We start from the raw sequence: 45,537 nt of genomic DNA, 5'->3' as shown, positions 1-45,537 counted from the left end.
AGCAAGCATTCGCTGTGACAAGTTTATGTACTATAAGTGCTTAACCCTAATACTCGAGTCAAAATATATAATTGCGCGAATAAAAAAGTACGCGCATTGATACTAAGAAACATCCGTTCCTTAGTATATAAACCGACTGCAGTGAGCAGCCGGTTCGTTCTATATCAAGAATAGAGTATTGCGTTTCCCAACATTTGTCCAGTCTTTCCCAATAAATAAATGGGATTTTTTTAAAAAACGGAGGAAAATGGCACATATCATTATTTATGCTATGTTATTACAAAAAAGACTTTTGTTCAAGGATTGTTTGAATTTTTGTCACCATAAGGTCAAACGTTATATGGGATAAGGGGTAGTATTCCATCTAAATCAAGATGCAATACATCAAAGTTTCATGAACACCAATTACCACTTCTTTTCAGATGATTATAGATATGAATTGATAATCGGTGGGCAGACCATTCCCCCAAATACAAAAGAGCACAGCGTGCATAAGTGATAGTTTGCCATGATTTATTATGGTGAACGTTGCTTTTTTGTTTCCAAACAAGAGACATTATAATAATGAAGAAACGAATCGATGTAATATCCAATGAAGAATCAAATAAAAACCTATCACCTTTTACAGAAAGAGAAGTAATGAATAAAGCAGTACGTGCTTACTTATAGAGACACTATACGTGCGTCTTAAGCGTGCGGACGTACAGGATAGACTAATTGGCTTCGCCGGAGGTTTTAAAACGCCACAGCTGCAAGCAAATCGGTGTGAGCTACATGTGTAAAAATACGATTGCTTTTAACCTGGGGGGGTCATATAAAACAGGCAAACGTTTAATGAAAAAACTTGAAGACCTCGGCATGATCCGCAAAGTACCAAAGAAGAGAAACAGGATAAGATGCTGACAGCCAATGCCATCATTATTCAACCTTTGAAAGATGAAATGTTCCGCAAGCCCCCTGTTAAAGTGTCCAGCCATTAAACAACTACTTCTTTCTTAAAACAAAATATTCATGGCCCATGAAGTCCACATCAAAATGCGAACTTGTCCATCAGTTGTATGTTGTGCTGACAAAAAAGAGAGAAAATCGATTTTCTAACAGGTCTAATTATTTACCAACATTACTTTTATATTGAACCATTTTATTTACTTTCACATACATTATTTAAGTAATAAGCCCAAAGTCTTTCGGTTAATCAAGGGGGATTCTAATGAGAAAAAGTTTCAAGCAATACGGTCAAACTCTCCATCTCGTTGGAGGGAATTTAGTATATGTATCTAATATGATTTATCCTATTTATTCGAATGGAATCATTTCTGATTATAATCAATATTGTTTAGATATAAAAAATGCGATAAGTGTAAGTCAAAGTAGTTTACAATCTCTTGAGACCATTTCCCCTCCATATATCTTAGTAACGGAACATGAATTATTAATCAAAACATTCAATGATATATTAGATTGTCTAAATAGTTTAATATCCAGGGTAGAAAATGTTGTACCCACAGAATTAAAAGAAAATGATATTAAAGAGGAAATTTCCAAATTTTTAGTGATTCAGGACTCATTAACTGACATTACAATGTGTTTAATTGAAAAAATAAATTCACAACCAAGAGGGTGAGAAGCTTTGGACCAAAGACCTGAGGAAAATAATATATTGTATTCCTTACCTGTTCATGCTGGGGATAAGATTAGTTTTTTTGGTTCGATGATTGTAAACATAGGAAACATTCTCACTATTTTGGGAATTGCATTAGAGGCCCAAGAAGTTGCACAAATTGAAGAAGAAGTTGAAGAAGGAGAAACTGACAACTCAAAAAATACATCAAAATCAAAATCAGAAGCAGAATCTGAGTCTAATGCTGGATTTATATTAGCATTGGTCGGAGCTATAATCGTTACCATTGGAGATTTGGTTGCATCAGGAGGTGTTGCACTTGAAATTGAACAATCCACTTTATTAGAGAAACAAGCAGAAAAAGAAGCAAAGGAACAAAGTAGAAAAGTAAGAAAAATGGAAAAACAAATCAATTCATTGCAGCAGAATATGGAGTCTTTAATTTCAATTACCGAATCCCTAAAAAGAGAAGTGATTTTCTTACAAAACTACGTTTATCCCAATTTTCATCAACAGTAAATCTTGCCTGTATAATCATATTAAAGTCTATGTTGGAGGCAATAATATAACGACATTTCGCAAATTGAATAGGGAGGTTGTTTACACTAGGGGGCACTGCTTTTTTTCATATTGGTTCATTTATTGCAGCGGGAGTAGCCTTTCAATCTATAATAAACTTATAAACTGAGCAGATACCTTTTTTAATGAATAATTTCCCAATTACTATTCATTTATTCTCCTTTCAAAAAGAAATTTACCTTTCAATCCTTGAACACGAATTAAGAAAAGCTCCCCTCCGGTCTTGTACTATCCTCGAATAATGGACACGTAAAAAAAGTCCCCTTATTATTCAGGTTTTTTCTATATCCTTATAAGAAAGCCTTTATAAACAAAATCCTGAAGTAAGTAAATTTAATTAATGTAATGAAGATATTCGAAGGGACCCCTCGTCGATTAATCCACAATATAAGCATAAAAGTGATCAAGCAAAGAGTAGGAAATGTTTAGTTGAAAAATTAAATAGTGGAGGCAAAATTACCAAGAGAGAAATACATTGAAACTGGAGAAGGAAATAAAGGGTATTGGGCAAAGAGGAGCTTAAGTTGAAAATCAACAAAAAGAATTAACTTTATTTCTTGTATTGATCTTTTCTGGATTAAGGATTGGTGAGGCTGTTGGTTAAAGTGGGATGATATTGAATTTGAAAGTGCGATTCTTAATGTTAATAAGACATTATTTCAAAAAAACGACTTAAGAAATGAGTATATATCAGCTCTAAAACGTAAGATGCCTATTCCGCCACTAGTAATTAAACAATTGAAATCGTGGCATCATATTCAAAATCAATCAAGATGAAAAATGGAAATGTTTATAAGTATTTAATTTTATCTTTTCCGATAAAACCGGACAAACCTGACCCAGCTCGAAATTTCGGGTATCAACTAAATACTATTTAAAAAAGCAGGAAGTTCCCAAAATCACTCCACACGGCCTCAGACACACTCATACGGCCTTATTATTAGAAAACGAAGAAACAGTTCCTGGAATACAATTAAGGCTCGGAAACGCATCTATAAAGGCTACATTAGACGTATAAGCTCATATAAGTAAAGATAAATAAACAAATAAAATCAATTATGCAAGTTAATGATTTTGCAGCCCACATCCTTTACTTGGTGGGCAAAGGGTGGGCTGCTATTCAATTTTCAGGTAATATTTTTGTTAAAACGTTGTTACAGCAATGATGTTTCAAGTATGTCCCTTATTTTTGTCACCATAAGGTCAATCGCCACATGGTTTTGACCGCCTTCTGGAATGATGATATCGGCATAACGCTTCGTCGGTTCTATGAACTGATTATGCATCGGGCGAACGACACTGATGTATTGATCGATGACGGAATCTATGGAACGGCCGCGTTCTTTAATATCACGGGTCATCCGGCGGAGTATCCGCAAGTCTGCGTCAGTATCAACATAAAGCTTCATATCCATCAGATCCCGGAGGCGCTCATCCTCTAACACAAGAATCCCTTCAAGGATGATGACATCCTGGGGCTCAACTGTGATGACTTCTTCTGAACGTGTATGGATCGAATAATCATAAACTGGTTTTTCTATCGTTTCATAGCGCAGCAATGCGTTAATGTGATCGATTAACAAATCATTATCAAATGCCAGAGGGTGATCATAATTCGTTTTCAACCGTTCTTCAAAAGGCAAATGACTTTGATCTTTATAGTAATAATCTTGTTCGATCATCAAGATCGAATGTCCTTGAAAGAATTCAAAAATGGAACGGGTAACACTTGTTTTACCTGATCCTGACCCTCCGGTAACTCCGATGACCACTGGTTTTTTCCTTGTCATGTCAATTCTCCTTCCGCATCATATTGTTCACATATACTCGATTATCTACTTGAATGCGGACAATTTGAAGCGGATGGCGAGCTGCCTCCAGCTCCTTACCTGACTCATCCCAGATCGTACCGATTTTTTGAGTGAAGTTTTCGATTTCCGGTCCAAAAAACTCCACTTCATCTCCAGGCTTGAAGAAGTTACGTTGCTGCATGGTGGCGATTTGAGTTTCCTCGTTATATTCAAGCACCAATCCAGCGAAGTCGAAGCGAGTCTTTACGGTATGATTCCCGAACATTTGCTGTTTATACCCAGGAATTTCCCCTTCCATGAACGATGATGCCGTCTCACGGTTTGCACACTTATCAAGCTCCTCAAGCCATTCTTTTTTAATCTTGAAATTGTCCGGATCGGCACAATACGCATCAATCACTTTACGATAGACACTGACAACTGTAGCAATATAATGAATGGACTTCATTCTTCCTTCGACTTTCAAGCTATCAATGCCAATTTCAATCATGCCTGGCAAGGATTCAATAAGCTTCAGGTCTTTTGGACTCATTGCGAATGGAGCATCTTCTTTATCGAATAGAGCCTTTTCCCCATCTTGATCCAACTCATATAAATCGTAATCCCAACGGCATGACTGACAGCAGCCGCCACGGTTCGAATCACGCGCCGTCATATGGTTCGAAAGGGTGCAGCGTCCAGAATAGGCAATGCACATGGCCCCGTGAACGAAAGCCTCGATTTCGATATCGACCTTCTCCTTCATTTCACGGATTTCATCAGCACTCGTCTCACGTGCCAAAACAACCCGCTCCAGGCCTTCCTCTTTCCAGTACTGAACAGCCTTCCAGTTCGACAGCGATTGCTGTGTGCTTAAATGGATTTCGACGTTAGGAGCGACCCGTTTACAAGTTTCGATGATTAATGGATCGGCGACGATGATTCCATGAACACCAGCCTCCTGAAGACCTTCCAGGTATTCATCAAGACCATCGATATTTTCATTATGTGCGAAGATATTTGTTGTTACATATACTTTAGCACCATACTTTTTAGCGAATTCGACGCCTTCCTTCATTTCCTCAAACGTGAAGTTGCCTGCATTGGAACGAAGACCATATTCCTGCCCGCCAATAAATACGGCATCCGCGCCGTAATGGACGGCGATTTTTAATTTTTCCAGGTTGCCAGCCGGAGCCAGCAATTCCGGTTTTTTTACAATGACTCTCTTTCCATCAACGATCTTGGAAATTTTATCAGCAATAGCATTCAAGGCTATTCCTCCTCTTTCTCTTACCCTTTTCTTTAATAAACCGATTCTTTAAAGAAGAATCCTGTATCCAACTCACGACTATCCGGCTGAACCGCTTTGACCTTTTCAAATAGTTCCGATTTCATATCATCATAACGGTCAGGGTCTTCTGCACATAAGTCAATCGCTTCCCGATATAACTTTGTCATCTCGATGATATATTCCGGTGTTTGTAATAACCCTTCGATTTTCAAGGAATCAATTTCCGCTTCAATCAATTCCTGAAGTTCATCAATCATGCACATATCATTGGGACTCATGATATGTGTACCATTTTCATCTTCATAAATCGGGTATTTATTTTCACGTTCCTTATCATGCAAGAACATATTTCTATGTTCCTTCCGATTTTCCACTTCCAATGCCTTGCCTTGGTATTCAAAGTAATTCCCCAGAAGCGTACGCTTGGATTGGAACATACACGTCATGCCGTGCACTTGCACTTCAATCTCCACTTCGGCATTTTCCTTCATTTCCACTATCTCGTCCAGGCTTATTTCACGGGCAGCCACGGCACGGACAGCTCCGCGTTTTCCCCAATAATTACATGTGTACCAGTTCGTTACCGTCATCTCTGTATTCCAGTGCAGGGGCATATCAGGTGCCGCGGCACGGACAGCCATTAAGACTGCTGGATCACCGAATATGATCCGGTCAGCACCAGTCTGCTTAAGGAATGTGACATACTCTTCAAGCTCGTCCACTTTTTCATTATGGAAAATGGCGTTCATTGACACGTACACTTTCTTGCCTGCGGCATGTGCAAGCTCAATCGCCTTCTTGACATCCTCACGTTTGAACTCCCCTGTCAGCCTAAGGGCATAACGTTGTTCGCCAATGACGAAGGCGTCTGCTCCTGCATCGATGAGTTCTGCTATATGACTGACACTTGTTGGAGTCACGAGTAATTCAGGTTTTTTCATTTTTGTCACCTCTATGTTTACTTATGGCCACACCATCACCAATCGGCAAAATTACGGTATCGAAATGAGGATGGTCATGTAACCAGATGTTAAAGTCTCTGATTTTTTTGATGAGAGCTCGCTTTCGTCTCGTCATTTCCATTTCTTCAATATTTTCGGCAACCAATCCTTTAAATAAAACATTATCCGTAATGATAATGCCAGCATCTGCAAGCATTGGTTCAAATAGTTCAAAGAATCGCTTGTACTGCCCTTTAGCTGCATCAACGAAGATGATATCAAACGGACCATGTTCCATGACTTTCGGTCCCGCTTCAAGGGCATCACCTTCAATGAGGGTAATCCTTTTGGACAGTCCAGCCTTCTCGAAGTTAGTTCTTGCCTGCTCAATACGGGCTTCATTTCGTTCAAGTGTAACGATTTGAGCCTCCGGAAGGGTATCAGCCATCCTTATGGCCGAATAGCCAATGGCCGAACCTACCTCCAGAATCGCCTTAGGCTGATGAAGCCTTAAAATCTGAAGCAGCACCTCAATACCTTCCGGCTCCATGATCGGCACACTATTTTCAATTGCAAAGTCTTCCAACTCCTTAATCAAACCCGTACGCTCCGGAATTAAGGAATGAAGATATTGTTCTATTTTTCCGTTCAAAACGTTTCCTCCAATTATAAGAAAAACGAAAGCGCTTGGTCAGTACATGAAGAAATTGATCGGTCAAAAAAGATTTCATCTTCAAATGCCTACAATTTTTCACAAGGAGCTGAAACAAGTATGCTTGACGATCTACATTTCCTTATCTTTCAAAATAAAACCCGGCATTCGCCGAGTTACGTCACCGATAAAAATCGGATCTAAAATTCACTTGTACTATTCTATCATAAAAACAAGGGGAAAGTAATATCTCTCCCCCCTCAGTCGCTTTGCCATTTTTTTATTTATTTATTGGAAATATGCTCTGCTTTTTTGTTATTATGGTCATCCAAAGTTTTGGAGTAAAGGACTTCCCCTTCAGGTGTTGCCAAAAAGTATAGGAAATCCGTTTTCTGAGGTTTCAAAACCGCATCAATCGAGGTCTTTCCGGCATTGGCAATCGGTCCTGGCGGCAGCCCCTTGTTCTTATACGTATTATACGGGGACTTCACCTCAAGGTCTTTGTAGTACACCTTACTCTTATGTGAACCTTTTGCATACAGAACGGTCGGATCCGTTTGAAGCGGCATACCTTCCTTCATCCGATTATAAAAGACGGAAGCTATCTTTCCGCGATCAACTTTTGCCGTGGCTTCTTCTTCGACAAGCGAAGCGAAAGTCAGCATCTGGTGTACGGAATAATCGCTTTTGTCCATCTGGGGCTCGTATGCCTGCAATGTCTCTTCCGTTTTCTTCAGCATCTCGGTGACTATGGATTCCAATGTCGGCTTTTTCTCATAAAAGTCATATGTAGCTGGGAAAAGGTACCCTTCAAGTGGATATAAAACCTTTTTATTTTCAATTTCCGACGTCAAGAGCTCCGGAAATTTCTTTTCCATGGACTTAACGAATTTCTTATCATTCAATTCCTTAAAGACCTTTTTCGGATCTTCATCCGTCTTCACTGCAATGATATCGGCAATCTGGATAAGCTGCTTTCCTTCAGGAATCGTTATCTTCAATGCAGCCTCTTTCATGAGTTTCCCGGTTTTGATGCTTGTGACAATATCTTCAATTGGCATGGAAGGTGACAATTTATACTCACCTGCCTGAAAACCGGATTCATTCCGAAATTTAATATAATATTTGAATACGCGTGCGTCCTTGATTATTCCTTGCTCTTCAAGCAGTGTTGAAATTTCGTTCACGGAAGATCCGATTGGGATTTTCACTTTTTTGATGGTGTCATCATCAGGATCGACTGGTTTCATGGCTGAGTTGATATATAAAAAGCCCACAAGACCAACTATCCCAATTAATAAAATAAGCGAAGCTATCGTAATCATGATGATTTTACGTACCAGCTTGGCTTCTCCTTGCCGTTCTAACAATTTCATTCGGATATGTTCCTTTTTAGATAGATTTTTATCTTTTTCATCCATTTTCATTCCCCCTGCAAACTCACACCAACTACAGAATGGTTTCTAGGTGATGCTTTCTTTAATTAAACTTTGCTTCGAACATTATACTAAAATCAACAAATAATTACATGGTTTTTGCAAAACTACATTCATTTCTACTCTATTTATGGCAAAAATGCACTAGTTTTGTCAATATACAGATGTAATTCACCAGGAAAATAGTGACATCTTCTCTCTTTAGCTTAAAAAACGCCCCCAATTTTCCCCCCTGCATGTGTAAGGAATTTTCAGGAAATGACTGGAATACGCATGAAGGAATGCTATTATTAATTATAAGCTGAAGAAAGGTGTGAAGGAGTTGGATAATTCTTATTTTGTAGGGTGGGGGACATTGGCACTCATAAACGCCGGACTTGCTCAAGGTAAAAATAGAACGGCGTTGAATTGGTTCTTGCTATCATTATTTTTGGGTCCGCTCGCTACTTTTATTCTTTTATTAGTAGAGAAAAGATAAATTGCTGGTACATAAATGAAAAAAACCGACCTGATCGAGGTCGGTTTTTTCTAATCTTATTCTTCTTCAGCTTCTTCTTGGTCAAGGAATGTATTTAACATTTCTTCGACCAGATCCCATTCTTCTTCGGTTTCGATCGGTGTAAGTTCACCATCTTTATTATCTTCGCTTGGTACGAATGATGAAGCGTGGATTTCAATTTCTTCCTCTTCATCTTCTGCAGACATCGGATAATAAAGTACATAAGATTTGTTGAATTTATCTGAGTCGAATGTGAAAAGGATTTCGCAAAGCTGCTCGTTTCCGTTTTCATCTACTACTGTAATATTGTTTTCGCCGTGTTCCATTTGTATTCCACCTCATATTGAATTTGTTTGTCTGTCCAAGAAACCTTGCAGAATCATGACAGCTGCCATTTTATCAATGACTTTCTTGCGTTTGCTTCGGCTCACGTCCGCCTCAAGAAGGACACGTTCAGCCGCCATAGTTGTCAACCGTTCATCCCAGAGAAACACAGGCAGCTTGAATTTTTTTTCTAATCGTTTGGCGAAATCTTGACTGATCTCGCCTCGCGGTCCAACGGTTCCATTCATATTTTTAGGTAAACCTAGGACAATTTTAGAAATTTCATGCTCTTTTATTATTTCATTGAGACGTTTAAAGCCGAAGTCATTACCAGCTTCGTTAATTTTGATCGTTTCCAATCCTTGTGCAGTCCACCCCATCGCGTCACTCACGGCAACGCCGATGGTTTTTGAACCTAAATCAAGTCCCATTGTGCGCATTAGTATTCCTCTCGATGGTTCTTAAGATACGACTTAACCAATTCTTCGATGATTTCATCGCGTTCAAGCTTACGAATAATGTTTCGAGCATCCATATGGCGCGGGATATAGGCCGGGTCACCAGATAATAGATAACCGACAATCTGGTTGATCGGGTTATAACCTTTTTCCTGAAGTGCAACATACACTTGAGACAATACTTCTTGTACATCTCTTTCGAATGGTTCTTCGGGAAAATTAAATTTCATCGTTTTATCAAAGGAACTCATTAACATGCACCTCTCCTCAGCGTCCAGAATCCACTAATATCTACATTGTACAACACTTTCCATTGATTATGAAATCGATAAGACCCATTCTTCAACAAAATTAAGTGCTGCATCCAATTTTTCTGGGTCTTTTCCGCCGGCTTGGGCCATATCTGGACGTCCGCCACCGCCTCCGCCGCAACGGGAAGCAACTTCTTTGATCAATTTACCTGCATGGAAACCGCGATCGATATAATCCTTCGTAACTCCGGCAATCAAATTGACTTTATCACCTTGAGCCGATCCTAATACGATAATGACAGAATCGAGCTTTTGTTTCAAATCATCCGCCATGGCACGAAGATTATTCATGTCGGTAGCTTGAACCTTTGCCACCAATACTTGAACCCCATTTATGTCTTTTACGTTAGAAACAAGGCTTCCTGCTTCAATATTACTTAATTTTGCAGTCAGGCTTTCATTCTCACGATGAAGATCCTTCACTTCAGCCAAGACCGTTTCAATTCTTGACGGTACATCTTTCAAGTTCGTTTTCAATTTAGCAGCCGCGTCTTTCAAGACACCAATTTGATCAGTCATCAATTTGTATGCTCCTGCACCCGTTACTGCTTCTATCCGGCGAGTTCCCGCACCGATGCCGCTTTCTGAAACGATTTTGAACAAGCCTATTACCGCGGTATTCGGGACGTGAACGCCACCGCAAAGTTCAAGACTATAATCGCCTATTTGCACGACACGGACAATCTTGCCGTATTTTTCGCCGAACAGGGCCATTGCGCCCATCGCTTTGGCTTCTTCAATGTTTTTATAATCAGTGTTCACTTGAAGGCTTTGCCAAATCTTTTCATTTACAATCGTTTCGATCCGCTCAATCTCTTCCGCCGTTATCTGGCCAAAATGAGAGAAATCGAAGCGAAGGCGCTCAGCTTGTACGAGTGAACCTGCCTGATTGACATGTGTACCTAGGACATCTTTCAACGCCTGATGCAGAAGATGCGTCGCTGTATGATTTTTCGTGATATGGATGCGATTTTCATGATTTACCGAAGCAACGATATCGGAACCTGACATTAAAGTGCCGGCAGCCACAGTTACACGGTGCAGATTTTGGCCATTTGGAGCTTTTTGAACATCATGGACATCCAACTTAACGGATTCATTAGCCATCGTTCCTTTATCAGCTATTTGACCCCCGCTTTCCGCGTAGAAAGGAGTCCTGTTCAGTATTACCTGAACTTCCTCACCTTCTTGTGCGTCCGTTACAAGCTCGCCATTTTTAATGATGGCAGAAACTTTGGCTTCGATCGCAACTTGATCATAGCCGACAAACTCACTTTCAACTTTAATATCTCCTAATACCCCGCCTTGGATTTGCATGGAATCAACATCTTGACGCGCTGAACGGGCACGTTCGCGCTGTGCATCCATTTCTTTTTCAAATCCAGCTTGATCGACCGTCATGCCTTCTTCTTCTGCATATTCCTCCGTTAACTCGATCGGGAAACCATATGTGTCATATAAACGGAATGCATCACTGCCCGGAATGGTCGTACCGCCTTTTTCCTTTTCCTTTTTTATGACTTCAGAAAGGATGGACAGTCCATCATTTAGAGTTTCATGGAAGCGTTCCTCTTCATTCTTGATAACTTTTGCAATGAACTCTTTATTCTTGAGGACTTCAGGGTAGAAGTCTTTCATGATTTCGCCAACGACCGTCACAAGCTCGAACATGAATGGACGATTGATGTTGATTTGCTTAGCATAACGAACCGCTCTTCGAAGCAAACGGCGTAATACATAACCGCGCCCTTCGTTGGATGGAAGAGCCCCGTCACCTACCGCAAAGGCTACCGTACGAATATGGTCGGCAATGACTTTGAATGCAACATCTTTTTCTGCATCGACACCATATTTCACATCGGAGATTTCTTCGACTGCCCGGATGATTGGCATGAATAAATCCGTATCATAGTTCGTCGCCACATCTTGAACGACGGAAGCCATACGTTCAAGTCCCATGCCCGTATCGATATTTTTCTTTGGAAGAGGTGTATAAGAGCCGTCAGGATTATGGTTGAATTGAGAAAACACAAGATTCCAGACTTCTAGATGACGTTCATTTTCCCCGCCTGGATATAGTTCCGGGTCATTCGGATCATCGCCGTATGCTGGTCCGCGGTCATAGAAAATCTCTGTATTCGGGCCACTTGGACCCTCACCGATATCCCAGAAGTTTTCTTCCAGACGAATGATTCTTTCAGCAGGAACACCGATTTTTTTATTCCAGAGTTCGAATGCTTCATCATCTTCTGGATGGATTGTCACAGCCAATTTCTCTTTGTCGAACCCAATCCATTTTTCATCCGTCAAAAACTCCCATGCCCATGTGATGGCTTCTTCTTTGAAGTATTCACCAATGGAAAAGTTACCGAGCATTTCGAAAAACGTATGATGACGTGCAGTTTTCCCTACGTTTTCAATATCGTTTGTACGGATTGCCTTCTGTGCATTTGTAATCCTTGGATTTTCAGGAATCACCCGTCCATCAAAATATTTCTTTAAAGTAGCGACACCTGAATTTATCCAAAGCAGTGATGGATCTTCATGAGGAACCAATGACGCACTTGGTTCGATGTTATGGCCTTTTTCACTAAAAAAATCTAAATACATTTGGCGGATTTGAGCACCAGTTAAATACTTCATATATATATCCTCCTTTTAAAATTATGTAATTTTGAGCACACAAAAAACTCCCATCCCAAAAACAGGGACGAGAGTTGACTCGCGGTACCACCCTGATTATGGACGCAGGGAAATCCCATGTCCATCACCTTCATAAAAGCCTTAACGCGGCATGACGGCAGGTATTAGCTGCTCTCAGGACTAGCTTTCTGCTGCTCTTCACCTTGCAGTCCCTTTCAGCCTAGGGGACCCCTCTCTTTTAGATGGACTTCAGCATACTTCATCCTTCAACGAATTATCTTATGTAATGGATTATATTCACAAGACTTTTATTTGTCAACAAGGGACGGCTTCTTTCTAAAGTGAACGCGGGCGTGCAGAACAAAAACTTTCAACACTGCCAAAATGGGAATCGAAAGGACCATGCCCGCGATCCCGCCTATTTCACCACCGGCCAATAATGCAAGCATGATGAACAGCGGATGCATATGGAGGCTTTTACCGACTATTAGCGGCGACAGGATATTCCCCTCAAGGAATTGGAGTGCAAGCACGATGACCGCAATGATCAATACCATTTTCACTGACATTGTCGCGGCGATAATCACTGCAGGAATGGCCCCGATTATGGGACCGAAATAGGGAATGACATTCGTTATTCCGATTATCGCCCCCAAAAGCAGCGGATATTGCATTCCGACTATCCAGAAAAGCAGCGAGGAAATTAAACCGATCACGGCACAGACGATGATTTGACCGCGAATATAGCCTCCAAGTGACGCATCCACATCACGAACGAATGCCCGTCCCTGCTTTCGCCATTTTTTCGGTGTCATATACCATGCCATTTTTTTTAATGCCGTGAAATCTTTCAGGATATAAAAAGCAATGAATGGAATCAACGCAATCAGTAAGATGAAATCAATCATCTTCATTGCATACTCCATTGCCTTTTCGGGCATACGCTTCAGCCAGGCCTCAAAAAGGATGACACCTTCTTCGAATCTTTCATGAATTCCGAACGGCCAGGCCGCCGTTTGATGATTAAGCTTATCTATCCGGCTCCTATACTGTTCAACCAGTTCCGGTACGCTTTCCGACAGCTCTCGAACCTGACTGACCATTACAGGAATGCCTTTATAAACAGCAAAACCAGCCCCTCCGAAAAACAGCAAATAGATGATCGTAATCGAAAGCCAGCGACGCATCCCTTTCTCATTTAAATATTCCACTACTGGGTGCAGCAAATAACTGATGAACGCACCAACCAAAAAAGGCAGCAGTACCGTCACACAAACAGTAACGACAGGTCCCCACATGGGCTTAAGTTTCATAAAAATATAGATAACGAAAAATAAGAGCAATAAAAAACCCAGGCGATAAAACCACTTAAGACGAATACTCACAATTAAACACCTCCCGCTTATTTATTCTTCGAAAGGCGGAAGGTTTTCATACATAAAAAAGAGTGCCCTCATTATCAGGACACCCATTCCGATTATAATAATGATTTTAATCTTTTGCGTATTTTCTTCATATTCCGTTTGATCATCTTCGAGTTCATCAAGTCCGAACCCATATTCATTAGATTATTGCGTGAACGTCTAGCCATTGCAAACACCTCTTCCGTTAATTACATACTGAAGCGGCGGTCATTTTCATCAAACAAGTCGTCCAAAGAGCTTAAACTTCCATCTTCCTCGACCTGGTGCGTATTAATGATCCCTTCGGATAAGGTCATTTCAATAAAGCAATTCCAACAATAATATTGATTAACGCCAATCTTCCCAACATCTTTACTGCGGCAATTCGGACATTTCATTTCCAAAATGGACACCTCACTGTTCATAAACTGAAACAATGATGGTATCCTTCCCAAATGCAGGCGGCTGTTTTGATTCTATCACTGTCGACTCCGAGAAAAACCCATCCGTTGTTTCATACGCTATAATCGTGCCCATTTTTTCCCTGAAATATACATCCTGCAGTAAACCAAGCTCCTCACCCATTTCTGAAAAAAGCATGCGTCCCAATAATTCGTCCTTCGTTAAGCACATGGAATCCGCAGGCACTTTCCCTAGGGCTGAATCCTGATGGACGATGAAGATCCCATCCGGACCGAAAGAAGATATTTCGTCCAGTTTTAAATGAAAAGCTCTTTTGAACAATGCCTGTTGATGAATGACCAAGCCTGTTACCTGACCCGATTCAGATATCGATAAATCGTGGACCGTGCCGATTCTTTCTCCTTTGGTTGTAAAAACCGGCATCCCTTTCAATAAAGAAAACGTCCGCAAGGTCATCCCGCCTTTCCGAACATTTTTATTATTTCTTTCATCATGAAAATAGATGTGCTGAAAGGTTTTCCATTGTTGCTCGACCTTACCGATATCCAGTGAGCGGGCATAAAAAAAGACCGGTTTCCCGGTCAGATCCACCTTACCATCCTCTGCTGGAACCGCCGCCGCCGGAACTTCCGCCGCCGCCGTCCCGTGGACCGCTGCCGCCTCCACGGCCACCGCCACCTCCGCGACTGATGAACATCAAGAGGATATTGAGTAATATTTGAAGGAAAAACCCTTTAAAGAACTTGGCATCGATGATGAATACGATGATGACAACGATGATAATGAGAAAAATCTGTAAACCTGATGGCTGAAAAGTTTCAGACTCGGGCTGAACGGATAGATCTTGATGAAACTCGTCACCTAAGTTATATTCTTTCGTGACATCGTTATATACGGCCTTATAGGTTTCAGTAAGGGCAAGGTCGGATTTACCCGCCTTCAGCTCGGGGATAGCCACATTGTCCAAAATCTGTCCCGATCTTATGTCGGTAATGGCACCTTCCAAACCGTACCCCACTTCAATACGGATTTTCCGTTCTTTCTTGGCCAGGACGATGAGGACTCCATTGTTAAGTTCTTTATCACCAAGCTTGAATGACCTAAATGCCTGGACCGAGTACTCCTCAATCTCAGATCCTTCTAACGAATCAACCGTCAAAACGGAAATTTGTGCTTTTGTGGCATCATCCAACCGTTTCCCAAGCTCGATGAGTTCGGATTTTTCCTGATCATCCAGGACTCCGGCAAAGTCCTGGACATATATATCCCCAACTGGTTCAGGAATTTTAGGTTGTGCTGCGACTACGTTTGCTAAACTGAACGTGAGAATGAAAAATAGCGCAAACACAGCGAGTCTTTTCATTATTTATCGCTCCCGAAATCAACCTTTGGCGTTTCTTTTTCTTGATCGGTCACTTCAAAATATGGTTTGGCATCGAACCCGAACGCGCCTGCCATCATATTCTTTGGAAAACGTTTAATCGTCTTATTATAGTTGGTAACTTCATCATTATAGTCTTTCCGTGCTACCGACAAGCGATTTTCCGTCCCCTCCAAACTATCCATGAGACCCTTGAAGTTTTCATTGGCCTTTAGATCCGGGTAGTTCTCGACAACCACCAAAAGACGGCTTAAAGCCCCGCTCAATTCTTGGTTCGCATCAATAGCATCTTTAGTCGAATTGGCACCTGCCAACTTCGCGCGTGCATCACTCACCGCTTTAATGGCTTCCGTTTCATGCGAAGCATAACCCTTCACCGTTTCGACAAGATTCGGAATCAAATCCGCTCTGCGTTTTAATTGGTTATCCACCTGTGACCACTTATTGTCTACGTCTTCATTTGCGCTTACAAGACCGTTGTAAGAAGATGCCCCATAAATGACAAGTAAAACGACAACGACTATTCCTATTATCCAACCTTTTTTCATCATAATCCCCCCTGCTCTTTCACATTCATATAAGTTATATTCTATATTAGTTCCACCAAAACTATGAATTTCAAACAAAATTTATCAAAATGAAGAACCAAACATTGATCATCAGCTACATAAAATCATAAGGCGTGACATCCTCCATCCCGATCATCGGGTCAGCATTCGTGAAGATTTCAAGATAACTTGCCTCACGCTCTTGCACCTCTCCCTTTTCCACCGGCATATTTTCTTCACTCAAAATCTCCTGCAGCTTTTCACGCAAAGTCGTTTTCCGGCGCATCTCATCATTACGCTCGATCCCTAGACGGAATGCATCTTCTTCACCGCAAAGGATCAAGAAATTTTTACTGCGGGTAATCGCCGTATACAATAAATTACGGCGGAGCATCCGATAATAACTTCTCACTACAGGTAAAATGACAATGGGGAACTCGCTTCCCTGCGACTTATGGATGGAGCAGCAATACGCATGTGTAATCTGGTTCAAGTCCTGTTTCGTGTATGTCACTTCGATTCCCTCGAACGATATGATTACTTTATCGACATGATCGGTATTTTCCTTAGCGAACAATATGGACACGATTTCACCCATATCGCCGTTAAAGACACCCTCCTCTGGCTGGTTCACCAGTTGAAGCACCTTATCTCCCGTTCTGTATATCACGTCTCCGAATTTAATTTCCCGCCGCTTTTCATCCGCATTGCTATTGAACACTTCCTGAAGCATTTTATTCAGTGCATCAATCCCGGCAGGCCCTCTATACATGGGAGCCAGCACCTGTATATCCCTGGCCGTGAACCCCTTCGTCCTCGCATTCGCAACCACTTTCTCGATTACTTGAGCGATTTGCCCGGTCTGGCAGCGAATGAACGATCGATCTTCTTGCTGCTTCGTCACATCATCCGGAAGCTTTCCTTTTTTGATACCATGGGCTAATTCAATGATCGATGAGCCATCAGCTTGACGATAAATATGTTCCAGACTGACAGTAGGCACACAATTCGATGCAAGCAAATCCTTTAAAACCTGCCCAGGGCCAACCGATGGCAGCTGATCTTCATCACCTACCAATATCACTTGGACATTTTCCGGCAAAGCCTTAAACAATTGATTGGCCAGCCATGTATCCACCATGGAAACCTCATCGATGATCACGATCCGGCCATCCAACTGATTATCCTCATCATGGGAAAAGCCTTCACTCCCGTTCCACCCCAGCAAACGGTGGATCGTAACAGCGGGAAGTCCAGTCGATTCGGCCATTCGTTTCGCTGCACGGCCAGTAGGAGCCGCAAGAACGAATGGAAATGGATCGCTTCCCTCTTTTTTATAATCATTAATGTCCATGGATACACCATGCAGCTCTGCATATAGCTCAACAATCCCTTTGATTACCGTCGTCTTCCCAGTACCGGGTCCCCCCGTCAAGATCAACATGGGCGACTGCAGGGCTGTTTGTATCGCCTCTTTTTGAGCTGAGGCATAAGAAACATTTAGACGCTCTTCCAGCTTTCCAAGGGCCAGTAAAAATTCCGATTCCGGGAACTGGTCTTCATACTCGGTTTGTGCGAGTAGTCGCTTGATGTTCGTAACAATTCCCTTTTCAGAATAGTAAAGTGAAGGCGGATAAATTCGTTGATCCTCGACAACGATTTTTCCCTCTTCCGTCAATTCGATTATTTCCGAGGAAATGTTCGTGAACTCTATGCGATCCCGTTTATTTTCCTCAAGCAATCGCTTGACCGCTTCCAATAGCTGCTCGGCTTCTATGTAGATATTTCCATCCTGAAGGCATTGTGATTCAAGTGTATACAAGCACGCAGCCTTGATTCGGTCGGGATGGCTGCCGGAAATGCCAAGCTGATGCCCAAGCTCATCCGCCCGTCCAAAACCAATCCCTTCAATATCCTCTACGAGCTTATATGGATTTCCCTGAACCATCGTGATCGTATCCTGTTTATACAATTGATAAATCTTCATCGACAGCTGCGGACCGAAGCCATATTGATTCAGGGCGATCATTACCTGCTCCAGACCTTGATGCTCGACTAATGTATCATAGAGGCCCTTTGCCTTTTCCCCGGATAGCTTCGGGATATCATCAAGTAACGAAGGCTGAGCCAGAATTTTGGAAATTGCCTTTTCCCCTAGTGTATCAACAATGCTCTCGGCTGTTTTTTTCCCAATGCCTTTGAACAGGTCACCGGATAAATAACTGACGATGCCTTCCTTTGATTGGGGCAAATCCTTGCGAAAATACTCTACATGAAATTGAAGGCCAAAACGCGGATGTTCCTTTATCGCCCCATAAAAAATATAGATCTCATCCTCATGCATCCTTGGAAAGTAACCTGTCACGACAGCTTCCTTCTCTTCATAATTCAGATTCGTTTCATGCACACGAATTCTTACAACCGAGTACATATTTTCTTCATTATGAAAGATCGTCACTAAATGACTTCCTTTCATGAACATTTTCTCTTCTGAAAACAAATCCAATGAATCTTGCTGGCTCAACGCTTCTCCCCACCTTTCCATGCATATGCAGTCTATTTACTCAGCATTCATTTCTTCCATCAGTTTCTTACCGTGTGCAGCAAGCATATGGTCAGGCTGTGCTTCCAAAGCTTTATCAAAATAAGCCATCGCCGCCTGCGCATCCTCACGATACCCGGCAAACGCAACACCTAAATTATAATAAGCATCGGCATGGCCTGGATCCTGTTCCACGACTAAATTCAGTTGATTGATCAATTCATCATATAATTCCGCATTGGCAAGACATAGCGCATATTGGAATCTCGCATCAACGTCCTCAGGGCTCAGCTCCACCGTTCTCTGTAAATAAGGCATCGCCAATTTAGGTTGATCTAACGCCATCAATGTCAATCCAAGCATAAAGTAAGCATCGCTGTTCTCCAGTCCCAAACGAATAGCCTTTTCAAACATATCCTTCGCTTCGATTAATTTAGTATCGGTTTCATAGTATAAGTTTCCTAATGAATAGTAAGCCGCAGCTGCATTTTCATCCAGCTCAATCGCCTTTTTGTAAAACTTGACCGCTTTATCCGTTTCACCCACGGCAGTCAGTACATTCCCAAAATTTATGTAGGCAACAGGCTCATTCGGATTTTCCTCGATCGCCTCATTAAAAACTTTCGCCGCTTCTTCGTATTTTCCTTGCTGCATAAACTCAATTCCTTGTTGATTCTTATCCATGATCATTTCACACTCCATTTTTCATATTAAAAAGTATAGCATAAGCCATCAGTTGAATTCAGAAAACACACCCTTAATCCAAAAGAAGTCCCCAACCGCAAACACAGCTGGGGACATGCTTATTTTACCCTACGTAAGTCAGTTTTTCACCTTTTTTAAATACTTCATCAATCGTACCGCCACCCAGGCACACTTCACCATCATAGAATACGACTGCCTGTCCAGGTGTGATCGCGCGGACTGGCTCGTCAAAGATGACTTCGACATCACCATTTTCCAGAACCTTCACCTTAACACCGCTATCCTCTTGACGGTACCTGAACTTTGCCGTACATGTAAATTCACCCGCAGGTATATGTTCCGCTACCCAGCTGACATTCACTGCTCGAAGGGAATTGGAATACAGCACATCATTATCAAAGCCTTGACACACATATAAAACATTGCGCTTCAAGTCTTTTCCCGCAACAAACCAAGGTTCGCCGCTGCCGCCAATCCCTAGACCGTGACGCTGACCGATCGTGTAATACATCAATCCGTCATGCTTGCCCATGACCTTTCCATCCATCGTGACCATATCACCGGGCTGTGCTGGCAGGTAATTGCTTAAAAACTCTTTGAAATTGCGTTCACCGATAAAACAGATGCCTGTTGAATCTTTTTTCGCTGCCGTAGCAAGACCCGCTTCTTTCGCAATCTCACGGACTTCCTTCTTATCAATGTGCCCAAGCGGAAACATGACTTTTTCCAATTGTTCTTGAGTAAGCTGGTTCAAGAAGTAGGTTTGATCCTTATTATTATCAATACCGCGAAGCATCTTGTATTCGCCATTCCGGTATTCAACCTGTGCGTAATGGCCTGTAGCCACATAATCAGCACCAAGGCTTACCGCATGTTCTAAAAATGCCTTGAACTTGATTTCCTTATTGCACATTACATCCGGATTCGGGGTGCGGCCCGCTTTATACTCATCCAAGAAATAAGTGAATACTTTATCCCAATATTGCTTTTCGAAATTGACCGCATAATAAGGGATGCCGATTTGATTACAAACGGCAATTACATCATTGTAATCTTCCGTTGCCGTACAGACTCCATTTTCATCTGTATCATCCCAGTTCTTCATGAATATCCCGACCACATCATAGCCTTGATTCTTCAATAGCAGGGCTGAAACAGAAGAATCCACGCCTCCTGACATACCCACGACGACGCGGGTATCTTGTGGTGCTTTATTCATTCTGTCACCTCATTTATTTAAAGAAGGAATTATCTTCCAACTAATCTTTTTACGATTTTCACGGTGGTTTCAGCAGCATGCCTGACTTCCTCTTCCGTGTTGTTCAAACCGAAGCTGAAACGAATCGAATTCTTCGTCCGCTCCGAATCTTTCCCGAACATCGCCACAAGCACATGCGACGGATCGATTGACCCTGCTGTACAAGCGGATCCGCTCGATACCGCAACACCTGCCAAGTCCATATTAACGAGCATCGATTCCACATTCGTACCCGGGAAACTAACATTCAGCACATGTGGCAGCGACTGTTCCATTGATCCGTTAATTTCATATTGTACATCCGCCCCATCAAGGACGGCAAGCAATACGTCTTTAAATTGCTTGTATTGCTCCGTTTTCTTTTCCATCATGCTTTGTGCAATTAAAACAGCTTCTGAAAAACCGGCAATGGCCGGCACACTCTCCGTACCCGCTCGGCGTTTTCGTTCTTGTTCCCCGCCATATAAATGCGGATTCAGCTTCAAGCCTTCACGTATATAAAGAAAGCCGATTCCTTTGGGACCGTTGATTTTATGCGCTGTTACACTCAGCAAATCCACACCCAATTCACGAACATCGATAGAGATCAAACCATATGCCTGAACGGCGTCCGTGTGGAAAATGGCTTGATGACCTTTAAGTAATTGTCCAATTTCAGCAATCGGCTGGATCGTTCCGACCTCATTATTGCCGAACATGACCGAAACCAAAATCGTATCGTCCCGCAATGCCGCCTTTAAATCGGCAATGGAAATAAGCCCCGCTTCATTCACAGGTAAATATGTGATTTCAAAGCCAGACTTCTCAAGGAATTGGCATGTATGCAAAACCGCATGATGCTCGATCTCCGTCGTTATGATGTGCTTTCCTTTTTCTTCATAAGCATTCGCAACACCAATGATCGCCGTATTATCCGCCTCGGTTCCACCGCTCGTGAAAATGATTTCATTCCGCCCGGCACCGATGCTTTTTGCAATACTCGAACGCGCCTCATCTAAAACATGGCGAGCCTCCCGCCCGAAAGCATGAATGCTCGACGGATTACCAAAGTCATGGCTCATGACTGTCATCATTCTATCGATCACATTCGGATGCATCGGTGAAGTCGCAGCATGATCTAAATATATTCTGTCCACTTTATTGTCGCCTCCATTAAAAAACGCAAGCGCCCACATAATAGGCGCATTGCTGATCACTTAAATATAGTACATATAAGAGTTGATTTCACCCGTATCCTTATAGTTCGCCAAATCCATAAGCGTCGTATTATCCAATACATCCTTCACAGCATCGCGGATCCGGATCCAAAGCTGGCGCTTCACCGGCTCTTCATCCTCAATTCCTTCAACAGGCGTAATCGGCCCTTCCAATACGCGAATGACATCACCCGAAGTAATCTCCTGAGGATCTTTAGACAAGACATACCCGCCATACGCACCACGGACACTCTTCACCAACCCTGCATTACGTAGCGGCGCAATCAACTGCTCCAAATAATGCTCCGACAGATTATGCGTCTGGGCAATCGATTTCAAACTTTTCGGGCCTTCTCCATAGTGTTTAGCAAGCTCGATCATAATCGTTAAACCATAACGGCCTTTAGTAGATATCTTCATACATATACACCTCAAATTATTTATCCGTTTCTAAATTCTTTTGAAATTATAGCATATTCCCGCCAGAAATGCATTCAACCTCCCTTCATTTGTCAAATTATCCTAATTGGAGAGGTAGGGAATATATTGTTAAAAGACGGATTATCCAGTGCCAAGGACGAATTAACTTACGCCAAGGACGAATTATATCTATCAAGGACGAATTGTCTTACGCCAAGAACGAATTATCCCGCATTTTGGCCGAATTAACTTCTTTGTAAGACAACGTACATTTTTTAAGTTCTGTTCTTTGACACATTTACTTTTACTAAAAATACAGGAAACCTATCATTAATAGAGAATATTTCTATTAATAAGGAGTGGTTACTATGATGATGAAAGAATGTGAGATACCTTTAAAAGTATATATGATAGAAGCTCTAATGAGACGCTTACCACCTGATCATGCTAAGCAACCGATATTAAACTCAGACATCAAAAAAATCAAAGCTGGATATAGTGGGGAATATAGAGTCTTATCCTCTCTAAATGCCCTTCCTGAAAAAGAGTATCTAGTTTTTCATGACCTCCGTCTAATTGGATCACCCTTCCCCTTCCAAATCGACATCCTTATTCTCACTTCTTATTTTCTATTAATTATTGAAGTGAAAAACATGGCTGGTGAAATCTATTTCGACAACACATTCAATCAACTTATCCGTACAAATCCAGATGGAAAAACAGAAGCTTTTGATGATCCAATTCTGCAAGTGAACCGGCAGCGCCAACAGCTAGTTGAATGGTTGAAATTTAAAAAAATCATCAATCTCCCAGTAGAAACATTAGTCGTCAGCGCCAATTCATCAACGATAATACGAGCTGAGAACAGAGATATTCATAGAAAAGTGATACGTAAAGATAGTATTCTTATAAAAATTGCAGAATTCAAAGAAAAATATAAAAAGAAAATCCTTTCAACTAAAAATATGAAAAGAATATCTACTATATTGCTCGACGAACATACACCTTATATCCCAAATCTTTTGGAAAGTTATGGAATCTCTCTTACCGCCCTTCAAACCGGAGTATACTGCCATAAATGTTATGCATTTTCTATGGAGAGACGATTAAGAAAGTGGATTTGCCGTACATGCTTGCATTCTTCCCATGATGCCCACATCTCCGCTCTTCAGGATTATGTATTCCTCGTTAAACCTACCATTACCAACAGCGAATTCCGGCAATTCCTCCAACTCAAATCTCCATCAAGTGCAAAAAAGTTATTAACTTCATTAAAATTACATCATTCCGGCAACACCAAAGGAAGAGTTTACTTTTTACGTTCGATTATTGAGGATAGGACGAATTAATTGGTGTGAAGGACGAATTATTTTCCTGTAGGACGAATTATTTCACTGTAGGACGAATTATTTTCCTGAAGGACGAATTAGCTGCCTGAAGGGCGCATTAAATACTAATTCAACTGCATTCACAGCATAATCAGCGCATTTTCCCCATAAGTTGTGATACCTTTATATTAAAAGGAGAGGTGCGCAATGAATATTAAACCGCTTGCTTTCCGGATGCGGCCTCGATCGATTGATGAGATCATCGGGCAGGAGCATCTGGTCGGTGAAGGGAAAATTATCGCAAGGATGGTGAAGGCTAAGCAGCTTTCTTCCATGATTCTGTATGGTCCGCCGGGAATTGGCAAGACATCGATTGCAAGTGCGATTGCCGGAAGCACGAAGTTTGCCTTCCGGACGCTGAACGCGGTAACCAATAATAAGAAAGATATGGAGATTGTCGCTGCTGAAGCGAAGATGTCTGGTAAAGTGATTTTGCTGCTTGACGAGGTCCATCGCCTTGATAAAGCGAAACAGGATTTCCTATTGCCTTATCTCGAAAACGGGATGATTACCTTAATTGGCGCGACGACTAGTAATCCTTATCATGCAATCAATCCGGCAATCCGCAGCCGGTGCCAGATTTTCGAGCTCAAATCATTAGAAATCAGCGATATCACAAAAGCCCTGGAACGTGCACTTCATGATGAAGAGCGTGGACTTGGTCAATATAAAACAGAGGTCGGCTTTGATGCCCTTACGCATTTTGCGACTGCTTCAAACGGAGATGTCCGCAGTGCCCTTAACGCTCTTGAGCTCGCCGTCATTTCCACTGAACCCGATGAGTCCGGAACGATTCATATAGATCTGCAAATTGCCGAAGAATGCATGCAGAAAAAAAGCTTCTCACATGATAAGGATGGAGATGCCCATTATGATGTTCTGTCGGCTTTCCAAAAATCAATTCGCGGAAGTGATGTGAATGCAGCCCTTCATTATTTGGGGCGCTTGGTCGAAGCCGGCGATCTTGTCAGCATTGCCCGCCGCATGGTGGTCATTGCCTATGAAGATATAGGTCTTGCCAATCCTCAGGCTGGTCCTAGGGCCCTTGCTGCAGTCGAAGCCGCTGAAAGGCTCGGTTTTCCTGAAGCCCGGATTCCACTTGCCAACTCAGTGGTCGAGTTATGCCTGTCACCTAAATCGAACACGGCCATTGTCGCAATTGATGCAGCGCTTTCCGACATTCGCAGCGGCCATAGCGGAGATGTACCGGACCATCTTAAGGATGCCCATTACAAAGGAGCCACAGATCTCGGACGCGGCATCGGTTACCTTTATCCGCATGACTACGAGAATGGCTGGGTGAAGCAGCAATACTTACCGGATAAACTGCGCAGCAAAAAATATTACAAACCGAAAAAGAGCGGGAAATTTGAACAAGCCCTGGCATCGGTCTATGAAAATATCGAGAAAAAGAAATAACTCCGGATCGCTTTAGACTCGGAGTTTTTTATTGTGGGAAATGAAAGCTTTTGACATGTCTCATATTGACAATGACCGCCTCCCCATGTGCATTCACCATCTCAATGATGCCATCTTTCACCGTACTGACCTTACCAATATTCTTCGGATGCATACCTAAGTCGAGCACCACCAGTTTATTGGTCAGCCTTTTCATCTGTTCCTCCAATGTCCTGGCCCAGCTTAAAGATGAGACCTGTGCCAGTTGCTCTGATTTATTCAAACCGTAAGGGCCTTTTTCATCATTTGTAACCGAAAGCCACTTCAAATGATCCATCGAGATGAACATCGTTTTAAATACAGGCGAATAAAAGACGAAATAGTTATTCATGATTCCCACGATATAGCCATGAACCGAGTGTTTTTTCGTGAGCAGGATTTCAACGAACCTCCCCTTCGCATTCATCAACAATTTTCGGAACGATGTCTCTTCGATCTCCGGCTCTCCTCCCGACCCAAACTCCTCTTCGATCATTGGAAAGGAAAAATTCTTAATGTGCCTGAATGGAATGTAACGGTACACTTTTCCAGTATACAAGACGATGATGTCCGAGCTTGCTTCAATTAAAATCCCCGCTTCATGTATATTCCCTGCAAGCTCAAGTTCCATATACTGACCTATATGTTTTGATAACAAGCGTTGCTTCCTCCTTTCTATTGAAATCAATCAAACCAAACAGTATGCTTTGTTCCAACTTGAAACCAGGTTACCTGTCATAATGGTTGCTTGGCCACTTTTTTGTCAGTTCCAAATAGCATTTGAACTGATAAAATCGTCATTAAAAATTTTTATAGAATGAAACATCTTCCATCATGGGCAAAAGCGGCATGTCCACTTTCCATAAGAAGGCACAACAACTCCATATTGGTTGCTGTACCTGTTTGGTATTTCTTTTACCGTGGGTTTTGGGATGTTGCTTTGATTAAGTTCTCAATCCATATTTGCTTGAACGTATTTACTCGAGGTCCCCGAAGTCTCCCTAAACCTCCATTTGATGAACTGCTTGAAGAGCTTTCAATGAATGAGCTGCTGCTTTCAACAGAAGAACTGCTGCTTTCGTCTGATGAACTGCTGCTTTCGTCTGATGAACTGCTGCTTTCGTCTGATGAACTGCTGCTTTCGTCTGATGAACTGCTGCTTTCGTNGAACTGCTGCTTTCGTCTGATGAACTGCTGCTTTCGTCTGATGAACTGCTGCTTTCGTCTGATGAACTGCTGCTTTCGTCTGATGAACTGCTGCTTTTGTCTGATGAACCGCTTGAACTGCTTCCTTTTGACGAACCTCCAGCTGAAGAGCCTCCATTTGCAGAGTTTTCACCTTCTGCTTCTGCTTCGCAATTTTCATTTACCTGCACAGTTATAACTACGAATTGGACATGATCCGTTGTCACATAAAATAATTCTTCATGATGAACAACGATAAGGTGGCTGTCAGTAACTTCCATCAGGATGCCCTCAACTTTATTAGGTCCTCCAGCACTGACGGATACCCAATTGTGGACTAACTGCGATAGTAAGCCGTTAATTGTTTCTGTACCGTCACCAAATTGAGGCAATAGCTCATTGTCCGCCAGCTCCAGCACTGTTACACTTTTAATATGGGAAATCGGGTATAGAACTAGCCCGTCATTCTCACTGGATAAAACTAAAAATTCCTCTTTTACATCTACAACCTGGCCAACTTTTGATGCCGGACCGCCGCCATTCACTTGAATGATGCTAGTTTGAAGTGATTCCAGCATACCTAAAAAATTTGCTGGATAAACTGTTTCTTCTTCGTTGATCGAACATAAATCAAGTTGAGATTTTTTCGCATTCCCCACAACAATTTTCAAATGCTCGATGGCGAAATATACGAGTTGATTTTGTTCTGTTTGAATCACGATATAATCGCTCTGAACTGTTAAAAGCTTGCCTTCTCTAGAATCAGGCCCGCCTTTAAACGCCCTCACAAATTTCCCTGTTAAAGCTTCAAGGTACGGTAAACCAACAGTCTCTTCCATTTTTCCTTTAGCCTCCAATAGTTATTTATACTTTAGTGATATCCGTACTGCATATATATGCGCCTTCTTTCTAATACGGACTCTGCTAATCACCCATTTTGTAGTAAATCGTCGTACGCCTAGAAAAATGTTATGAAAAAACTCTTTCCATTCTATTCAACTATTAAAAAGGGCCTTCCTTTTTAATAAAAAAACTCCGGAATTTTCCCCGGAGTTACTTCATCATTTACCTTATTGAACGAAATGGCCTTTCTTCCAAGTTACTTAATAATTCCGTCATTTCCCCTCTACTGCTGAGCCAAACGCTTCCATTGACACTGGGTGACGGCAAATTCATCTCGATCAGCAGAATTGAAAAGGATCCTTGGAAGCAGCCAATAGATCTTTATATACCTCCCATTTGCAAAACAGACTTGCACTCCCTCATAACCTGAAAGTCTGTCAGGAAAAAAAAAAGAATACTCCAAATCGAAATTTGGAGCATGACATTTACCTATGTTTTTCCTTTAGCCACCCGATTACCGATTTCCCACCGTTTTCGCGGAGATCCTCAGCTTCTTCCTTTCCAATGGCCTTACCATCCTTGATCACGATCACCTCATCAAGGATTTTCTCGATTTCATGAGTGGCCATGATAACCACTTGCCTTTCAAAATCGATATAAGACAGCAAGCTCCGTACTATCGACTCCCGAACCATAACGTCCAACCCTGAGAATGGTTCATCCAATAGCACGACCGGTGCCTCCCGGGACAGGGTCAGCACTAATTTAAGCCGTCCCCGATTACCTTTCGACATCGTACCGACCTTCTTCCGGACATCCAATTTCATGAATGCCAGCATTTCAATTGCCTTATCCAGATTAAAATCAGCAAATTGCGACGCATGAAAATCAATATACTGACCTGCGGTAAAATTGGTATAGAAAAAATCAAGCTCTGACAGATAAGAAACAACAGAAGCCGTCCTCCTGCTTACCGGCACCCTATCGACCGTCACCTCTCCATGATCCGGTTTCGCGAGTCCGGCAATCAGTTTGAGCAATGTTGACTTACCGCTGCCATTGGCCCCCAGCACCCCATATATCTTCCCCACTTCAAACGTGAGTGAAACACCATCAAGGGCAGTAATGCTTCCATACTTTTTCGTTACATCATGCAGCTCAACCGTCATTTTGCATCCCCCTGCTTCTTCAGAAATTGCTGTACCGCTGTCAGCATTTCTTCTCTCGACAAGCCGATTTCTATCATATTTTCAACGAATGTCTCGATAACTTCCGTTTGAATCCGGGTACGCAATGATGCAATCAGTACCGGATCATTTTTAACGAATGTACCTTGCCCCCTTCTCGTCTCCACAATTCCATCCCTCTCAATCTCGGTATAAGTACGCTGGATCGTATTCGGATTGACACCCATCTCGACAGCCATTTCGCGGACCGATGGCAGCTTATCCCCACTCTTTACCTCACCCCGTACAATTGAATAACAAATTCGATCGGCAACCTGTAAATAAATCGGTTTTGAAGCATGAAAATCCTCTGACATCCTTTACACCTCAATCTTTCGGTCCAAGAGCCAACATGAAGCGAGGAACAATATCACTAATGCGATAACATCCAACCCACTTGTCAAAAGCGAAATATTCCCTCTACCTTCTAGATAAAACTCCAACTTGGCTTGAGATAAGCTAAACGACGAACCGTTAAAAGCAGGTACAGCCCATAGATCATCCAGTTTCTTATATGTCTCGGTATTTCCAACCCAATTTTTCACCAAAACCATTCCTATAAACAGAAGCGACACAATCAGCCAACGAATATTTTTAATAAGCTGAATCCTTGCGAGTGCATGATACACTACCCATAAAAACATCATTAGCACGGCAATGACAATACTGACCGCCGTCATAACCCCGCCTATCTCTAACAAGCCTATTAATTCCAAAATATTTTCCATCTGAACGTCTGGCTGAAAATAACTGGTCGGAACCCTAAAAGCCACAAAAACTAAACAGCAGGCAAATAAAATTGAAACCACCTGAAACAGCACACTTGACAATAATTTACTTCCAAGCAGCATCGCCGCAGACTGGGGGTTATGAATCCACAACTGCGTCTTCCCCTCATAATTCAAACATCCAAAAATCAAAGAGAACATAATAAATGGTTGTAAGAACATGATTATCCATGTGCACATATAAAAAAGACCTGCAACTTCCAAATACCTGGATGCCAATAAAGCAATAACCACTAAGCCAACCTGTGCAACCAATAGCCAGAGAAGTGTGGATTTCCCGATCAGCCACTCCTTTATCATTAAACCTTTAAACGAATTCAACGTCCCAACCCCTTCATTATTGTCCTAGTTACATAGTACACAGTTACACTGATCTATGTCAAAAGTATTATAAAATAACAAAATATACTATTCTTTTATAGTGAATTTAAATATAATAGATGAAGTGGTTACAATAAGAGGAAGGAAGTAAAATATGAGACATGAAAAAAAGACGAAAAAGAAACGGACATGGCTGAAGGTAGTCGGTATAATTGTCCTACTTTTCATATTAGCAGGGGGAGCGTTAGCCTACTCCATGTGGAATGCTCTAACTAAAACCGTTGAATCAATGCATACACCCATAGACCGTAACACGGATAAACGAACAAAAGACCTAGCACTATCGGATCAGGAGCCCTTCTCGATGCTCATGCTCGGTGTCGATGAACGTGATGGCGACAAAGGTCGTTCAGATACAATGATCGTCTTGACGGTCAATCCACAAAAGAAGTCAGTCAAAATGCTAAGCATTCCGCGTGATACACGGACCGAGATCGTCGGTCATGGTACACAGGATAAAATCAACCATGCGTTTGCCTTCGGCGGCGCAAAGATGTCCATGGATACTGTTGAGAACTTCCTCGATATCCCGATCGACTATTATATGAAGATCAATATGGAAGGATTTAAGGATATCGTTGACGCAGTCGGCGGCGTGACTGTTCAAAACGATTTGGACTTCACCTCCGATGGCATTCATTTTGCGAAAGGTTCGCATACTCTTAATGGGAAAGAAGCCTTAGCCTATTCACGAATGAGGCATGATGATCCGAATGGTGATTTTGGTCGTCAGTCCAGACAACGTTCCATCATTGAGGCTGTCATCAGGGAGGGTGCGAGCGTTTCCTCTCTGACGAAATACAATGATGTCTTCGACGCACTGGGCAATAATATCCAGACGAATTTGACGTTTGATGACATGATGGACATCCAAAAGAACTACAGGGACGCTAGCAAAAGCATTACCCAATCATCCATAAATGGCAAAGGAACGAAAATCGACGGAATCTACTACTATATTGTGTCGGATGAGGAAAAAGAAAAGGTTCAATCCGAATTAAAAGAACAATTATCCATCAAATAAGAAAAAATGAAAAAGCTGTCCGGGCCTGCAACCCGACAGCTTTTTCATTTTCACCGTCCAATAATCTGACAAAAAACGAACACCAATTGTAGAGATTTGTTGGAATTTTTGTTGTTTATTAGGCATGAAAAAACGGTATAATCTAGTAGGAGCTGATACTTACATTTCCCCTTGCCCCTTTCATCACTTGACACTATTATTCTTTGGACCCGGAATTCCATCAACCATCATTCATCAACCATAATAAATAATCCTAAACAAAAGGAGTGGATTTAATTGAAAATCAAAGCAGGCAGCTGGGCTATGCTAAGCACACAGGACAAAATGTTTATTCTGAAAGCCATCAGTGATCGCTCAAGAATGAAATATGTTTCATGATAAGTAGACCTATTGGAATCATTATACGAGAGCATCGCCTCTCCCTTTTCACTAAAACGAACTTGTGCCTGAAAAAGGAGAGGAATCTATTCAAACTGATAATTCCATAACAAACGCCATTCGCCTTTTTCTTTAACGACGTAGCAATCCTGTTCCAATGTAAACACCCCAAAACGAGAATTGAAGACCTGTGTAACTGGAATTTTAAAGGCCGTTTTATGCACCCTTCCATCCTTATCCAGACTCCAGTTCTTCACTTTCTTAACTTGGCCTACATCATACTGAAAGGTCTCCACATCCATATGCTGTAAAAACACATGAGAGCGATTTTGCACATAAGCTGCCCGATTCGGAAACCGCAGCTTCATTTCAGAACTTAACAAATCCCAGGACTTCCCGAACTCCGCTTCGCTTTCATACTCATAAAAATCTTCCACCACGCTTTTTGAACCGCTCGGCCAAAGAAAAATGATCCAAGCCCCTGCAGCCAATGCCAGGAGAATAATCGCCAATGCTCCCAGTGGAATCTTATTTTGTCTTCTCACTCATCAATCACCCTCACAGGTTATCTTTCATTTATATATATAGGGGAAAACGATAAAAAAGAAGCATGTTGTTAGACATGCCCCTTAAGTTTATGTGAAATGATCTCTCAGATTCTAGGACTTCTCCAACGATAAAAGAAAAGAAAAAAGAAAATTCCCAGCAAACCGCCAAACGTGTCCAGCATGACATCCTGCCACAAGGGAGTTCGGCCACCCGTTAGTTTTTGATGCAGCTCGTCAGCACTCGCATAAAAAAGGATGCATAAAAAAGCGCCTGGAAACGAAAGAACAGGATTCTTCACAAAACGGCGCCAAACACCATATGTCAATAATCCAAACACAAAAAAGATAAAAAGATGGGCACCCTTCCGAAGGAAAAACTCCAGAAAACCATTCACCCCTGCTGTTTGGGCACTCACTTCAACGCCACCATACATGAATGAAATGCCGCTTAATCTATCATACCAATACGGCGTATTGAACTGCGCTAATAAAGGGGAAATGCTTTGCTCCTCATACGTTTGCGAGGAAAAAAAGAAGATGACCATCGCCCATAAAACGAGCAAACCCGGGACGTAGTATCTACGGATCATATACTATCAGGTTCTTCCATGATCCCGCTTAATTTTTCCTTAATCTCGTCCACAAGTTCATTTACAGTAACATCCTGCCCAGACTCTCCCTTGGCAAAAGTGTCTTTTAAAATATCAAAAAAATCCATTTGAATGTTCCACTCCAATATCATTGAGCCACCACTTCATACTGTTGTCCTAATCCTTTTTTTCAAAAATAAGGAATATAGCTCTTTTTATTTGATAATCACATATAAAGTGGTGATTGGCAAGCGGAATTAATCTACAAAAGGGTAAAATCTGAATTTTTAAAGAAATGATCACAAAAAGTTCATAACTGACGGAATATTAAAATCAGCAGTTGAATACATGCAGTTCATTTGGTGTAAGATCCAAATGAAAAAAAACAAAAAAAGGGGCGATTCCTCAGCCCCTTCGATACCCGCTATTATTGCCCCATTAAATAAGTCATCAATGAAATCAATACGAAAGTAATGGAAATATAAGCCCCGATAAAAATTTTCTTGCTTCTCTGTTTCTTTTCATAAACTTCCTCGAACGTAATGAATTTGTTTTTTGTCATCAAATAATCTCCTTTTATTTTGATGGCAGCTATCTGACATCGCCTTCCGCGAAGTCCCTTCGCTTGATCTCTATAGTTATATCGGCATACAACCAAAAACATTTAGGTATTATTAACTATATAGTTTATCATACAAAGTACCTTAATTAAAATATTCCATTCTACCAACAAGTCTTTTATTCCTAGGTATTCATTCTTAATGCAAAGCAATTATCCCTACCTGTTCATAGAACTGTTTTTTGGGCTGCAATTTGTTCAAACCATATCCATTTACCGATTAGTAAATAAAAAGGATAGAAAATCACCCTTTGCAAAAAATAACAAAAATGATATCAACGAGAGGAAGAGAAAAAATGAATTCAGAAATGCAGGAGAAATGCGGGGTATTTGGGGTGTTTAATCACCCCAAAGCAGCCGAATTAACTTATTACGGACTTCATTCACTTCAACACCGTGGTCAGGAGAGTGCAGGAATTGTGGCTAGTGATGGAAAATCATTCAGGAGTCACAGGGGCATGGGATTAGTAACCCAAGTATTTTCACGGGACATCCTTGATGGACTAAGCGGAAATATGGCCATTGGCCATGTACGATATTCAACTTCTGGTGAAAGTTTACTGCAAAACGCACAACCCCTCGTTTTTAAATATAGCGAGGGGGACTTGGCTGTTGCTCATAATGGCAACCTCGTAAATGCAAGGATAGAACGGGATGTGTTACAACAGCAGGGAAGCATCTTTCAAACAACAACCGATACTGAAATAATTGCTCACTTAATAGCTCGTTCAAGTAAAAAGCATTTCGCCCAAGCCGCACCTGATATGCTTAAACGTATCGACGGTTCATTTGCCTTGATTATAATGACTGAAAAACAAATACTAATCGCCTTGGATCGTCATGGGTTACGTCCGCTTAGCCTTGGGAAAATTGGCGAATCAATCATCGCCTCCTCAGAAACATGCGCTTTAAATGCGGTTGATGCTAAGTTCTGGCGGGAAGTTGAACCGGGTGAATGGCTTCTTATAGATGAAAATGGAATTCAAACTGGAAGATTTGCGGAAAAAGGAAAGGTTTCCCTTTGCTCCTTTGAATTTGTCTATTTTGCCCGTCCAGATAGCGTCATTCAAGGAAGAAGTGTCTTAGCAATCCGAAAGGAATTAGGTCAAATTCTGGCAAAAGAACATCCGACACAGGCTGATGTCGTCGTTGCAGTTCCCGAATCAAGCGTCCCTGCCGCCATTGGTTTCTCCCAACAATCAGGAATTCCATATGAAATGGGGATTATTAAAAACCCTTATGCTGGTCGTTCATTCATTGAGCCCACGCAAGAATTGCGCGACTTAGCTGTTCGACTGAAATTAAGCGCTGTGCAAGAAATTTTGGAAGGAAAAAGGGTGGTATTAGTCGATGATTCGATTGTTAGGGGAACGACAAGCAAGCGCATTGTCCAATTGATTCGGCAAGCAGGTGCCAAGGAAGTCCATGTAAGAATTAGTTCACCTATGGTTAGAAACCCTTGTTTTTATGGAGTGGATATGCCAACTAAGGAAGAACTATTTGCCAACAAACACGAACACGAACGAGCGATGGGACAGGTTATCGGGGCAGATTCATTAGCCTTTTTAAGCACCGAAGGGTTATTAGAGGCAGTAGATGTAGATCTTGGAGAAACTAGCAGTCGCTGTATAGCCTGTTTTAGTGGGGCTTACCCAACTGATATTTGAAGGATATGGCAGGCATCACACAAACACAACTGTCTTTGTGTGATGCCTAAAACTCCATTTTCCTAATATTAAACCCGCGCTATATTTCCCCTCCTGACAGTCGAACTCCTCGATCACCAATGAGTGTATCTTTTTATTCCGAGTCTTTAATTTCTTATCTTATAAAGTTCAATATAATTTTTATCCAACCGAAAAATGACAACCATAAGGGCAGACTGAATAAGGTTCCCCATATGATTCCCATCATAATATTTGCAGGTCCATCCATAATAAAAATCCCTCTCATTTAAGTTGCATTTTATTATTGTGTCCATGATTCATTGTTCAGGATACCCTTTCATGTGTTTTTTGGTAAAAAAGTCCATAAAAAAAAGACTGAATATCAGTCTTCCCTAAAGTAAATATTTATTAACCCATAATGAACTTTTTATCTCTATTACCTAAGATGAACTCCCGCACATCTTCAATGGATAATCCTAAGTCTTTAGCCTCTAAAATTAAATAAACCCATTCTTCTAATTCATTTTTTGCTTTCATGACAAATCCCGCCCCATTTGTGGTAACACAGCCGTCTTAGCATAGCCTTAGACCTGTAATTTTGCGTCCCTACTTTTCAATAGGTTTGCTTTTCTCAAGAATATATTCTTTCATTTTTAATAAATCTATTGAAAAAAACTTTTTGATTGTCTGTTTCGATGGCGCTCAACCATCATGTCCTCAAAAAAATTCCCCTACTATAATACTATATTACTGTTAATTATACTTAAAAACGTAACAATTGCTCATAATATTATTCGTTTTTTTATGTCATTTTTCCACATTATTCTTCAAAAAGTGACATTGCAATATATAAACTCAGGTAAAATGTGCTTACTTTAAAACACTTTTATAAAAACAATAGAGATATATTCCTATAATTAACTTATATTTCCTATACCGGAATAATATTTCGAATCAATTGGCTTTACTAGTAATAAAATGATTCAGTTTTAATTAATTTTCCCTAAGAAAAAAAGCCAGCATTACAAACCATAATATGGCTGTAACCTGACTGTTTATTATATATTTTAGAGTTTACACACTTGATTCCATTTGGATCCCTAATAAATTGCTAAACATCCCTCTTTTTTCACTCGCTAATTGGTTATATTCACCGACCTGAATAATTTCTCCCTGATCCATGACCAACACTTGATCGGCATTGCGAATCGTCGATAATCGATGAGCTATTACAATGATGGTCATTTTCCCTTTTAATCTTTCAATAGCGGATTGAATCTTTGCTTCGTTCTCGGTATCCAGTGCACTTGTTGCTTCATCCAAAACAAGGATGGCTGGTTTGCGCAGAATCGCTCTGGCCAGTACTAGACGCTGCCTTTCTCCTCCTGACAGGCGGACACCTCGATCACCTATGAGAGTATCCAAGCCTTGAGGAAGCTTTCTGACAAAATCCGCGGCTGCAGCAAATTCCAAAGACTCCCATATGGATTCATCACTTGCATCAGGGTCAATGATCAGCAAATTTTCCCTTATTGTTGCATTAAAGAGAAATGGATCCTGTGGAATATAACTTATGGACCTCCGCAACGATAATAAGCGGTCATTTGTAAGGGGATTATCATCTATTCTGACTTCACCCTTATTAGGTTGATTTAACCCCATTAAAATATCTATTAAGGTGCTTTTTCCGGCACCCGATCGCCCTACAATAGCCGTCATCCGGTTAGAGGGAATGTGTACGTTTATATTTTTAAGGGCATACGTACTCTCACTTTGATCATAACTAAAATACACATTACGACAATCTAACCCTCGTTTAATTTCAATAGGCTTGATATTTTTATAATCGGATTCATATAACTCTCTCGCAACTCTACATTCGTTTTGTAAATCCGACAATGCTTTAAAAGATGGAAGCGTAGATCCTATTTGCTCTAAATTAGATTGAATGCTAGTGAACCTTGGCCATAACCTTGAGAAAATAACCATGATCAGCATTAATTGTGCTGGCTGGGCCATGAACATCTTTATCGAAAAAAACACAAAAATGGCAATTAAAAGTGAAGATACGATTTTGAAGATCATTTGGGAAGTTGTATTTAACGTCGTTAACTTGATTCTGTTTTTTTCCATTCTTTCACTTAAAGAAAGAAACCAATTCAAATGAGATTCCTCTAGTGAATTACTTTTGATATCTTTCATTCCGTTAAGGTGATCTGTCATACCCGCTAAATATGTTTGTGTTAACTGAAAGGTTTCCTTTCCTATAGACTGAGACTTTTTCACAAATTTCCGGGACGAAAAAATAAGGATCAACCCAAAGGCTATTATAAAGCTCGTCATTGGAACAGATAAATAAAATGCTATACCGATTTGAATGAAAGTAAAAATAATAGAAGATAAAAACTGTAAGACTAAATTAATACCCGCACTCACTTTGAAGGTTTCATTTGTCATGATGTTGATGATATCAGATTTCCTCTTTTTCAGGTAAAATCCCCAATTTACTTGCAGCAGACTGCCATACGCCTCATCCCTTAACTGCCTGACAAAACCCTGTTGGATTTTCACTCCTAAGATTGTTTGATTCCGCTTAAAAATACTTTGTCCAACCATTAATAACACGTAAACTCCCAATATCAATAAAAGACTAATCGTTTCAGGAATTCCTAAGAATAATTCATTAACCCAACTTAAAAAAGGAACTTCCACTGTACTAATATCTAAAATACCGGTCATTCCAATCAACGGGATTAATAAGAAAATTCCTACACCCTCTAATAAACCTATTAAAATCATACAAATAAGATTGATATAAAGAATTTTCCCTGAATAATCATGTATCCGCTTGATAAAATGCAAGAGATGCTTCAAAACCATATCCTCCTATCACAGAGCTTGTTTCTTTGTTATCCCGAATGTCTACAATGCATATTGCTTTATTGCTTAATTACGACATTTGAAGGAAAGGTATTGGGGCACATTATAGGTTAATAAGAACTTCTACGTAATGGATAAAATAGAATCCGAGTGGGGGTTGGTGATTCGTAGAATTTATATACTCTCTATTATAAATCCGTTTCCGGAGAAAATCGTGTTAAACGTCCCCCCTCTTAAAATAGGTATCGAGGACGTTAACTAGATTCTTGTTCTTTCAGCTTTTCAATACTGTTCTCTTTAGCGAATTTAGAAACGACCGTGAACCTATCCATCACTTCAGCACCAGTTATATAAAAAGGACCGCTACGTAACCAAGCATGTGCAATGAGTTCTCCATTCTCATCTTTAGCTGTACCTAAATAAAGAGTACTATCTATATTTCTTTTCTCCAGCATTCTCATACCAGCAATTGCCATTACAAGGCATTGGCTTTCCCAAAAAGTATAGCGACTCATAATATGAATAGCTCGCGATATACTGGCTAAAACCTCTTTATTCGATGAATTGGAGGTATATGATGTCTCTTTCATTTGTTCACCTAGTGAAGGAGCAACTTTTGAAAATGGAATACTCTTAAGATAACGGGCTCTACCTAAATGTAAAAAGGCCTCAATAAGCAGCAGCTTTGTTTTAAAGTTCAATCGAAGAAAATTCCGCGCTTTCTTTGTGATATTCATTGTTTCCTCCTAGAGCTAGTAATTCATGATACTAGGAATTAATGCTATCTTCTATTTTAACTAGGCCTTGCTCTAACAATTGATTTATAAAGTCCGTGACTTGTTCCTCACACTCGGTTTGAGCTACATCATATTGAGACTGTAAGGTTGTTACTAACTCACGAATCGTAATGGGCTCCTTCATTAGATCCCATATCTCACCACCTAATGTTCCTAAATTATAATACTTTCCTTTGTGAACACTTAACATCACTTTTTCTCCGTCCATGTCACTTGCGATGTTACCCTCCCTTTGTACAATTGCTTTTTCTAAAGAAATTTGTTGTGTTTTCAAAATAAAGAATCCTCCTCGTTTATATTTTCTAATATTTGAGATACAAGATTATTGACTGTAAATCCTGTGTTAGGCCGATGCAATTGATACATATGGATTTTATTTAAAATATTTACCGACTCCATAAAATGCCACTCCATTAAGCCTAATCGTGGGACTAGAAAATTACGATATGTATGACAGAATAAAGTTCGGAAACGTTCTAGTTGATTTATTTTTTGTAGTGTAACTTCTCCATGCTCTGTTTTTACTAATTCAAATACAGTGCTTAATGGTAAAGGTTCATTTGAAAAACTAGACGTAACTGGTACAGCAAACTTTGTTTCCCTTTCAAATAAAGGCTGGTAACCTTTCTTTTCTATTCCAAAAGCTTGTAAACTTTCTTGCCATAGTTTTTGTTGTGGATATGAGGGAGTTATAAAGGGTTTATTGTCTTTTGATAGAGAAACAGGGATAACATCATCACTTAAAAGTTGAAATCCTTCTTTTAAAAAAGCGGCAGCAAGTGTTGATTTTCCAGCTCCTGAATCACCAACGAACGCATATGCCTTCCCATTGATATTTACTGCACTTCCATGTAAAGGTATCACTTTTTTCTGAAGTAAGATAATCCCCATACATGTTCCAAGAATATATAGTCGAATATGATCCTCATCAGAATTTGATATAGGTGAAACGGTAATTTTCTTTCCTTCTTGAATCTTAAATATGGCAATGCCGGGAACTTGAAACATAACCATATGATCCTCAACAACATATTTTTGTTTTGGCAAAAGAACTTGCTTCTCCCAAAGCTCTGATAAATCCCCGTATTCAATTTCCACATCGGTCATGTCCTTGGAAATTCCGAGTCTGGGTACTTCAGGAAGGAGTATATCACTAAAAAGGTTCAATCCGAAAGCTCTATAACCTAAATTTTGTACAATCTCTACCATCTCTTTCACTCCATATACTAGAAAAATTAATCAAAGCCCTTATACCTTAAAAATTGTATAAGGGCAGTTATTACTAGGGGAAAACAATCAAATCTTTAATTAACTATGGTGAACCATTTCATCTGGATCATTCTGCACACCATCAGGGATGGTTATACCAGGACCTCCCATAGTCATGTTAATGTTAAGTACTTCTAATTTTGGAGTTTGCCATTCTTTTTTCATTTTTGTCACCTCCCTTCAATGAGGTTATTTAATAGGCTCTGTTAAACTATATGGTTGATTCTATTTTTTCAACCATCATCATAAACATAGCTTTTTAAGAAAACGATAAACAATTAAACCTCTCATTAAAATTCTAAATTCAGAATCAAAGGCAACATTAGGCTGGGGTTCTGTGCGAAACTTGTTAAGTGCCTTCTTAATTGCTCCCATATTCAAAAAATTAGCTATAAACGGATCCTGACTAAGCTGTTCCACCTCACCAATAAATACATTCCAGTTTGGGAGCATTCTAGCAATGGTATCTGCACCCTGAACTCCCCGAGTTTTCTGGTTTAATCTAATGTCATCAGGCAAATACCCTTTTGTGGATCGTCTAATGAGTGATCGATCTACACCATTCTGCACAAATTGTTCAAAAGGAAGGGATAAACAAAATTGAATAACTCGTAAATCATTCGTAGGGTCATGTCCCTGTAATGAATACTGCAAGGATAATTTAGTTCCACTTGTTCCCGTTGTATTCCACATATTCAGATAACCAAAGTGATTTTTCCTAATATCATTAATATTTGTAGGATTAACGCCCATTATATTGATTCCTTGTTCCTCTAGTTTTGAAAAAACTTTAGTTCTCCGAGCAAAATCATCATTAATTAATAGTGGCGAATCATCTTGATTATTTGCTTTGGTATTAGGATGAAAAGGATAAGCCTTTTTTCCAATCACTTTCATTACTCTCGATCTTTTTACTCCCATATTTTTGCTATAAGAATTTACTTCATGATATAGGCGGATCCATCTCATTTTTCTTAATAATAAGGCATAGTAATCAAAAGTCGGTCCCCAAGAAATTGAAAAATTTCCCCTTGCACCGTTTAACAATACTCCTATTCCAAGCTTGTTAGCCTCTTCATATATCCCCTTCACCCAGACGGAATTTTCAAAAAACTTATAGGGCATTTCCATTATTTCTAGCCAATCATCTACTACTGATAATGAGCTTTGGCCTTCAAACTTTAAATACTTAGCATTGATATTTCCAACATGATTAACTGTAGATTTAATAAGTGGCCTCTCATCTGCTAATCGTTGTTTTGGGGTCCAATCATCAAATTCATCAATAGGGATAGAGCTAAAGGTATATAATTTTTTGTCTTGGTTTAGGAGAGTATTTGCAGCAAAGCTGACAACAGACCCTGAATCCAATCCACCACTTAAATTAGCTCCCACTTTACGATGTGTCCGTAATCTCGAAGTCACTGCTTTTTGAAAAACTTCCCTAAAAGCCTCTTCATAATCGGAATTTGATTTCAAGTGCAATTTATCACTATCTCCTACCGTACAATATCTCGAAATCATTACTTTATTATCTACTATTGATATAGTATGAGCGGGCGGTACTTGTTCAATTTTATTATAGGCGGTTAAAAAGGGATCTACCGTATCATTCATCCCTGGAATTGCTAAAAACTCCGCTAACCACTGCTCATTCAGTTTTTTTTCGATATATGGTAATTTAAGAAGAGGTTCAATAGTTGTACAAAAAGCAAATTTCTCATGGCTTTTGTGATAATATAGCGTTCTACTCCCTGCGAAATCTCTTGCCCCAAATAACTTTCTTTTTTTCTGATCCCAAATCATAAATGCAAAGTCACCGATTAAATGCTTAGGAGTTTCTTCACCCCATTTTAGATAACTTAGTAGAATGACTTGACTATCCGATAGGTTATTTCTATCTACTTTTTTAATACATAGTTTATCAAACAATTCCTCTCTATTATCAATGATTGCATCGGCTGTTATCGCCATTTGTCTTTCATAATCATAAAAAGGTAACTGTTCATTTACCGACTCATTTGTAAGCCACTGAGCATGACATCCAAGAAAAGTATGATCATCATGCCATATCTTGATACAATCAGCAGGAAATTTTTCTAAAGACTTCATTAAAATCTCTCCATACTGGAGATTTATCGGTTCTTCATTTAAGTGATATAATCCGGCGATTGCGCTCATTCTTTTCACCTGCTATTTTAGTTTTACCATTAATACAGTGACTATTGTTTTGACATACTTTGTTTAATCTAATTTTTAAATTAATCATTAAATATTGGAAAAATTTGCATTCGTAATTATTAAATGGGAGCTGTTCGCCCATAGATTCAGGAGTAATCCATTTAGCGTGACACCCAAGAAAAATCTTTTCTGAATGCCAGGTTTGAATAGAGTCGGCCGGATATTTCTTTAAAGCAGCCATTAAAATATGACAATGCTGGAAATTTACCGGCTCTTCATTTATCTGACAAATACCAATGATAGCGCTTATGTTTTCCTCCTGCTTATATTGTTATGTATATAAAATTTATAGAGTAGTATTATATTCTTCTCATTCTAGATTTCTATTAAATTAAAGTAGTAGTATTACAAGTTAAAAGTACCCAATGTTTTTTTGGATACCCACTGAGTTACAAGTCCTATATTATTTAAAACATATTACTTTATCTTTCTTCGATGGTGATTAAAAACCTTTATGAAAATACTACTATCATCTGATTTAAAAAACTTAACCCCAACTAATTTTAAGGGTGTCCATATTTCTCTCATGTGAAATAAAGGCATTAAAATTCATCCTTTCTTCATAAACCCTGTTAACATAATAATGAATAATATTAATATCTTCCTTTAATAGAAAATTTATTTTTGATAATAGACTTCAATTTTCAAATCACGATAAAAAAACCTAATAATCCATATATCAACAAGCGTTGCTTTTTTATGTATTAAATGGTTTTGTGTTTATATATCTCCTGACTAGCGTCCTTTTCATAAGAAACAAACCGGTCAATCTAACTGTTTCTACGAACAATTTGTTCTTTATAACGAATTACATAAGCTAAATTTACCATCTATTTATGCCTATGTCAATAACTTTTTATCTGCATATAAATATCTAAAAAGCCACTTTTTATCTTCACAGATTCAGTAGGATTATAATCACCTCGATTTTAAGAGACTTGTAATTCTTCAGTATTCTACAACCTTTTGTTCAAGATTAAATGCTATTTACATTCTCTTGATAGACAAATTTCCTTCTTAAGTAATTTTATGTACTTATAAATCTCATTACATATTATTCATCTTTTTTCCTTACTCCTTAATGTTTCAGAAAACAAATAATCCATCACTTGAGGAGATAATTTCGACATCGTAAATACAATACATTAACCACAATCCGGTAAAATTATCTTCAGAATAAAATAAGTTATATAATGGAAAACAAAAATATCTATACTGTTTATACTAATATAGCAACAAGTGCTCAACCTGTGGAATTAAGTCCATAATTTGGACACAAAAAGTTAAGTCTTAAGCTCTAATTATATTTGGTTTCCAACTACCTATAAGGCTTGATACCCAAAGCTGAATTTGGAAATTACCGTATGTACCAAATTGCAGTATATTTATTTATTATTTTCTATAAATATTCAAAAACAACTTTTCGCTCGATACGATTTTCTTCTTTTAAATGGATACTATAAATCTTTTGAAAAAAAAGCACCCATCTTTTTTCCTACAGATGGGTACTACTGATTTAAAATATTTTTTATGATGTATACTTTTTAATTTATTCAATATTTATGTATGTTTAACTAATTTTCTCCACATCCATAAAAAGGGCCTTAATGGAAAATATAAAAAGTGCAGGTAATTTGGCAATACTAATGTTTCAACATCCGCAGATTTCGGATAAAATAAATTCAAAATATAAAAAAACCTTTGAAGTTGTGATTTAGATGCAAATAGATAACGATTAATGAAGAAACTTTTTTGCAAATTTGACTTTAATGATAATAGATTTCGCTTAAAATATTTAGGTGATTCATCTTCGGATAAGGCTGAGTATACTGGTGTCATTTCCCTTATGTAATATAATGCGTTTTGCGCCAATTTTCTTGAACGCTTACCTTCTGTTAATATTTTATTCTCTTCGTTAATTGGAGTATTTAATAGCTGTGAAGTTAAAATAAGAGCCTGCCCTTCTAAAAGAGATGCTTGTTTTCCCAAATGGTACTGTTCGTAATTCCCCTTTATTGCATTTTCTTTTTCTAAATTAATCCTTTTTCTAATAATTTGGTCAATATCCGACAACCAACGTAGACGAAACCAACCATGACGAGCACCATGAGCTATAAGATATAAATACAAATCCATTTTCCCCAGAAAGTAAATAGGATAATTTGTTAGGCTACTAATTCTTTTTCGCTCCCACAAATCATTAAAGCTTGGTTCTATAGTAGGACGTGGATGTAGTCCCCAATGTATTTCAATATTTATCTTTTTTTGGGGATGGATGTATGTTTCATGGTGATTCCTCCATTTCCATATTTCAAAAGGTGCAAGCTTTACTTTCTCATAACCCAAATTCAAAAGAAGTTCTGTAGCTCTTTCCAAATCGGTTATAGGAATCAAAATATCTAAATCTTTGGAAGTTCTAAGTGAAATATCTCCGTACAGATCGGCTGCAACTACCGGACCTTTTAAAAAAAGCATACGAATTTGATTTTCGTTAAAAATTTTACTTATTTTTTCCATTTCACCACTTAAATGTAACATTTGAAACGTATTTTTTTTATATTCAAGATACAAAGATTTAATTACTTCTGAAGGTACCAAATTTTCATCTATCTTTTTTAACTTCGAGTATATTAATGGGTACACCCTATGGTGAATTGCTAAATCGAGGAATTTCTCCCAATCGATGTTTATAAGCAATTCGTTATTGATTAACCGTAAGCAATCCTCATTTTCCATTTTTAATATTTCTAATAAAAAGCTAAATTCTTTTGGTAGTGTTCTCAAATCCAACTTAAAATTGTTATCCATTATCTTCTCCCTGAAAAGATTTATTACTGATTAATTATCTCCAAATTTAGGCAGTTAAAAATAATCCATTTGAAAATAAGACCAAAAAGTTATAACATAATTCTTAAGTCCTATACTTATACTAATACTAGCATGATAATAGATGCAGTCAATAAATATTTACAAAATTTTATAAAAAATGGAACATTCACAAAACCAATTCGTTAAGTAAAAACAATTTAACTCTTTCTCAAGCATTGTCATGTTTAAAATATGATAAGGAGTGAATTGGAATTAGTATAGTTTCATGTGCACATTTTAGTTAAGTCCTTACAATTATTATAGATTGCCGAAACTGGATTGTTGATGAAATCACAGATAATGGAATTCAAAACTTTCTTATAAGAGGGGACATTCAGTCCGGCGTTCACCCTAGATTGATTATTTATTAAAAAAGTAGGATTACAATACACCTCTATTAAGGGGTATTGTACATTTTCTCAAGATGCAAAAAGACAAGATTTAATCTAATGGGAACAAGTACAAACGAGAATGTTCATTTTGGATTTGACTCAATATTTTGGACACAAAAAAGTTATCTTAGGCTGTATTCCTAATCCGATCTTCAATGGCATGTGGGGTTGGATAGCCCAAGCTACTGTGAATTCTTTTTCACCACCCTTCAATAATTGGAACATTGCTAATTTAGCTGTTTGATAGTCTAGATATTGTACGTAGTTGACTTCTTCCTTTTTTAAAAGGGCATGAAGGATTCTATACAGGCATTATCGTACGGGAAACCTTTCTGACTAAAGGATTGCTTAATATGATGGTTTTGGATAAGTTGGGTAAACTCACTGCTTGTATATTGTGAGCCAAGATCCGTATGAAGAACTAATCCCTCCGAGGGCTTGTGTGAAAAGTGAGCGTTATTGAAAGCTTTTATGACCAGTTCTGTCGTCATAGAACGTGAAAAGGAATACCCTATTATTTTCTTAGAATGAAGGTCCAATACCGAAGCTAAATAACACCATCCGTCTTTTAACGTGTGGATATACGTAATAT

General features: G+C 39.7%; 42 protein-coding genes, 2 pseudogenes and 1 riboswitch. Of the genes and pseudogenes, 7 read left to right on the top strand and 37 right to left on the bottom strand.

Annotated elements, in window-relative coordinates; genetic code table 11:
- Positions 1-1,210: 1,210 nt before the first annotated feature.
- Both ACFX4X_RS19300 and ACFX4X_RS19295 read left to right on the top strand, forming a co-directional pair.
- On the top strand, positions 1,211-1,624 hold the full coding sequence (locus ACFX4X_RS19300) for a hypothetical protein (RefSeq protein WP_125162200.1): 414 nt from the start codon (positions 1,211-1,213) through the stop codon (positions 1,622-1,624).
- Positions 1,625-1,630: 6 nt separating this feature from the next.
- The gene (locus ACFX4X_RS19295; protein WP_377385442.1) at positions 1,631-2,140 is read left to right on the top strand and encodes a hypothetical protein; all 510 of its coding nucleotides are present in this window, start codon (positions 1,631-1,633) and stop codon (positions 2,138-2,140) included.
- Positions 2,141-3,354: 1,214 nt separating this feature from the next.
- Here ACFX4X_RS19295 and udk read toward each other — a convergent pair.
- From udk to mltG, 5 genes are all read right to left on the bottom strand, one after another.
- Positions 3,355-3,990, bottom strand: a complete 636-nt coding sequence (gene udk, locus ACFX4X_RS19290; RefSeq protein WP_061464150.1) for a uridine kinase — start codon at positions 3,988-3,990, stop codon at positions 3,355-3,357.
- Between the two features lies 1 nt (position 3,991).
- Complete coding sequence (locus tag ACFX4X_RS19285; RefSeq protein ID WP_061464151.1) at positions 3,992-5,263, bottom strand: peptidase U32 family protein; 1,272 nt, start codon at positions 5,261-5,263, stop codon at positions 3,992-3,994.
- Between the two features lie 32 nt (positions 5,264-5,295).
- Positions 5,296-6,225 (bottom strand): peptidase U32 family protein, encoded by a 930-nt coding sequence (locus ACFX4X_RS19280; protein WP_377385438.1) that lies wholly within the window; start codon positions 6,223-6,225, stop codon positions 5,296-5,298.
- Positions 6,212-6,877, bottom strand: a complete 666-nt coding sequence (locus ACFX4X_RS19275; RefSeq protein WP_377385435.1) for an O-methyltransferase — start codon at positions 6,875-6,877, stop codon at positions 6,212-6,214. Before ACFX4X_RS19275 ends, ACFX4X_RS19280 begins: the two co-directional genes overlap by 14 nt.
- A 284-nt stretch (positions 6,878-7,161) precedes the next feature.
- Positions 7,162-8,298: an endolytic transglycosylase MltG gene (mltG, locus tag ACFX4X_RS19270; RefSeq protein ID WP_377385432.1), complete on the bottom strand. Its 1,137-nt coding sequence runs from the start codon at positions 8,296-8,298 to the stop codon at positions 7,162-7,164.
- A gap of 337 nt (positions 8,299-8,635) precedes the next feature.
- Here mltG and ACFX4X_RS19265 point away from each other — a divergent pair, with 337 nt between their 5' ends.
- Positions 8,636-8,791, top strand: a complete 156-nt coding sequence (locus tag ACFX4X_RS19265; protein ID WP_284470178.1) for a hypothetical protein — start codon at positions 8,636-8,638, stop codon at positions 8,789-8,791.
- A 56-nt stretch (positions 8,792-8,847) separates the two neighbouring features.
- On the opposite strand, the gene ACFX4X_RS19260 is transcribed toward ACFX4X_RS19265, so the two are convergent.
- The 14 genes from ACFX4X_RS19260 to cymR all read right to left on the bottom strand — a co-directional run bounded on the left by ACFX4X_RS19260 (position 8,848) and on the right by cymR (position 22,424).
- A complete protein-coding gene (locus ACFX4X_RS19260; protein WP_034308630.1) occupies positions 8,848-9,138 on the bottom strand; it encodes a DUF1292 domain-containing protein in 291 nt (96 codons plus the stop codon).
- A gap of 12 nt (positions 9,139-9,150) precedes the next feature.
- Positions 9,151-9,576: a Holliday junction resolvase RuvX gene (gene ruvX, locus ACFX4X_RS19255; RefSeq protein ID WP_061464156.1), complete on the bottom strand. Its 426-nt coding sequence runs from the start codon at positions 9,574-9,576 to the stop codon at positions 9,151-9,153.
- Positions 9,576-9,845, bottom strand: coding sequence for an IreB family regulatory phosphoprotein (locus tag ACFX4X_RS19250; protein ID WP_034311358.1), 270 nt, complete (start codon positions 9,843-9,845; stop codon positions 9,576-9,578). The genes ruvX and ACFX4X_RS19250 overlap by 1 nt, the downstream gene beginning before the upstream one ends.
- 66 nt (positions 9,846-9,911) lie before the next feature.
- A complete protein-coding gene (gene alaS / locus ACFX4X_RS19245) occupies positions 9,912-12,548 on the bottom strand; it encodes an alanine--tRNA ligase (RefSeq protein ID WP_377385428.1) in 2,637 nt (878 codons plus the stop codon).
- Positions 12,549-12,856: 308 nt separating this feature from the next.
- Complete coding sequence (locus tag ACFX4X_RS19240; RefSeq protein WP_317777388.1) at positions 12,857-13,933, bottom strand: AI-2E family transporter; 1,077 nt, start codon at positions 13,931-13,933, stop codon at positions 12,857-12,859.
- A gap of 227 nt (positions 13,934-14,160) precedes the next feature.
- The gene (locus ACFX4X_RS19235) at positions 14,161-14,349 is read right to left on the bottom strand and encodes a hypothetical protein (protein WP_089361771.1); all 189 of its coding nucleotides are present in this window, start codon (positions 14,347-14,349) and stop codon (positions 14,161-14,163) included.
- 16 nt (positions 14,350-14,365) lie between these two features.
- The gene (locus tag ACFX4X_RS19230; RefSeq protein WP_377385424.1) at positions 14,366-15,040 is read right to left on the bottom strand and encodes a PRC-barrel domain-containing protein; all 675 of its coding nucleotides are present in this window, start codon (positions 15,038-15,040) and stop codon (positions 14,366-14,368) included.
- Complete coding sequence (locus ACFX4X_RS19225; RefSeq protein WP_377385421.1) at positions 14,967-15,737, bottom strand: TPM domain-containing protein; 771 nt, start codon at positions 15,735-15,737, stop codon at positions 14,967-14,969. Before ACFX4X_RS19225 ends, ACFX4X_RS19230 begins: the two co-directional genes overlap by 74 nt.
- Positions 15,737-16,306, bottom strand: coding sequence for a LemA family protein (locus tag ACFX4X_RS19220; RefSeq protein WP_377385418.1), 570 nt, complete (start codon positions 16,304-16,306; stop codon positions 15,737-15,739). Before ACFX4X_RS19220 ends, ACFX4X_RS19225 begins: the two co-directional genes overlap by 1 nt.
- A gap of 112 nt (positions 16,307-16,418) precedes the next feature.
- A complete protein-coding gene (gene recD2, locus ACFX4X_RS19215) occupies positions 16,419-18,827 on the bottom strand; it encodes an SF1B family DNA helicase RecD2 (RefSeq protein ID WP_377385415.1) in 2,409 nt (802 codons plus the stop codon).
- A gap of 36 nt (positions 18,828-18,863) precedes the next feature.
- Complete coding sequence (locus tag ACFX4X_RS19210) at positions 18,864-19,529, bottom strand: tetratricopeptide repeat protein (protein ID WP_061466152.1); 666 nt, start codon at positions 19,527-19,529, stop codon at positions 18,864-18,866.
- Between the two features lie 124 nt (positions 19,530-19,653).
- Positions 19,654-20,769, bottom strand: a complete 1,116-nt coding sequence (mnmA, locus tag ACFX4X_RS19205) for a tRNA 2-thiouridine(34) synthase MnmA (protein WP_377385412.1) — start codon at positions 20,767-20,769, stop codon at positions 19,654-19,656.
- 29 nt (positions 20,770-20,798) lie between these two features.
- Positions 20,799-21,944, bottom strand: coding sequence for a cysteine desulfurase family protein (locus ACFX4X_RS19200; RefSeq protein ID WP_377385409.1), 1,146 nt, complete (start codon positions 21,942-21,944; stop codon positions 20,799-20,801).
- A 60-nt stretch (positions 21,945-22,004) separates the two neighbouring features.
- Positions 22,005-22,424, bottom strand: a complete 420-nt coding sequence (cymR, locus tag ACFX4X_RS19195; RefSeq protein ID WP_089361582.1) for a cysteine metabolism transcriptional regulator CymR — start codon at positions 22,422-22,424, stop codon at positions 22,005-22,007.
- A 368-nt stretch (positions 22,425-22,792) separates the two neighbouring features.
- Between cymR and ACFX4X_RS19190 the strand changes: the two genes are divergently transcribed.
- Positions 22,793-23,773: a nuclease-related domain-containing protein gene (locus ACFX4X_RS19190; RefSeq protein ID WP_377385405.1), complete on the top strand. Its 981-nt coding sequence runs from the start codon at positions 22,793-22,795 to the stop codon at positions 23,771-23,773.
- Between the two features lie 186 nt (positions 23,774-23,959).
- Positions 23,960-25,231 carry a replication-associated recombination protein A gene (locus tag ACFX4X_RS19185; RefSeq protein WP_377385402.1) on the top strand — a complete coding sequence of 424 codons (1,272 nt, stop codon included), beginning with the start codon at positions 23,960-23,962 and terminating at the stop codon, positions 25,229-25,231.
- A gap of 28 nt (positions 25,232-25,259) precedes the next feature.
- On the opposite strand, the gene ACFX4X_RS19180 is transcribed toward ACFX4X_RS19185, so the two are convergent.
- From ACFX4X_RS19180 to ACFX4X_RS19165, 4 genes are all read right to left on the bottom strand, one after another.
- On the bottom strand, positions 25,260-25,907 hold the full coding sequence (locus ACFX4X_RS19180) for a DUF2642 domain-containing protein (protein WP_377385400.1): 648 nt from the start codon (positions 25,905-25,907) through the stop codon (positions 25,260-25,262).
- 1,855 nt (positions 25,908-27,762) lie between these two features.
- Positions 27,763-28,446 carry an ABC transporter ATP-binding protein gene (locus ACFX4X_RS19175; RefSeq protein WP_377385397.1) on the bottom strand — a complete coding sequence of 228 codons (684 nt, stop codon included), beginning with the start codon at positions 28,444-28,446 and terminating at the stop codon, positions 27,763-27,765.
- Positions 28,443-28,820, bottom strand: coding sequence for a GntR family transcriptional regulator (locus ACFX4X_RS19170; RefSeq protein WP_377385394.1), 378 nt, complete (start codon positions 28,818-28,820; stop codon positions 28,443-28,445). Before ACFX4X_RS19170 ends, ACFX4X_RS19175 begins: the two co-directional genes overlap by 4 nt.
- Positions 28,821-28,823: 3 nt before the next feature.
- Positions 28,824-29,612: a hypothetical protein gene (locus ACFX4X_RS19165; RefSeq protein WP_377385391.1), complete on the bottom strand. Its 789-nt coding sequence runs from the start codon at positions 29,610-29,612 to the stop codon at positions 28,824-28,826.
- 154 nt (positions 29,613-29,766) lie between these two features.
- Here ACFX4X_RS19165 and tagU point away from each other — a divergent pair, with 154 nt between their 5' ends.
- Positions 29,767-30,696, top strand: coding sequence for a polyisoprenyl-teichoic acid--peptidoglycan teichoic acid transferase TagU (tagU, locus tag ACFX4X_RS19160; RefSeq protein ID WP_377385388.1), 930 nt, complete (start codon positions 29,767-29,769; stop codon positions 30,694-30,696).
- Between the two features lie 464 nt (positions 30,697-31,160).
- Here the strand turns inward: tagU and ACFX4X_RS19155 are convergent, their stop codons facing one another.
- From ACFX4X_RS19155 to ACFX4X_RS19140, 4 genes are all read right to left on the bottom strand, one after another.
- Positions 31,161-31,619, bottom strand: coding sequence for a hypothetical protein (locus ACFX4X_RS19155; RefSeq protein WP_377385385.1), 459 nt, complete (start codon positions 31,617-31,619; stop codon positions 31,161-31,163).
- 107 nt (positions 31,620-31,726) lie between these two features.
- Positions 31,727-32,212 (bottom strand): VanZ family protein, encoded by a 486-nt coding sequence (locus ACFX4X_RS19150; protein ID WP_377385382.1) that lies wholly within the window; start codon positions 32,210-32,212, stop codon positions 31,727-31,729.
- Positions 32,209-32,364 (bottom strand): YwzD family small protein, encoded by a 156-nt coding sequence (locus ACFX4X_RS19145; RefSeq protein ID WP_377385379.1) that lies wholly within the window; start codon positions 32,362-32,364, stop codon positions 32,209-32,211. Before ACFX4X_RS19145 ends, ACFX4X_RS19150 begins: the two co-directional genes overlap by 4 nt.
- A gap of 275 nt (positions 32,365-32,639) precedes the next feature.
- Positions 32,640-32,774, bottom strand: a complete 135-nt coding sequence (locus ACFX4X_RS19140; RefSeq protein WP_377385376.1) for a hypothetical protein — start codon at positions 32,772-32,774, stop codon at positions 32,640-32,642.
- A gap of 353 nt (positions 32,775-33,127) precedes the next feature.
- Between ACFX4X_RS19140 and purF the strand changes: the two genes are divergently transcribed.
- A complete protein-coding gene (purF, locus tag ACFX4X_RS19135; protein WP_125162179.1) occupies positions 33,128-34,498 on the top strand; it encodes an amidophosphoribosyltransferase in 1,371 nt (456 codons plus the stop codon).
- Positions 34,499-34,906: 408 nt separating this feature from the next.
- On the opposite strand, the gene ACFX4X_RS19130 is transcribed toward purF, so the two are convergent.
- The 10 genes and pseudogenes from ACFX4X_RS19130 to ACFX4X_RS19085 form a co-directional block, all read right to left on the bottom strand.
- The gene (locus ACFX4X_RS19130; RefSeq protein ID WP_377385373.1) at positions 34,907-35,035 is read right to left on the bottom strand and encodes an anti-repressor SinI family protein; all 129 of its coding nucleotides are present in this window, start codon (positions 35,033-35,035) and stop codon (positions 34,907-34,909) included.
- A gap of 18 nt (positions 35,036-35,053) precedes the next feature.
- A riboswitch (cyclic di-GMP riboswitch) is annotated at positions 35,054-35,135 on the bottom strand.
- A gap of 437 nt (positions 35,136-35,572) precedes the next feature.
- Positions 35,573-37,372, bottom strand: a complete 1,800-nt coding sequence (locus ACFX4X_RS19125) for an ABC transporter ATP-binding protein (RefSeq protein WP_377385370.1) — start codon at positions 37,370-37,372, stop codon at positions 35,573-35,575.
- A 260-nt stretch (positions 37,373-37,632) separates the two neighbouring features.
- Positions 37,633-38,115: a lasso peptide biosynthesis B2 protein gene (locus ACFX4X_RS19120; protein ID WP_377385367.1), complete on the bottom strand. Its 483-nt coding sequence runs from the start codon at positions 38,113-38,115 to the stop codon at positions 37,633-37,635.
- A gap of 31 nt (positions 38,116-38,146) precedes the next feature.
- Positions 38,147-38,452, bottom strand: coding sequence for a lasso peptide biosynthesis PqqD family chaperone (locus ACFX4X_RS19115; protein WP_377385444.1), 306 nt, complete (start codon positions 38,450-38,452; stop codon positions 38,147-38,149).
- The gene (locus ACFX4X_RS19110; RefSeq protein WP_377385364.1) at positions 38,446-39,384 is read right to left on the bottom strand and encodes a phosphoenolpyruvate carboxykinase (ATP); all 939 of its coding nucleotides are present in this window, start codon (positions 39,382-39,384) and stop codon (positions 38,446-38,448) included. The genes ACFX4X_RS19115 and ACFX4X_RS19110 overlap by 7 nt, the downstream gene beginning before the upstream one ends.
- A 99-nt stretch (positions 39,385-39,483) precedes the next feature.
- A complete protein-coding gene (locus ACFX4X_RS19105; protein WP_141521422.1) occupies positions 39,484-39,609 on the bottom strand; it encodes a paeninodin family lasso peptide in 126 nt (41 codons plus the stop codon).
- Positions 39,610-39,687: 78 nt separating this feature from the next.
- Positions 39,688-41,625 carry an asparagine synthase-related protein gene (locus ACFX4X_RS19100; protein ID WP_377385361.1) on the bottom strand — a complete coding sequence of 646 codons (1,938 nt, stop codon included), beginning with the start codon at positions 41,623-41,625 and terminating at the stop codon, positions 39,688-39,690.
- Between the two features lie 109 nt (positions 41,626-41,734).
- A pseudogene (locus tag ACFX4X_RS19095) lies at positions 41,735-41,935 on the bottom strand (asparagine synthetase B); the annotation flags it as partial.
- 1,310 nt (positions 41,936-43,245) lie between these two features.
- Positions 43,246-44,493, bottom strand: a complete 1,248-nt coding sequence (locus ACFX4X_RS19090) for a nucleotidyltransferase domain-containing protein (protein WP_377385358.1) — start codon at positions 44,491-44,493, stop codon at positions 43,246-43,248.
- A gap of 579 nt (positions 44,494-45,072) precedes the next feature.
- Positions 45,073-45,537 (bottom strand): annotated as a pseudogene (locus tag ACFX4X_RS19085) (transposase); the annotation flags it as partial.

It is taken from the genome of Peribacillus sp. YIM B13481 (assembly GCF_042787985.1).
In the GTDB taxonomy this organism is placed as follows: Bacteria; Bacillota; Bacilli; order Bacillales; family DSM-1321; genus Peribacillus; species Peribacillus simplex_A.
The sequence above is the reverse complement of the archived record's forward strand: the minus strand, read 5'-3'. Positions and strand labels throughout refer to the sequence as shown.

Excerpts from the sequence above, each read along its gene's own strand:
- ACFX4X_RS19100 (WP_377385361.1), bottom strand. The coding sequence starts at position 41,625 with ATGAGCGCAATCGCCGGATTATATCACTTAAATGAAGAACCGATAAAT.
- mltG (WP_377385432.1), bottom strand. The coding sequence starts at position 8,298 with ATGGATGAAAAAGATAAAAATCTATCTAAAAAGGAACATATCCGAATG.
- ACFX4X_RS19190 (WP_377385405.1), top strand. The coding sequence starts at position 22,793 with ATGATGATGAAAGAATGTGAGATACCTTTAAAAGTATATATGATAGAA.
- ACFX4X_RS19170 (WP_377385394.1), bottom strand. The coding sequence starts at position 28,820 with ATGTCAGAGGATTTTCATGCTTCAAAACCGATTTATTTACAGGTTGCC.
- ACFX4X_RS19105 (WP_141521422.1), bottom strand. The coding sequence starts at position 39,609 with ATGAAAAAAGAATGGCAAACTCCAAAATTAGAAGTACTTAACATTAAC.
- ACFX4X_RS19210 (WP_061466152.1), bottom strand. The coding sequence starts at position 19,529 with ATGGATAAGAATCAACAAGGAATTGAGTTTATGCAGCAAGGAAAATAC.
- ACFX4X_RS19225 (WP_377385421.1), bottom strand. The coding sequence starts at position 15,737 with ATGAAAAGACTCGCTGTGTTTGCGCTATTTTTCATTCTCACGTTCAGT.
- cymR (WP_089361582.1), bottom strand. The coding sequence starts at position 22,424 with ATGAAGATATCTACTAAAGGCCGTTATGGTTTAACGATTATGATCGAG.
- tagU (WP_377385388.1), top strand. The coding sequence starts at position 29,767 with ATGAGACATGAAAAAAAGACGAAAAAGAAACGGACATGGCTGAAGGTA.
- alaS (WP_377385428.1), bottom strand. The coding sequence starts at position 12,548 with ATGAAGTATTTAACTGGTGCTCAAATCCGCCAAATGTATTTAGATTTT.
- purF (WP_125162179.1), top strand. The coding sequence starts at position 33,128 with ATGAATTCAGAAATGCAGGAGAAATGCGGGGTATTTGGGGTGTTTAAT.
- ACFX4X_RS19090 (WP_377385358.1), bottom strand. The coding sequence starts at position 44,493 with ATGGATAACAATTTTAAGTTGGATTTGAGAACACTACCAAAAGAATTT.
- ACFX4X_RS19175 (WP_377385397.1), bottom strand. The coding sequence starts at position 28,446 with ATGACGGTTGAGCTGCATGATGTAACGAAAAAGTATGGAAGCATTACT.
- ACFX4X_RS19185 (WP_377385402.1), top strand. The coding sequence starts at position 23,960 with ATGAATATTAAACCGCTTGCTTTCCGGATGCGGCCTCGATCGATTGAT.
- ACFX4X_RS19250 (WP_034311358.1), bottom strand. The coding sequence starts at position 9,845 with ATGAGTTCCTTTGATAAAACGATGAAATTTAATTTTCCCGAAGAACCA.
- ACFX4X_RS19130 (WP_377385373.1), bottom strand. The coding sequence starts at position 35,035 with ATGAAAGCAAAAAATGAATTAGAAGAATGGGTTTATTTAATTTTAGAG.
- ACFX4X_RS19110 (WP_377385364.1), bottom strand. The coding sequence starts at position 39,384 with ATGGTAGAGATTGTACAAAATTTAGGTTATAGAGCTTTCGGATTGAAC.
- ACFX4X_RS19220 (WP_377385418.1), bottom strand. The coding sequence starts at position 16,306 with ATGATGAAAAAAGGTTGGATAATAGGAATAGTCGTTGTCGTTTTACTT.
- ACFX4X_RS19145 (WP_377385379.1), bottom strand. The coding sequence starts at position 32,364 with ATGATATTGGAGTGGAACATTCAAATGGATTTTTTTGATATTTTAAAA.
- ACFX4X_RS19300 (WP_125162200.1), top strand. The coding sequence starts at position 1,211 with ATGAGAAAAAGTTTCAAGCAATACGGTCAAACTCTCCATCTCGTTGGA.
- udk (WP_061464150.1), bottom strand. The coding sequence starts at position 3,990 with ATGACAAGGAAAAAACCAGTGGTCATCGGAGTTACCGGAGGGTCAGGA.
- ACFX4X_RS19280 (WP_377385438.1), bottom strand. The coding sequence starts at position 6,225 with ATGAAAAAACCTGAATTACTCGTGACTCCAACAAGTGTCAGTCATATA.
- mnmA (WP_377385412.1), bottom strand. The coding sequence starts at position 20,769 with ATGAATAAAGCACCACAAGATACCCGCGTCGTCGTGGGTATGTCAGGA.
- ACFX4X_RS19140 (WP_377385376.1), bottom strand. The coding sequence starts at position 32,774 with ATGACAAAAAACAAATTCATTACGTTCGAGGAAGTTTATGAAAAGAAA.
- ACFX4X_RS19120 (WP_377385367.1), bottom strand. The coding sequence starts at position 38,115 with ATGAATATCACAAAGAAAGCGCGGAATTTTCTTCGATTGAACTTTAAA.
- ruvX (WP_061464156.1), bottom strand. The coding sequence starts at position 9,576 with ATGCGCACAATGGGACTTGATTTAGGTTCAAAAACCATCGGCGTTGCC.
- ACFX4X_RS19260 (WP_034308630.1), bottom strand. The coding sequence starts at position 9,138 with ATGGAACACGGCGAAAACAATATTACAGTAGTAGATGAAAACGGAAAC.
- ACFX4X_RS19235 (WP_089361771.1), bottom strand. The coding sequence starts at position 14,349 with ATGAAATGTCCGAATTGCCGCAGTAAAGATGTTGGGAAGATTGGCGTT.
- ACFX4X_RS19150 (WP_377385382.1), bottom strand. The coding sequence starts at position 32,212 with ATGATCCGTAGATACTACGTCCCGGGTTTGCTCGTTTTATGGGCGATG.